General features: G+C 63.0%; 48 protein-coding genes and 1 riboswitch (1 of these 49 running past the window's edge). Of the genes, 22 read left to right on the forward strand and 26 right to left on the reverse strand.

What is annotated here, in order from left to right; all coding sequences use genetic code 11:
- From FJ428_RS26965 to rpmG, 8 genes are all read left to right on the forward strand, one after another.
- The coding region (locus FJ428_RS26965) for a hypothetical protein (protein ID WP_140528014.1) at positions 1–280 on the forward strand (280 nt) is incomplete at its 5' end.
- 345 nt (positions 281–625) lie between these two features.
- Positions 626–3,247 carry a type I DNA topoisomerase gene (gene topA, locus FJ428_RS26970; RefSeq protein ID WP_140880520.1) on the forward strand — a complete coding sequence of 874 codons (2,622 nt, stop codon included), beginning with the start codon at positions 626–628 and terminating at the stop codon, positions 3,245–3,247.
- 6 nt (positions 3,248–3,253) lie between these two features.
- A complete protein-coding gene (rnr, locus tag FJ428_RS26975; protein ID WP_140579674.1) occupies positions 3,254–5,572 on the forward strand; it encodes a ribonuclease R in 2,319 nt (772 codons plus the stop codon).
- The gene (locus FJ428_RS26980) at positions 5,572–6,018 is read left to right on the forward strand and encodes a DUF983 domain-containing protein (RefSeq protein WP_140525403.1); all 447 of its coding nucleotides are present in this window, start codon (positions 5,572–5,574) and stop codon (positions 6,016–6,018) included. Before rnr ends, FJ428_RS26980 begins: the two co-directional genes overlap by 1 nt.
- A gap of 73 nt (positions 6,019–6,091) precedes the next feature.
- Positions 6,092–6,832, forward strand: coding sequence for an NUDIX domain-containing protein (locus tag FJ428_RS26985; RefSeq protein WP_140880521.1), 741 nt, complete (start codon positions 6,092–6,094; stop codon positions 6,830–6,832).
- A gap of 23 nt (positions 6,833–6,855) precedes the next feature.
- Positions 6,856–8,031, forward strand: a complete 1,176-nt coding sequence (locus FJ428_RS26990; RefSeq protein ID WP_140501562.1) for an MFS transporter — start codon at positions 6,856–6,858, stop codon at positions 8,029–8,031.
- Between the two features lie 150 nt (positions 8,032–8,181).
- A complete protein-coding gene (locus tag FJ428_RS26995) occupies positions 8,182–8,640 on the forward strand; it encodes a hypothetical protein (protein WP_140501560.1) in 459 nt (152 codons plus the stop codon).
- A gap of 152 nt (positions 8,641–8,792) precedes the next feature.
- Positions 8,793–8,960, forward strand: coding sequence for a 50S ribosomal protein L33 (gene rpmG, locus FJ428_RS27000; RefSeq protein WP_006201775.1), 168 nt, complete (start codon positions 8,793–8,795; stop codon positions 8,958–8,960).
- 270 nt (positions 8,961–9,230) lie between these two features.
- Here the strand turns inward: rpmG and FJ428_RS27005 are convergent, their stop codons facing one another.
- From FJ428_RS27005 to FJ428_RS27055, 10 genes are all read right to left on the reverse strand, one after another.
- On the reverse strand, positions 9,231–10,370 hold the full coding sequence (locus FJ428_RS27005; RefSeq protein WP_140564033.1) for a hypothetical protein: 1,140 nt from the start codon (positions 10,368–10,370) through the stop codon (positions 9,231–9,233).
- Positions 10,371–10,943: 573 nt separating this feature from the next.
- The gene (gene ugpC / locus FJ428_RS27010; protein WP_140501554.1) at positions 10,944–12,011 is read right to left on the reverse strand and encodes a sn-glycerol-3-phosphate ABC transporter ATP-binding protein UgpC; all 1,068 of its coding nucleotides are present in this window, start codon (positions 12,009–12,011) and stop codon (positions 10,944–10,946) included.
- A gap of 3 nt (positions 12,012–12,014) precedes the next feature.
- Positions 12,015–12,863, reverse strand: coding sequence for a carbohydrate ABC transporter permease (locus FJ428_RS27015; protein ID WP_140501552.1), 849 nt, complete (start codon positions 12,861–12,863; stop codon positions 12,015–12,017).
- Entirely contained in the window at positions 12,863–13,786 is a 924-nt protein-coding gene (locus tag FJ428_RS27020) for a sugar ABC transporter permease (protein ID WP_140501550.1), read from the reverse strand. The genes FJ428_RS27015 and FJ428_RS27020 overlap by 1 nt, the downstream gene beginning before the upstream one ends.
- 180 nt (positions 13,787–13,966) lie before the next feature.
- Positions 13,967–15,244, reverse strand: a complete 1,278-nt coding sequence (locus FJ428_RS27025) for a sugar ABC transporter substrate-binding protein (RefSeq protein WP_140579680.1) — start codon at positions 15,242–15,244, stop codon at positions 13,967–13,969.
- Between the two features lie 29 nt (positions 15,245–15,273).
- Positions 15,274–16,461 (reverse strand): PLP-dependent transferase, encoded by a 1,188-nt coding sequence (locus FJ428_RS27030; protein ID WP_140633488.1) that lies wholly within the window; start codon positions 16,459–16,461, stop codon positions 15,274–15,276.
- A complete protein-coding gene (locus FJ428_RS27035) occupies positions 16,458–17,192 on the reverse strand; it encodes a FadR/GntR family transcriptional regulator (RefSeq protein ID WP_140501544.1) in 735 nt (244 codons plus the stop codon). The genes FJ428_RS27030 and FJ428_RS27035 overlap by 4 nt, the downstream gene beginning before the upstream one ends.
- A gap of 150 nt (positions 17,193–17,342) precedes the next feature.
- Positions 17,343–18,836 carry an FAD-dependent monooxygenase gene (locus FJ428_RS27040; protein ID WP_140633490.1) on the reverse strand — a complete coding sequence of 498 codons (1,494 nt, stop codon included), beginning with the start codon at positions 18,834–18,836 and terminating at the stop codon, positions 17,343–17,345.
- Between the two features lie 531 nt (positions 18,837–19,367).
- The gene (locus FJ428_RS27050; RefSeq protein WP_140648882.1) at positions 19,368–20,741 is read right to left on the reverse strand and encodes a PleD family two-component system response regulator; all 1,374 of its coding nucleotides are present in this window, start codon (positions 20,739–20,741) and stop codon (positions 19,368–19,370) included.
- 33 nt (positions 20,742–20,774) lie between these two features.
- On the reverse strand, positions 20,775–21,146 hold the full coding sequence (locus tag FJ428_RS27055; RefSeq protein ID WP_140501538.1) for a response regulator: 372 nt from the start codon (positions 21,144–21,146) through the stop codon (positions 20,775–20,777).
- Positions 21,147–21,382: 236 nt separating this feature from the next.
- Here FJ428_RS27055 and FJ428_RS27060 point away from each other — a divergent pair, with 236 nt between their 5' ends.
- On the forward strand, positions 21,383–21,682 hold the full coding sequence (locus FJ428_RS27060) for a DUF3572 domain-containing protein (RefSeq protein ID WP_140501536.1): 300 nt from the start codon (positions 21,383–21,385) through the stop codon (positions 21,680–21,682).
- 146 nt (positions 21,683–21,828) lie between these two features.
- Here the strand turns inward: FJ428_RS27060 and FJ428_RS27065 are convergent, their stop codons facing one another.
- Positions 21,829–23,331: a hypothetical protein gene (locus tag FJ428_RS27065; RefSeq protein ID WP_140501574.1), complete on the reverse strand. Its 1,503-nt coding sequence runs from the start codon at positions 23,329–23,331 to the stop codon at positions 21,829–21,831.
- A 94-nt stretch (positions 23,332–23,425) separates the two neighbouring features.
- Positions 23,426–24,013: a GNAT family N-acetyltransferase gene (locus FJ428_RS27070; RefSeq protein ID WP_140579688.1), complete on the reverse strand. Its 588-nt coding sequence runs from the start codon at positions 24,011–24,013 to the stop codon at positions 23,426–23,428.
- Positions 24,014–24,078: 65 nt separating this feature from the next.
- Between FJ428_RS27070 and FJ428_RS27075 the strand changes: the two genes are divergently transcribed.
- Positions 24,079–25,407, forward strand: coding sequence for a DNA polymerase IV (locus FJ428_RS27075; RefSeq protein ID WP_140520983.1), 1,329 nt, complete (start codon positions 24,079–24,081; stop codon positions 25,405–25,407).
- 23 nt (positions 25,408–25,430) lie between these two features.
- Here the strand turns inward: FJ428_RS27075 and FJ428_RS27080 are convergent, their stop codons facing one another.
- Positions 25,431–25,937, reverse strand: coding sequence for a hypothetical protein (locus FJ428_RS27080; protein ID WP_140501529.1), 507 nt, complete (start codon positions 25,935–25,937; stop codon positions 25,431–25,433).
- 179 nt (positions 25,938–26,116) lie between these two features.
- Between FJ428_RS27080 and FJ428_RS27085 the strand changes: the two genes are divergently transcribed.
- Positions 26,117–26,998: a DMT family transporter gene (locus FJ428_RS27085; RefSeq protein WP_140562437.1), complete on the forward strand. Its 882-nt coding sequence runs from the start codon at positions 26,117–26,119 to the stop codon at positions 26,996–26,998.
- A 17-nt stretch (positions 26,999–27,015) separates the two neighbouring features.
- Here the strand turns inward: FJ428_RS27085 and FJ428_RS27090 are convergent, their stop codons facing one another.
- From FJ428_RS27090 to FJ428_RS27100, 3 genes are all read right to left on the reverse strand, one after another.
- On the reverse strand, positions 27,016–27,819 hold the full coding sequence (locus FJ428_RS27090; protein ID WP_140665053.1) for a potassium channel family protein: 804 nt from the start codon (positions 27,817–27,819) through the stop codon (positions 27,016–27,018).
- A 67-nt stretch (positions 27,820–27,886) separates the two neighbouring features.
- Positions 27,887–31,414 (reverse strand): DNA polymerase III subunit alpha, encoded by a 3,528-nt coding sequence (dnaE, locus tag FJ428_RS27095; protein ID WP_140555365.1) that lies wholly within the window; start codon positions 31,412–31,414, stop codon positions 27,887–27,889.
- A 113-nt stretch (positions 31,415–31,527) separates the two neighbouring features.
- Entirely contained in the window at positions 31,528–33,540 is a 2,013-nt protein-coding gene (locus FJ428_RS27100) for an acetyl/propionyl/methylcrotonyl-CoA carboxylase subunit alpha (RefSeq protein WP_140880522.1), read from the reverse strand.
- A 202-nt stretch (positions 33,541–33,742) separates the two neighbouring features.
- Between FJ428_RS27100 and FJ428_RS27105 the strand changes: the two genes are divergently transcribed.
- The 9 genes from FJ428_RS27105 to gcvP all read left to right on the forward strand — a co-directional run bounded on the left by FJ428_RS27105 (position 33,743) and on the right by gcvP (position 43,174).
- On the forward strand, positions 33,743–34,870 hold the full coding sequence (locus FJ428_RS27105) for an S-(hydroxymethyl)glutathione dehydrogenase/class III alcohol dehydrogenase (RefSeq protein WP_140579701.1): 1,128 nt from the start codon (positions 33,743–33,745) through the stop codon (positions 34,868–34,870).
- Between the two features lie 65 nt (positions 34,871–34,935).
- Entirely contained in the window at positions 34,936–35,505 is a 570-nt protein-coding gene (gfa, locus tag FJ428_RS27110) for an S-(hydroxymethyl)glutathione synthase (protein ID WP_140623439.1), read from the forward strand.
- Between the two features lie 64 nt (positions 35,506–35,569).
- A complete protein-coding gene (locus FJ428_RS27115) occupies positions 35,570–36,037 on the forward strand; it encodes a YaiI/YqxD family protein (RefSeq protein ID WP_140670491.1) in 468 nt (155 codons plus the stop codon).
- A gap of 25 nt (positions 36,038–36,062) precedes the next feature.
- Complete coding sequence (locus FJ428_RS27120; RefSeq protein ID WP_140623435.1) at positions 36,063–36,740, forward strand: DUF1345 domain-containing protein; 678 nt, start codon at positions 36,063–36,065, stop codon at positions 36,738–36,740.
- A 116-nt stretch (positions 36,741–36,856) separates the two neighbouring features.
- On the forward strand, positions 36,857–37,741 hold the full coding sequence (locus FJ428_RS27125) for a cytochrome b/b6 domain-containing protein (protein ID WP_140561532.1): 885 nt from the start codon (positions 36,857–36,859) through the stop codon (positions 37,739–37,741).
- 1 nt (position 37,742) lies between these two features.
- Positions 37,743–38,534 (forward strand): molybdopterin-binding protein, encoded by a 792-nt coding sequence (locus tag FJ428_RS27130; RefSeq protein ID WP_140561471.1) that lies wholly within the window; start codon positions 37,743–37,745, stop codon positions 38,532–38,534.
- Positions 38,535–38,637: 103 nt separating this feature from the next.
- Positions 38,638–38,724, forward strand: a riboswitch (glycine riboswitch).
- Between the two features lie 148 nt (positions 38,725–38,872).
- Positions 38,873–39,970 (forward strand): glycine cleavage system aminomethyltransferase GcvT, encoded by a 1,098-nt coding sequence (gene gcvT / locus FJ428_RS27135; protein WP_140633499.1) that lies wholly within the window; start codon positions 38,873–38,875, stop codon positions 39,968–39,970.
- Between the two features lie 7 nt (positions 39,971–39,977).
- Positions 39,978–40,346 carry a glycine cleavage system protein GcvH gene (gene gcvH, locus FJ428_RS27140; RefSeq protein WP_140495853.1) on the forward strand — a complete coding sequence of 123 codons (369 nt, stop codon included), beginning with the start codon at positions 39,978–39,980 and terminating at the stop codon, positions 40,344–40,346.
- Positions 40,347–40,363: 17 nt separating this feature from the next.
- Positions 40,364–43,174: an aminomethyl-transferring glycine dehydrogenase gene (gcvP, locus tag FJ428_RS27145; protein WP_140561474.1), complete on the forward strand. Its 2,811-nt coding sequence runs from the start codon at positions 40,364–40,366 to the stop codon at positions 43,172–43,174.
- Between the two features lie 9 nt (positions 43,175–43,183).
- On the opposite strand, the gene FJ428_RS27150 is transcribed toward gcvP, so the two are convergent.
- The 10 genes from FJ428_RS27150 to cpaB form a co-directional block, all read right to left on the reverse strand.
- Entirely contained in the window at positions 43,184–44,359 is a 1,176-nt protein-coding gene (locus FJ428_RS27150; protein ID WP_140495851.1) for a diguanylate cyclase, read from the reverse strand.
- Positions 44,360–44,533: 174 nt separating this feature from the next.
- On the reverse strand, positions 44,534–45,004 hold the full coding sequence (locus tag FJ428_RS27155; protein ID WP_140495850.1) for a hypothetical protein: 471 nt from the start codon (positions 45,002–45,004) through the stop codon (positions 44,534–44,536).
- Positions 45,005–45,166: 162 nt separating this feature from the next.
- Positions 45,167–45,994 (reverse strand): hypothetical protein, encoded by an 828-nt coding sequence (locus FJ428_RS27160; RefSeq protein WP_181167409.1) that lies wholly within the window; start codon positions 45,992–45,994, stop codon positions 45,167–45,169.
- A 60-nt stretch (positions 45,995–46,054) separates the two neighbouring features.
- Entirely contained in the window at positions 46,055–47,017 is a 963-nt protein-coding gene (locus FJ428_RS27165) for a type II secretion system F family protein (RefSeq protein WP_140561476.1), read from the reverse strand.
- Between the two features lies 1 nt (position 47,018).
- On the reverse strand, positions 47,019–47,984 hold the full coding sequence (locus FJ428_RS27170; protein ID WP_140495848.1) for a type II secretion system F family protein: 966 nt from the start codon (positions 47,982–47,984) through the stop codon (positions 47,019–47,021).
- Positions 47,985–47,988: 4 nt separating this feature from the next.
- Complete coding sequence (locus FJ428_RS27175) at positions 47,989–49,410, reverse strand: CpaF family protein (RefSeq protein WP_140880523.1); 1,422 nt, start codon at positions 49,408–49,410, stop codon at positions 47,989–47,991.
- The gene (locus FJ428_RS27180; RefSeq protein ID WP_140561477.1) at positions 49,407–50,621 is read right to left on the reverse strand and encodes a response regulator; all 1,215 of its coding nucleotides are present in this window, start codon (positions 50,619–50,621) and stop codon (positions 49,407–49,409) included. Before FJ428_RS27180 ends, FJ428_RS27175 begins: the two co-directional genes overlap by 4 nt.
- A gap of 24 nt (positions 50,622–50,645) precedes the next feature.
- On the reverse strand, positions 50,646–50,915 hold the full coding sequence (locus FJ428_RS27185; protein WP_140495845.1) for a hypothetical protein: 270 nt from the start codon (positions 50,913–50,915) through the stop codon (positions 50,646–50,648).
- A 4-nt stretch (positions 50,916–50,919) separates the two neighbouring features.
- The gene (locus tag FJ428_RS27190; protein ID WP_181167416.1) at positions 50,920–52,305 is read right to left on the reverse strand and encodes a type II and III secretion system protein family protein; all 1,386 of its coding nucleotides are present in this window, start codon (positions 52,303–52,305) and stop codon (positions 50,920–50,922) included.
- Positions 52,306–52,421: 116 nt separating this feature from the next.
- Positions 52,422–53,348 carry a Flp pilus assembly protein CpaB gene (gene cpaB / locus FJ428_RS27195; RefSeq protein WP_246675796.1) on the reverse strand — a complete coding sequence of 309 codons (927 nt, stop codon included), beginning with the start codon at positions 53,346–53,348 and terminating at the stop codon, positions 52,422–52,424.
- Positions 53,349–53,583: 235 nt separating this feature from the next.
- Between cpaB and parE the strand changes: the two genes are divergently transcribed.
- Both parE and FJ428_RS27205 read left to right on the forward strand, forming a co-directional pair.
- Positions 53,584–55,641, forward strand: coding sequence for a DNA topoisomerase IV subunit B (gene parE / locus FJ428_RS27200; RefSeq protein WP_140880524.1), 2,058 nt, complete (start codon positions 53,584–53,586; stop codon positions 55,639–55,641).
- A gap of 38 nt (positions 55,642–55,679) precedes the next feature.
- A protein-coding gene (locus tag FJ428_RS27205; RefSeq protein ID WP_140880525.1) for an FUSC family protein crosses the window boundary here: on the forward strand, positions 55,680–57,671 show its 5' portion. The gene runs 75 nt beyond the window's last position; 1,992 of the gene's 2,067 nt are visible here — the first part of the coding sequence; its start codon is at positions 55,680–55,682; its stop codon lies beyond the right edge, outside the window.

Below are 57,671 nucleotides of genomic sequence, written 5' to 3' on the forward strand. Positions count from 1 at the left end.
GATCTACACCGATGCCAACGGCATGACGCTCTATACCTATGACAAGGACGAGAAGGGCAAGACCAACTGCTATGACAAATGCGCCACAAACTGGCCGCCGCTGAAGGCCGAGGCCGGCGCCAAGGCGGACGATGAATGGACCGTAGTCGACCGTACCGACGGCACCAAGATGTGGGCCTATGACGGCAAGCCCGTCTACACATTCATCAAGGACAAGAAGGCCGGCGATGTGTCGGGTGATGGCGTCGGCGGCGTCTGGCATATCGTCAAGGCCGACTAAGGCTGCCACCTTAACTTCGACGTTGCTGCCGGGCGTGCCTCCAACGCCTGGCAGCCCGCACCAGACGCGCTGGCGCGGCATTTGGCTCAATACACAGGGTCGCCGGCGACTCATCGGCGCCAATTTGAGCCGCTCCTCACCGCTCCAGCCATTTGTCTTAGTTACCCCTCAACAATGTGATCTTCTCCATACACTCTTAGAGTGTATTGCTGCCGGCACTCTTGCAATTTGGCCGCTTCCCCTTGACCGGATGCAAAAGCGCGGCCATGTGAGCGACGAACAGAACCGAGATTTCGTCGCGCGCAGCGGAATTCTTCTGCCGCATCACAGCTGATATGAGCCCTCATGGACGTCGTCGTCGTCGAATCGCCGGCCAAGGCGAAGACAATCAACAAATACCTCGGCAAGAACTACAAGGTCCTGGCCTCGTTCGGCCATGTCCGTGATTTGCCGGCCAAGGATGGCTCGGTGCGACCGGACGAGGATTTCGCCATGTCCTGGGCGGTCGACACGGCATCCGGCAAGCGCCTCGCCGACATCGCCAAGGCGGTCAAGGACGCCGACGGCCTGATCCTCGCCACCGACCCGGACCGCGAGGGCGAGGCCATTTCCTGGCACGTTCTGGAAGTCTTGCGGCAGAAGCGCGCGCTGAAGGACAAGCCGGTCAGCCGCGTCGTCTTCAACGCCATCACCAAGAGCTCGGTGCTCGAGGCGATGGCCAATCCGCGCCAGATCGATGCGCCGCTGGTCGACGCCTATCTCGCCCGCCGGGCGCTCGACTATCTCGTCGGCTTCACTCTCTCGCCGGTACTGTGGCGCAAGCTCCCCGGAGCCCGTTCCGCCGGCCGCGTGCAGTCGGTCGCCTTGCGGCTGGTCTGCGACCGCGAATCCGAGATCGAACGCTTCATCCGCGAGGAATACTGGCAGATCGCTGCCATCCTCGGCACGCCGCGCAACGAAAATTTCGAGGCGCGCCTGACCGCTTTCGAGCGCAAGAAATTGCAAAAGCTCGACATCGCCAACAAGGCGCAGGCCGACGACATCAAGGCCATGCTCGAGGGCGCGGCCTTCAAGGCGCTGTCCGTCGAGGCAAAACCCACCAAGCGCAATCCAGGCCCGCCCTTCACCACCTCGACATTGCAGCAGGCCGCCTCGTCGGGCCTCGGCTTTTCGGCCAACCGCACGATGCAGGTGGCGCAGCGCCTCTATGAGGGAATGGAGATCGGCGGCGAGACCACCGGCCTGATCACCTATATGCGAACCGACGGCGTGCAGATGGCGCCCGAGGCGATCGACGCGGCACGCGATGCCATCGCCAAGGAATTCGGCCCCAAATACCTGCCGGAAAAGCCGCGCCTGTACACGACCAAGGCCAAGAACGCCCAGGAAGCGCACGAAGCGATCCGCCCGACCGACTTCATGCGCACGCCGGCATCGGTTAGGCAATATCTCGATGCCGACCAGATGCGGATCTATGAATTGATCTGGAAGCGCGCCATCGCCAGCCAGATGCAGCCGGCGGAGATCGAACGCACCACGGTCGAGATCGAGGCGGTCAACGGCGCGCGCACGGCCGAGTTGCGCGCCGTCGGTTCAGTCGTGCGCTTCGACGGTTTCATCGCCGCCTATACCGACCAGAAGGACGATGATTCCGAGGACGAGGAAAACCGCCGCCTGCCCGAAATCCGCGCCGGCGAGCAGCTTGCCCGCCAGGCGATCAACGCCACCCAGCACACGACCGAACCGCCGCCGCGTTATTCCGAAGCTTCGCTGATCAAGAAGCTGGAGGAGCTCGGCATCGGCCGGCCGTCGACCTACACGGCGATCCTGAAGACGCTCGAGGACCGCGACTACGTCACCATCGACAAGCGCCGGCTTGTGCCGCAGGCAAAGGGCCGGCTGCTGTCGGCCTTCCTGGAAAGCTTCTTCGAGCGTTATGTCGAATATGACTTTACCGCATCGCTTGAGGAAAAGCTCGACGAGATCTCCGACGGCAAGCTCGCCTGGAAGGACGTTCTGCGCGATTTCTGGAAGGATTTTTCCGGCGCCGTGGCCGACATCAAGGAACTACGCGTCACCGATGTGCTCGATGCGCTGAACGAGGAACTGGCGCCGCTGGTTTTCCCTGCCCGGGAGGACGGCTCCAATCCGCGCATCTGCCCCAAATGCGGCACCGGCAATTTGTCGCTCAAGCTCGGCAAGTTCGGCGCCTTCGTCGGCTGCTCGAACTATCCCGAATGCTCCTTCACCCGCCAGCTCGGCGACGCGGCCAATCCCAATGGCGAGAATGGCGGCGGCGAGGACGGCACCAAGGTGCTCGGCAAGGATCCCTACACGGCTGAGGAGATCACGCTGCGCAGCGGCCGCTTTGGCCCCTACATCCAGCGTGGCGACGGCAAGGAAGCCAAGCGTTCCAGCTTGCCCAAGGGCTGGACGCCCGATTCGATCGACCATGAGAAGGCGCTTGCTCTGCTTTCCCTGCCGCGCGATGTCGGCAAGCATCCGGAAACCGGCAAGATGATCTCGGCCGGGCTTGGCCGCTACGGGCCTTTCGTGCTGCATGACGGCACCTACGCCAATCTCGACAGCATCGAGGATGTATTCTCGATCGGGCTCAACCGCGCTGTTTCGGTGATCGCCGAGAAGCAGTTGAAGGGCAAGGGCGGCCGTAATGGCGGCACTGCGGCAGCCCTCAAGGAGCTTGGCGATCATCCCGACGGCGGCGGCAAGATCGTCGTGCGCGACGGCAAATACGGGCCTTATGTCAATTTCGGCAAGGTCAATGCCACGCTGCCCAAGGGCAAGGATCCGCAATCGGTGACGATGGAGGATGCGCTGGCGCTGATCGCCGAGAAGGAAGCCAAGGGCGGCGGCGGCAAGAAGCCTTTCCGCAAAGCGGCGGCGGCCAAGGCGCCCGCTACCAAGAAGACGGCGGCCAAGAAGTCCACCGCCAGGAAAAAGGGATAGAACGGCGTGGCGCGCAGGATCTCCGCAACAACCCACGGCGACCCGCGCACCGCCGACACAACGGCCAAGGTCAAGGGCGATTACAGGCCCTCGCGTGACGAAATCCTGCGCTACATCGCCGAAAATCCGGATCGCGCTGGAAAACGCGACATCGCCAAGGCGTTCGCGCTGCGCGGCCCGGACCGCATTTGGCTGAAGGATCTCCTGCGCGACCTGCAGGACGAAGGCGTCCTGACCAAGGAGCGTAAGCGCCTGGCCCGCGTTGGCGCCCTGCCCCATGTCACGGTGCTCGATATTTTCGACCGCGACGCCAACGGCGTGCTGCTGGCGCGTCCCACCGAACACACCGCCAATGGACCGCCCCCCATCGTTTCCATCCGCCTGTCGCGCAGTGGCGGCGGACCGGCGCCTGGCATTGGCGACCGCGTGCTGGCCAAGACCTTTCCCGCAGACGACACGAACGTCGCCTTGGGCGGCCCGGCCTACACAGGGCGGGTGATGAAGATATTCGAGAAGCGCACAGATGCCGTTCTCGGCGTCTTTCGGGTGCTTCAGGACGGCAGTTTCCGCATCGAGCCGGTGGAGCGCCGGCAACCCGAACTGATCGTCGACAAGGAATTCCAGAACGGAGCCAAGAACGGCGATCTCGTCGAGGTCGAGCCCGCCCGGGCCTCGCGCTATGGCTTGCCGAGAGCAAAAGTGCTCAACGTGCTGGGCTCGCTGACCAGCGAAAAGGCGGTCTCGATGATCGCCATCCACGCACATGACATTCCGCATGTCTTCCCGGCCGACGTCATCGCCGAAGCCGAAGCCGTCAAGCCTGCGACGATGGCCAACCGCGAGGACTGGCGCGAACTGCCGCTGGTCACCATCGACCCGGCCGACGCCAAGGACCACGACGACGCGGTGTTCGCTACGCCCGATCTCGATGAGAAGAACCCCGGCGGCGTGGTCATCACGGTCGCCATCGCCGACGTGGCTGCTTACGTCCGCTACGGCACGGCACTCGACCGCGAAGCGCTGAAGCGCGGCAATTCGGTCTATTTCCCCGACCGCGTCGTGCCGATGCTGCCCGAGCGCATCTCCAACGATCTCTGCTCGCTGCGCGAAGGCCAGGATCGCCCGGCACTGGCAGTGCGCATGACCTTCTCGGCGGACGGGCGCAAGGTCAGGCATTCCTTCCACCGCATCATGATGAAATCGGCGGCCAAGCTCGCCTACCCGCAGGCGCAGGCGGCGATCGACGGCGTGCCGGACGACAAGACCGGGCCGATCCTCGACGCAGTGCTGAAGCCGCTATGGGATGCCTATGCGGTCCTCAAGCGCGGACGCGATGGCCGCCAGCCGCTCGAACTCGATCTGCCCGAGCGCAAGATCCTGCTGAAGCCCGACGGCACTGTCGATCGCGTCGTCGTGCCGGAACGGCTCGATGCCCATAAGCTCATCGAAGAATTCATGATCCAGGCCAATGTCGCCGCCGCCGAGACACTCGAGGCGAAGAAGCAGGCGCTGGTGTACCGCACCCACGACGCGCCCTCGCTGGCCAAGCAGGAATCGCTGCGCGAATTTCTGCAAACCCTGGGCCTGTCGCTGGCGCGCGGTGCGCAGATGCGGCCCGCCCAGTTCAACGGCATTCTCGAGCGCGTGCGCGGCGCCGACAATGAAGGTCTGGTCAACGAGGTGGTGCTGCGCTCGCAGAGCCAGGCCGAATATTCACCCAAGAACATCGGCCATTTCGGCCTCAACCTGAACCGTTACGCGCATTTCACCTCGCCGATCCGCCGTTACGCCGACCTCATCGTGCACCGCGGGCTTATCGCCGCACTCGGCCTCGGCCCAGGGGGCCTGACGCAGGAGGAGGAAGCGCGGCTCGAGGATGTTTCGGTGCTGATTTCCGGCACAGAACGCCGTGCAATGGCGGCCGAACGCGACACGGTCGACCGGCTGATCGCCGCTTATCTCGCCGAGCGCATCGACGACCGTTTCGACGCCCGCATTTCGGGTGTCACCAAATCGGGACTATTTGTCCAATTGCCGCAGTATGGCGCGGATGGTTTCATCCCTGTGTCAACTCTGGGCGGCGATTACTATATATATGACGAAACGGCCCGCTCGCTCTACGGAGAACGCTCGGGCAAGGGTTATCAGTTGGCGGACCGTGTCGAGGTCCGTCTCGTCGAAGTGGCGCCGATGGCCGGCGCGATGCGCTTTGAGATGTTGACCGACCCGAAGCCCCTGCCTGGCTCCGTCAGGTCGTTTCACAAGGCAAAAGGCCGCGCCCGTGCGTCACAATCGCGCCCAGGCTCGCGTGGCAGGAGACGATGATGGCAAGAGGCACGGAAGAACAGGTTTTCGGCGGTGAACATCACTCGGGCCGGGTCGCGCGACCGCTGTGGACGGCGATGAAGCGCGGCATGCTCGGCCGCTGCCCGCATTGCGGCGAAGGCAAGCTGTTTCGCGGCTTCACCAAGACCGTCGAGACATGCAGCGTCTGCGGCGAGGAGATACACCATCACCGCGCCGACGATCTGCCCGCCTATCTGGTCATCGTCATCGTCGGCCACATCGTGCTCGGCGCCTTCATGGGCGTGGAGGCGACGTCGACCCTTTCCACCTGGCAGCACATCGCCATCTGGGTACCCTTGACGATCCTGCTGTCGGTTGCCCTACTGCAGCCGGTGAAAGGTGCCGTCATCGGATTGCAATGGGCATTCTATATGCACGGTTTTGCTGGCGAACACGACGTGGCTGAACCCCATCCCGGTGCCTGAGGTGCTGGCTGGCGCAACATGCCAACCGTCAAGGCTACTTTCGCATGCAAGACGTTTCCGCTAGGTCCTGCGCATGGAAGGAATGACCAAGGCGGACGTCGACAGGATCGACAAGGGTCTGGCCACGCATGGCGGCCGGGCGATTCGTCCACGTGATGCCGCGACCCTGATCCTGCTCGACGGCAAGGCCAACGACTTGCGGGTCCTGATGGGTCGCCGTCATGCCGGTCACGCCTTCATGCCAGGCAAGTTCGTTTTTCCCGGCGGCCGTACCGACCCGGCGGACAGCCGCATCCCCACCGCCACCGCGCTGCATCCCGAGCAGGAAGCAAAGCTCATCGCCGGTCCCGGCCGCACGAGCGAGGCGCGTGCCCGCGCCATCGCCTTGTCGGCCATCCGCGAGACCTATGAGGAAGCCGGGCTGCTGATTGGTCGCGAAGGCGCCTTCGCCACGACAAGGTCTGATTGGCAAGGCTTTGCCGAACATGGGGTGCAACCTGCCCTGGACATGCTGCGCTTCATTGCGCGCGCCATCACGCCGCCCAACCGGGTGCGCCGCTTCGACACCCGCTTCTTCTGCGCCTGGCGCGATGATGTCGCCGTCGAACTGGCAGGCGGCGGTCCGACCAACGAGCTCGAGGAACTGGTCTGGCTGCCGCTTGCCAAGGCCAGGGAAGCCGACATTCCCGACATCACCCGGATGATCCTGGACGAGCTGGAAAGCCGCCTCGCCCATGATCCGCTGTTGCATCCGGGCGGTCCCGTACCCTTCTACCGGCTTGTCCGCAACCGCTTCACCCGCGAAATTCTGTAGAACATCGAGTATTCAGACATAACATGACGGTCGATACCCAACCAAAGGGCGACGAGCGCGTACACTGGCTGCCGATGGTGGCGGCGATCTCGTCGATCAGCGTCGTCGGCATTGCCATCGGCCTGGGCATGCCCCTGCTCAGCGTCATCCTAGAAACGCGTGGGCATTCGGCCTCGATGATCGGCCTCAACACAGCCGTCGCCGGCCTGGCCTCGATCGCCGGCGCCCCGTTGGCCACGCCGCTCGCCATGCGCTTCGGCGTTGCCTGGACGATGATCGCCATGATTGCCGCCGGTGCGCTGGCCTTCGTCGGCTTCCACTTCGCACCCGATTTCTGGATGTGGTTTCCGCTGCGCGTCGTGCTGCACATCGCGCTGACGGTGCTGTTCATCCTGTCGGAATTCTGGATCAGCACCTCGGCGCCGCCGCATCGGCGAGGTCTTGTGCTCGGCATCTACGCCACCGTGCTGTCGCTCGGCTTTGCTGCGGGGCCGTGGCTGTTCGCCCATCTCGGCAGTTCCGGCTTCAGGCCTTTCGGAGTCATCATCGCATTGGTGGCGCTGGCCGCGATCCCGGTGCTGGCGGCGCGTAACGAGAGCCCGACGATCGTATCTGACGGCGAGACCAGCAATTTCCTGCGTTATATCTGGCTGGTGCCGACCGCCACCGCCGCCGTACTGGTGTTTGGAGCCGTCGAAACGGGCGGTTTCGCCCTGTTTCCGGTCTATGGCAACCGCATCGGCTATTCCGAAGCCGACGCCGCCTTGCTGCTCACCATGATCGGCCTCGGCAACGTGCTCTTGCAGATCCCGATCGGCATGATCAGCGATCGCGTCTCGGACCGCCGCTATCTGCTTCTGGCGTGCGCCACTGTCGGACTCGCCGGTACGATCTTCATGCCGCATCTGGCCGGCAACTGGCACCTGATGGCGGGCCTTCTGTTCGTCTGGGGCGGCGTGGTCGCGGCCATGTACACGATCGGCCTCGCCCATCTCGGCTCGCAGCTTTCCGGCCATGAGTTGGCTTCGGCCAATGCCGCCTTCGTGCTGTGCTACGGCGTCGGCATGGTGCTCGGCCCACAGGCGATAGGCATCGGCATGGATGCGTTCGGTCCCTCTGGTTTCGGCTGGTCGCTCGGCCTGTTCTTCGCCGCCTACATGGTCCTTGCCAGCGTCAGGTTGGTCCGCAAGATCTTGTAAGCCGCCACCGGCGCAAACCGGATTCACGATCGCCCACTGCCGGCTGGCCCCATAACTGGCTACCTCCGGATGACTGGCTGCTGACAGAACCGTGTCAGCAGCCACGGTTTATACGGAGACCTCAAAACACCTGAAGTTGAGGAGACTCCGATGATCGACAGCGGCTTTGAAACCACATCATTGCGGATGACGCTGCTCCTGCTTGTCACTTTCCAGGCGCCGGCCGCGGATGTCGACCGCATCATGGACGCCGTGGTGGCGCTGGCGCCGCTGGCCATGGGTAAATATGACCGCAACGCCTACCAGTCGGCGCATGGCATCGAGCGCTACCGGCCACTTGACGGCGCAGCCGCCGGCGCCGAGACCGAATTGCGGCGGCGCCCCGGCACGGTCGAGGTTTCGTTCGAATTGCCCGATGACCAGGAATTGGCGGCGCGCGTCGTCGAAGCGATCTTCCAAGCGCACAGCTACCAGGAGCCGGTGATCCGCATTCAGCCGGTCCTTGCCAGCCGTTCCAAGGGGTTGGACGACCGCGCCAATCCGAATCGCTGGTGGAACACCACGGGAGATTGGAAGAAAACCATCGTTCTGGAGGCGGAACACGTATGAATGCCGACAGGCATTGGCGTCCGTGACGGCCGCAAGGCGCGTCGGGCTTGACTTTCCGGGCGCGTTCTTTATGTGTCGCGGCAAGTTTCCCGCGTCCGGGTGTTTTCCCGTGCTCCAGCGGCCAAAACCCCACGAACAAACGGACTGATACCATGGCCAAAGCCGCAAACATCAAGATTAAGCTTCTGTCGACCGCCGACACCGGTTTCTTCTACGTGACCAGCAAAAACAGTCGCACCAAGACGGACAAGCTGTCGTTCCGCAAATACGACCCGGTCGCCAAGAAGCACGTCGAGTTCAAGGAAACCAAGATCAAGTAATCTGGTTTTTCCAAGAGAATGCCGAAACGCCGCCCATCGGGCGGCGTTTTTTGTTCCTAAAGCATTGATTTCATTGGATGGTAGTCAAACCCAGCATAACGGCCAACGATGGGGCTGCTATAGTCACAAAGCCCGCGTGAGGCAGGGGCCTTGTCGAGCGGCTCTCATAAACCGCGAAAGGCGTGCGCGTCGTCACCGCATAAATCTCCACGACAAAAGCCACGGCGCCTCAGCAAGGATCCAGAGAATTTGTCTCTACGCAGCTTTGCCCTAGCCACAAGAAAGTGGTTCCAAGTACCTTTTCATGACATGCAATGGCACGTAGTCACCCTCGACTAGATTTCCACCTTCCTCGTTCACAAGCACCATTAGAGCCTGAGTAGACTTTCTCATAAACACAGATAACTCAGATCGTATTGGTATATTACAAGAGAATCCTTTAATCATGATTAGAGAGAGTCGATCTTCGTCCATATTGAATTCGAGTTTAGACAAATCATCGTTAAACGGCCGACTGTGGAAAATGATAAGCTCTCCACGATCATTTATGGCTATTTCAATTTTAATAGGAAATTCAAATTGGATTCCACCAATTACGTAAGACTCACGTCTCTGAACTATTGCTAGGATTTTAGATATATCATCTTTAATATCAGATGTGTCGTTCTTTATCGAATTCGCTATCTGCAAAAATTGGTCAAATTTGGCTTCGAGTTTCGGTAGCGAATTGCGCAAATACCCAAGGCGAGACGCGATGAAGGCGACCTCCGCTTTGTGATTTTGCTTCAATGCCTCCCGCATGAAGGCAAGGAAAATAAGAGCCCAGCCCGGCTCATCATCTGTCGCCTTTCCACGAAAAAATGACGCGAAATCGGCAGGAACGGCCAGTTGGTCCTTTCCCTGCTCCGTTCCGGCGATGAGATCGCGCAGAACGCGCTTGCACGCTGCATCCAGACTCGCCTGGACCGCTGCAAAGTCGCGAGCCGATAGCGCGCCGTCCAAGTTTGTCTCTATTTCATCGACAACGTCCTTGTTGGATTCTAGCTTGAATGGCCCGCCCAATCCGATCTGCTTATGCAGATAGCGGCGCGCGGCACTAGCGAACTGAATCCTCGCGCGACGCTCCGGCGGCCGTCCGCCAAGCCGCAACTGGTCGGCCTCTTGCGTATCGACATACATGCGCACCATCACGAGTGAAGAGGTGAGTTCACTGAGTCGAATGGCGTGCTCCAAATCGTGGTTTGCTGGAACCGCGCCTGTATGAGCGCGCAGCTTGGATGCGACGTCCTCGTAGATCGCTTTATAACGTCCGCCAAACAGCGTCTCGCCGATCTTATCTAGGATGTCGCCGGCATTTTCGAGCGCCTTCCAACCGATCACCGCCCCGATGTATCCGCAAACCGAGATCATTCGTCTAGGTCCCTGATGATGGCCCAAAGTAGGGCGGCAGTTGACCAGAAATCAAGAATACCAAACGGCTGAGCCTAGCTCATATCCCGCCGCGGACGGTGGAGTTCAAAGAGATTTAGGCTGCTTTGCCGGCCGCCCTGGGATAGAGCGTGGCTTGATACTGCTGCCCTCGCTGTCCGCTAGGCGTCAATTCGCGACTGAATCTGTTCCGTGATTTCGCTGCGTATGAAAGCAATTCTCCGGTCTCCGAGCGTGATGGCAGACGGAAGCCGTCTTCTGACATACCGGTTCACCGGCCTAGGCTGGTCATTCTCGCGGCATGGTTCAGTGATACGAGCGTCGGCGGAATTGTTATTCGCAGGCATTATAAATCTCCCCCCCGCCGCGTTGCGGCGATTCAAGAACCAAACTGATTGATGAAAGGACGCCACATGATGGCGGCAGGAGGAGGTTTCTATTAATGTGGCTCCGCAAAGCGGTTGGCCCGGGTCAAGCAAGTTTCGACTCGTCAAAAGGCCGTATGGTTAGAATGTGCCCAGCGGGCAACAGAGTGGCCGCTCGGCGGCCGCGCCCCTACCCTATCCGGTCGGCGCTTTTCGGGTCGAAAACATGCAGCGCCGCCGGATCGGCCGATAGCCGCACCGTCTCGCCAGGCTTCACGCCGGCGCGGCCCATGGCGAACACGCAAAGCTGCTGGCCGGCCAGCTTGACGTAGAACTGCGTCGAGAGGCCGAGCGGCTCGACCACCACCACTTCGCCTTGCAGCGGGCCGTCATCCGCCAGCCTTATATGCTCCGGCCGCAAACCGACGGTAACCGCATCGCCTTCCCTGAGCGGCAGGCCATCCGGCAATCGCAGTTTCTGGCCATCGGACAGCACGGCATCCGCCTTGCCGCCCTTCTCAACACTCGCCGGCAGGAAATTCATGCCGGGCGAGCCAATGAATCCGGCGACGAACATGTTGGCCGGCCGGTCATAGAGGTCGAGCGGCGCGCCGACCTGCTGGACGACGCCGTCATGCATCACGACGATGCGATCGGCCATGGTCATGGCTTCGATCTGGTCATGCGTGACATACACCGATGTGGTCTTCAGTTGCTGGTGAAGCGCCTTGATCTCGGCGCGCATGTGCACGCGCAGCTTGGCGTCGAGGTTCGAAAGCGGCTCGTCGAAAAGAAAGACCTTGGGATCGCGCACGATGGCCCGGCCCATGGCGACGCGCTGGCGCTGGCCGCCGGAAAGCTGGCGCGGCAGGCGTTGCAGAAAATTGTCCAGCCCAAGCCGCCTGGCGGCGCCGTCGACCCGCGCGTCGATCGCCTGCTTTTCCGCCTTCCTCAGCATCAGGCTGAAGCCCATGTTCTTCGACACGTCCATATGCGGATAGAGCGCGTAGGACTGGAACACCATGGCGATGTCGCGGTCCTTCGGCGCGACGTCGTTGACCAGCCGCTCGCCGATACGGATCTCGCCATCGGAAACCTCCTCCAGACCGGCGATCATGCGCAGAAGCGTCGATTTCCCGCAGCCGGACGGACCGACGAGGACGACGAACTCGCCGTCGGCGATGTCGAGGTCGACCGCGTGCAGCACACGCACGGCGCCATAGTCTTTGCGGACTTTTTCCAGCGTAACGGAAGCCATCGATTATCCCTTCACGGCGCCGGCGGTGAGGCCGGTGACGAGATAGCGTTGCAGGAAGCCGAAGAAGATGCAGACCGGGATCAGCGCCAGGATCGACGCCGCCATCATCTGCCCCCAGTCGACGGCGAACTTGCCGATGAAGGTGAGCAGGCCGACGGCGAAGGTCTTCTTGTCATCGCTGGAGATCAGCATCAGCGCGAACAGGAGTTCGCTCCAGGCAGCGGTGAAGACAAAGCCGAGCGTGGCGCCCATGCCGGGTAGCGTCAGCGGCACGATCACCCGGCGCATCGCCTGCGCGCGTGTGCAGCCGTCGATCATCGCCGCCTCCTCCAGGTCCTTCGGTATGCCGTCGAAGAAGGACTGCATCAGGAAGGTTGCAAACGCGGTGTTGAAGGCGGTGTAGATGATGATCAGCCCGGTCAGGCTGTTGATCAGGCCGATCTGGCCCATCACGCGATAGATCGGTGGAATGACCATGACTAGCGGGAAAGTCTGGGTCAAAAGCAGCATCAGCGCCAGTGCCGCCTTGCCGCGAAAGGTGAAGCGCGACATGGCATAGCCGGCAAGCGTCGCGATGACAGTCACCAGTGCAGCCGTCGAAACCGAGACGATGACGCTGTTGAGGAAATAGCGCGGAAAGTCGGTCGCCTCGAGCACGGTGACGAAGTTCTGCAACGTCATCTGCGACGGCCAGAAGGTGATGCCTTCGGAATAGAGAAGCCGTTCCGGTGTAACCGATATCTTCAGCGTCCAGAAGATCGGGAACAGGGCGAAGATCACATACGCCGCGATGGCCGCATAGAGCCCGACGCCGCCGAAGAAGCGCTGCGAAGATGAGCGTCCCGCAATCATCAGACGTGCCTCACCAGGGAGCGGCGGATGGCGATCAGCGCGATCGCATAGGCAATGAGCAGGACGAGCAGCAGCACGGCAACCGCCGATGCGTAGCCCTTGTCCAGCGACTTGAAGGCACTGACATAGATGTAGACCGGCACCGTGTTGGTCGACCCGGCCGGCCCGCCCTCGGTCATGACGAAGATCAGGTCGGCGAAAGTGGCGATCCAGATGGTACGCAGCATCACCGTGATGGCGATGGTCGGCGCCAGGAACGGCAGCGTCACCTTGGTGAAGCGTTGCCAGGGCGAGGCGCCGTCGATCGCTGCCGCCTCATGCAGTTCCGAGGGAATGGATTTCAGTGCCGCCAGCAACGTGATGGCAAAGAACGGGATGCCGAACCAGACATTGGCGACGATCGGCCCCCACATGGCGGTCGAGGGATCAGAGAGAACGTTTGTCGGCTCGGCCTTCAGCCCCAGCGCGAACAGCCAGTGCGGCAGCGGCCCGATGATCGGATTGAACAGCCATGCCCATGTCAGGCCCGACAGGAAGGACGGCACCGCCCAGGGCAGGAACACCAGCGCCTGCACCACCTTGCGGCCCCGAAACGGCTTGTCGAGCAGCAGCGCCAGGCCAAGGCCGAGGAAGAACTGGAAGAACAGGCTGGAGAGCGTCCACCACAACGTATTGACCAGCGCCTGGCCGAGCACGGCATCCGACAGCATCGCCTGGTACTGGCCGAGCCCGACATATTCCGACTTGAAGGCCGAAAACTTACGGAACGAATAGCTGATGCCGATGACCAGCGGCACCAAAAGCACCACGACCAGCAGGATGATCGCCGGGCTAAGATAAAGCCAGGGTTCGCTGGCAGCGTGCGTCAGCCGCTTGCGGCGCGGCCTCCCGGCGGGTCGTATTTCGGAAACGGCATAGGTCATTTGGGCTCAACAGTGGTGAGTGGGTGCCGGCGAAGGCGACAGCACCCTTCTCCCGTATACGGGGAGAAGATGCCGGCAGGCAGATGAGGGGCAGCGCCAGGCTGACAGAACGTAGCGCCGCCCCTCATCCGGCCCTATCGGGCCACCTTCTCCCCGTGAACGGGGAGAAGGAAGAAAAAACTACTTCTTGTTCTTCGCCATCCAGTCCTGCTGTTCCTTGGTCAGGAAGGCGGCCCATTGGTCGGCAACCTCCTTGGCCGCCTTTTGGCCAAGCAATACTTCCTGGAAGTTCTTGATCGCCACCTGGTCGACGAAATTGCCGAGGTTCTCCAGATGCGTCGGGGGCGTCACCATTTCATATTTGGCGCTGTCGCTGAGCTCCGTGAACCAACCCTTGAACTGCTCGGTCTTGAAATGCGGATCCTGGTCGGCGCCGTTGTGGATCGGGACGACGCCGACTTCCTTGGCCCATTCCAGATTGTCCTTGGGCGAGAGCAGCGTCGCCATCAGCTTCCAGGCGTCGTCCTTGTGCTGCGAATTGGCGAACATTGCCCAGCCGGCATAGCCGAGCGTCGGATAGGACTTGCCGCTCGGCCCGACCGGCAGCGGCGCCACGGCGAAGTCGTCGGCGCTCATCTTGTCGGCGATGCCGAGCAGCGCGTCCGGATCCTGGTTGAGCATGGCGCAGGTGCCGGAATAGAAGCCGGTGACGGTTTCGTTGAAGCCCCAGCTCACCGCGTCCTTGGGCGCCAGACCCTGCTTGTACATGTCGGCCAGCATCTGCAGGCCCTTGACCGAGCCCTCCTCGTTGATGGTCGAGGTGCCGTCTTCGTTGAAGTAGCCGCCCTTGCCGGCGGCGATGTTCATGAACATGTGCATGCCGTTGAAGGCGCCGGGCCCGCCGCGCAGGCAGTAGCCGTATTTGCCGGGCAACGCCGAGATCTTTTTGGAATCGGCGACGAACTCGTCGAGCGTGGCCGGCGGGCCGTCGAGGCCGGCTTCCTTGAACAGCTTCTTGTTCCAGAACAGCGCGTTCACATAGTAGCCGTAAGGGATCATGAACTGGGTGTTGTTGACGGTCGAGCCGAACTGCTTGGCGCGCTCGCCGAGCGTCTTGGCGTCGTCCCACTTGGCCATGTACGGGCCGAGATCCTCGAGCTGGGCGTTGTTGGCGTAGAGGCCCATCCAACGTTCCGGCATCTCGACCACGTCGGGCGTATCGCCTGCCTGCACCATGGTCAGGAACTTTTCGAAAGCTTGGCCCCAGGGCAGCGAGACCAGCTCGACCTTGATGCCGGGATTGGCCTTTTCGAATTCGGCGATCTGCTTCTTCAGGAACTCCGTGCGCGGCGGGCTGGTGATGACTTCGACCATTTTCAGGGTCGAATCGGCCAGCGCGTTTCCGGCGGAAATCGCCAATCCCGCGGCTGTGGCAAGCATGACGGTCAGTTTTTTCATCTTCAAGACTCCCATTTTGAAGCGGCTTGTTATTTTCTGGCTTTTTCGAAGGCCTGCGCCACGTCGGCCCACAGGTCCTCGACATTCTCCAATCCGACATTGAAGCGGATGGTTCGGGGGCTGACGCCGAAGCGCGCCATCGAATTCAGTCCCGGCGTCTGCTCCAGCGACGCCTTGGCGGGCACGACCAGGCTCTCATGGCCGCCCCAGCTCACGCCGATGCGGAAATATTTCAACGCATCGACGAAGACGGGGATGTCGATATCCTCGGTGACCTCGAAGGAGAACAACCCCGCGTAACCAGCAAGCGTCGCCTTGCCCGGATGGTTCGAATAGGCGGGGTGGTTGACGCGCTCGACATTGCCATGCGCCTTCAGCCGCTCGGCGATGGCAAGCCCGCTCTTCATGTGATGCGGCAGGCGCAGCGGCAGCGTGCGCAGCCCGCGCAGCAAGAGCCAGGCCTCGAAGGGCGAAAGCTTGCCGCCGAGATAGGAATAGGTCTGCTCGTTGATGTGCTTGATGTGGGCGGCCGAGCCTGCCACCACGCCGGCGACCGTATCGCTATGGCCGCCGAGATATTTCGAAGCCGAATGCAGCACCAGATCGACGCCATGCGTGATCGGCTTCTGGAACACCGGTGTCGCCCAGGAATTGTCGATCGTGGTGACGATGCCCTGCTCCTTCGCCAGCCGGGTCAGGTGAGCCAGGTCCTGCAACTCGAACATCATCGAGGTCGGGCTCTCCAGATAAAGCAGCCTGGCGCCCGGAAGGGCCGCCGCCACCGCATCCGGATCGGAGCCGTCGACATAGTCGACCCTGATGTTGAGCCGCGGCAAAAGCCGCTCGAACAGCCGATAGGCATCACCATAGCAATTGCGCACCGCAACGATGCGCTCGCCGGCGCCGACGAAGGCGAGCACCGTGGCGCTGATCGCCGCCATGCCGCTGGAAAAGCCGCGCGCGGCCTCGGCGCCCTCGAGCGCGGCGACGCGTGCCTCGAACTCCATCACCGTCGGATTGTCGCCACGCGAATAGATCGGCTGCTTCCGTTTGCCGGCAAAAGTATCCGCCATCTCGGCATAGTTGGCGAAGGTGAACAGCGATGTCTGGTAGATCGGCGGCACCACCGCCCCACCCGGGAAAGGTTGGTCATGCGCCAGAAGCGTCGCCGCCTCGGCGAGATAGTCGTGATCGAAACCTGAGGGATGCTCGTTCATGTCTGGCTCGAAAGTTTGAGTTTGGCGGCGCCGCGCTTGAGATCGTCCTCGACGGTGGCGATCAGCTTGAGCGCTTCGGCGCGGGCGCCGTGCGGGTCGCGCGCGGCGATGCGCTCGTAAATGGTCCGATGATAGGGAAAACTGGCGTGGCCGAAATCGCGCACGCCCAGCGGATGCTCCCAGAAGCGGTGGAACAATTCGTGCATGGCGGCGATGATCTGTTCGAACAGCGGGTTGCCGGAAACCCTGTAGATCGCCTGGTGGAACTCCCAGTCCTCTTCCGAAGACATGCCCTCGCGCGTGCGGAACGCCTGCTCCATGATGTCGAGCTTGCGCTCGATTTCGGCGATATCGGTCTGGCTCGCGCGTTCGGCGCAAAGGGCGGCGGCTTCCGCCTCCAGCGCGCGACGGATTTCCAGCGTCTGCATCAGGCTGGTGAAGTCGTTGCCGCCCGCAAGCGTCAGCGGCAGATGCAACATGTCCGGCGAAACGGCTGCCTTGAGATAGGTGCCGCTGCCTTGCCGGCGCTCGACCAGCCCGAGCCCTTCCCAGCGCGTCAGCGCCTCGCGCACCGTGTTGCGGCTGACCTTCAGCCGCTCGGCCAGGATGCGTTCCGTTGGCAGCCGCTCGCCCGGCTGGAGGGCCTCGGCACGAACAAAGCCTACCAACGCCTTCAGCACGGCGTCGTCACGCGCCGTCGTCTGAATAGGTGGCAGGCTGTTTTGATCCACGCGCGTTCCAAGTGGTCCAATGGTCCAACCATTTTCTGCACAGATGATACCTCCTGTCAACGGGATGTCAGGAGACCTAAAACCGTAAAAGCTCGCAACGCATGACAAGCACGCGTTTGCGGGCGATGCGCCAGGCCGGCCTCGACCCTGCTACGCCGCATCAACGCGCGGCCCGAACCAGGTGGTCAGCGCATCGGCCAGTCCCTGTTGGCTTCCGGAACCAACCCATGCCACGTACCCGTCGGGGCGGATCAGCACCGCGTCGGGCCCGGCGACGGCCCCGAGAACTGGCAGCTCCCAGTCGCCGTCGTACACGGCGTCGACCTGCTGGACCCGATCCGCCCACGGCTTGATGTCAAGTCTGCCGGGCGTGCCGAGGTTGATCAGCACCGGCCGGGCATGGTGCAGCAAGGTAAACAGCCGCACCGGCCCGCTGGCGGTGAGCAGATCGAGGTCGGGTATTCGCCACCCAAGCAGCGCGTGCCCCTCCCCGAGGTCGTAGTGGACACCCAGGCCGGACATCTCTGCGGCGATTCGTTTGCGTGGTTCATCCATGGCGAGCAGTTCGGCGATGGTGTCGCCCAGGGCTTTGGTGCGGTCATCCATGCGGCGAAGCGCGACCTGCGCCATCGTGTTGCGCAACACGCGGGCGGCGACCGGATGGCGCTCGGCATGGTAGCTGTCGAGCAGACTGTCCGGTGATGCCCGTTTGACGACCTGGGCCAGCTTCCATCCCAGGTTGACCGCGTCCTGCACGCCGATGTTGAGGCCCTGTCCGCCCATTGGGGGATGGATATGCGCAGCGTCGCCGGCCAGCAGGACACGTCTGTCGCGGTAAGCGGCAGCCTGGCGCGTCATATCGGTGAAACGAGAGAGCCAGGTCGGACTGTGGACGCCGAAATCGGTGCCATAGATAACGGTGAGCGCCTCGCGGAGATCGTCCAATGTCGGTTCACCACCGATGATCAGTCGTTTCTCGGTCAGCACGATGCCCAACCGGTCGCCGTCCTCGATCTTGCCTATCGCATGGGTTCCGTGGGCGTCGCTGCGAAAGCCCAATGGCGGTTCTTCCGACATCTCGACCTCGGCGATCATCCAGCTCATCGTCGGATCCCATCCAGCGAATTCGATGCCCGCCGCCTTGCGGATCGTGCTGCGTCCACCGTCGCATCCGACGAGGTACTGCGCCTTCATCCGTCGGCCATCGGAAAGCCCCACATCCACGCCACTGTCGTCCTGCATGAAATCCGTGACTTCCTGTCCGCGATGGATCGGCACCCCCAATTCGCTGATCCAGTCGGCCAATATCCGCTCGATGTGGTTTTGCCGCAGCGCCAGCAGATAGTTGTGCCGGCTGGGAAAGTCGCTGATGTCCAAACGGATCATATGGAAGCCGACGGTCGGGAAGCATCGCCCCTGGGAGAGGAACCGGTCGGCGATCCCGCGCTGGTCGAGCACCTCGATTGTGCGTGCGTGCAGGCCACCCGCGCGCAAGCCAATCAGCTGCTGGGTCGGGCGCCGCTCGACAATGGCGACGTCGATGCCCGCCAATGCGAGTTCGCCTGCCAGCATCAATCCTGTCGGGCCGCCCCCGGCGACAATCACCGCATGATTTCGACGCGATCCATCTGTCGGTGCACGCATTCCCGTCACTCCGCTCCCATTGGCTAGGGCCGCGGTTTTACGGGAGGAACCCAGGCTTGAAGCAAGCCCCCTGGGCGCCATATATATGAAGTGAGGAGCAACGCCCTCTGCCGAATGGCAAGAGAGCGTGCGCCGCAGCTCTTCACATCGGGGCTCGCCTTTTACAGGCCAAAAAGCGCTGTCGACATCTCGTGCGCAAAAAGCTCCTGATATCCGGAGCTTGGCGCAGAATCCTGATGCTATTTTGAAAGGGGGCCGGTCGGCGTTTGGCAGCGGTACGAGGAGGCCACTATATGCCAGCGCCGGCCGGCCGACCCCACGGACCCAGGAGATGCGGCGGACCTGAGCATCATGGGGTATTTTTTGATCGACCCGGCTGTCTGTCCTCGTGCCGGCGTCGCTCTGTCTGTGGCCGCACATTTGCGCAAGAGCTTATGAAAATCAACAGTTTCTTAACCAAGCCTCGTGAATCGCTTGGATTAAGGTAAATGGGTAACCTTGCCGGATTGACGGATACTCTTACCCGGTCCGTCAGGCAGCCTTGGCGACGACGCGGTTGCGGCCACCGCTCTTGGCTTCATAGAGCGCCAGATCGGCGCGTTTCATCAGCGCCGCCACCGTATCCACCCCCTTCAGCACCGACGACACGCCGACGCTGACGGTGACCTCGATGGCCTTGCCGTCAGGCCCGATGACGAACGGCATCTGGGCGATTTCGGCGCGGATGCGTTCGGCCACCTTTTCGGCGATCGCTCCATCGGTGTCAGGCATGACCACTACGAACTCCTCACCGCCGAACCGGCAGGCCAGATCGATGCCGCGCACGTTCTTGCGCAGCCGCCGCGCGAATTCCCGCAGCACCTCGTCGCCACCGTCATGGCCGTGCGTGTCGTTAATCGACTTGAAGCGATCGAGGTCGGTGATCATCACCGACAGCGGCCGACGCCGCGCCACGGCGCGGTCGAACAGCGTCTGGAGATGGCTGTCGAGATAGCGGCGGTTGTGCAGCCCGGTCAGCCCGTCGGTCACCGCCATTTCGATCGTCTGCGTCACGCTGGCGCGCAATTGGTCGTTGTAGCGCTTGCGGCGCACCTGGGTGCGCAACCGCGCCGTCAGTTCCTGCTGGTCGATAGGCCGCATCAGATAGTCGTTGATGCCGAGTTCGAGACCACGGATGATGCGCTCCTCCTCGCCCTCCTCCGCCAGCAGGATGATCGGCAGGAAGCGTGTGCGATCGAGCGAGCGCAGTTGCGAGCAGAGCCGAAGCGGATCGAAATCGGCGAAGCTCGTCGAGATCATCACGCATTCATAGGGCGTCTCCGCCGCCTGGAAGAAGCCGGCATGCGGATCGCTGGCGACATCCAGGTCAGCACAGTCGCGCAGCATCTTCTGGACGCGCTCGATCGACGATTTGCGCTCATCGATCAGAAGCACTTTCGGCGTCGTGTCCTCGGAGGCGAAATTGCGGCTGAGCAACTCTTCGATGCCGATGTTGCGCGTGGTCGAAGCGCGCAGCCGCAACTCGTCGGTCAGCGACTTCAGCCTGACGAGGCTCTTGACGCGCGTCATCAGTTGCAGGTCGTTGACGGGTTTGGTCAGGAAATCGTCGGCGCCGACCTCAAGCCCGCGCACCCTGTCGGAAACCTGGTCGAGTGCGGTGATCATTACCACTGGAATATGCGACGTCGCCGGATCGCCCTTCAGGCGCCGGCAGACCTCGAAGCCATCCATGTCCGGCATCATGACGTCGAGCAGCACGACGTCGACCTTGCCGTTCTCGCAGGTCTCGATTGCATCCAGGCCGTTGGTGGCGGTCAACACCTCGAAATATTCGGCCAGCAGCCGGACCTCCAGCAGCCTGACATTGGCAGGGATGTCGTCGACGACGAGAATCCGAGCGGTCATTTCACAAGGCTCCGGCTTTGGCGGCAAGGTGCATCAGGAATCACCCAGGTAAGACTTGATGGTTTCGATGAAGCGCGGCACCGAGATCGGCTTGGAGATATAAGCCTCGCAGCCGCCCTGGCGGATGCGCTCCTCGTCGCCCTTCATCGCGAAGGCGGTGACGGCAATGACCGGGATGACGTGCAGGTCGTCGTCTTCCTTCAGCCATTTCGTCACCTCCAGCCCAGACACTTCAGGCAACTGGATGTCCATCAAAATGAGATCCGGCCGGTGCTGACGCGCCAGATCGAGCGCTTCCAGACCGTTGCGGGTGCGAACTGTCTCGTAACCGCTTGCTTCGATGAGGTCCCGAAAGAGCTTCATGTTGAGCTCATTGTCCTCGACGATCATGACCTTCTTAGGCATCGATATCCCGTCCCGGCCGCTGTTCCGCTCGAAGGCGGCCGTTATGCGCCCTTCCGGGACGCACCAAACCCTACTCGACTCTACGGCAATATGATTGACGAAACGGAAACCTGCGGCGAGAAAAGCTGCTCCGTTTCCACCTCGGGTCCCGCACTGAAGAGGTAACGACTTGCCGCAAGCGACGCTTGCCATTACTGCGGAAGAGACTCACATTCCGCATACCCTGAAAGGTAATGATGGCAAACGCAGCGTCAATGCGCGAAGAGGCCGAAACCATTGCCGTGAAGGCTCTGGCCTTCGTCGCCTCTGATCCCGAACTGCTGCCTCGCTTCCTGGCGATCACCGGCATCGAGGCGCATTCGATCCGCAAAGCTGCCGGCGAGCCGGGATTTCTGGCCGGTGTGCTGCAGTTCGTTCTCGCCCACGAACCCACATTGCTGCGTTTTGCCGAGGAAACCGGCACGCCACCGGCCTCCGTCGGCAAGGCGTTGCGCGCGCTGCCGCTGGGCGACGATAACCACGAGCATTCCATATGAGTGACGATCCCAAGGCGGCGCCCCGATCGCCAGGTCGAGCGAAGTCTGACTCTTGTCGCCCGGTTTGAGCGACAAGCATAAAACGAAGGCTTGAGGCGCGTCGCGCCAATCCGTTCGAAGGCGACGCGCTTTGGTGAGCCGAGTGGCTACGGTGTCGGATCCGCCTGGTCCGTCTCGTCGCCGCCATCGTCAATGCTGTCGTCCTCGGCAGGATCGGCCGGCTTCAGCATGACGCCATTGACAATGACCGAACCGTCCGGCTTGGCGTTGACGACCCATTCCATGCGGCCGTCCGTCAAGGTCTTGCCGAACCCTTTCACCATCAGGGCCACAGGCACGTACTGCGCCACCTCCGGTTCCGATTTCGCCGCTTCCTGCAAGCCCTCGACGATCTTGTCGAAGCCGGCCACGTCCACCGTCACATTGGCTTCCGGCTTCTCGCCAGGAAAAGTCATTTCGCCTTCCAAGGCGATTTCGGTATCCTTGTTCTTGATGGTGCTATGGCCAATGACGACCTTCGGCGTCTTGGCCATGAAGTCGGTTTTGAGCTGCTCTCCGAATTCGGCCGACAGCGGCGGGTTCTTGTTAAGATCAAAGGCTTCGATTGCCTTCTTCGCCATGCTGTCGAGATCGATATTGGCGCCGCCGAAGTTCAGGTCGATATCGGTCGGCAGCAGCGCTATGCTCCAGTTCGGCAGAAGCTGCTGCGGCACGGTCAACCCAGATGCCTTGATCCCGTAGCCGATCGTACCGCTCTGGGCGACGCCATCCATTCCGAAGGCGGTGCTGAGCTGCGCCGCACCGAACGTGCCGACCGGGCTCTCGACCGCGAAATTCTTGAACCCGTATGTCCCGTCGATGCGCTCCCACACAGGAAGCGCGGCGAGCAGAAGCGATTTGAGCTGCGCCTGGTTGGCTTTCAGCGTGGCTTCATTCTCATTGGCGACGGCAAATGCCAGGAGATCGAGCAGCGGCTTGGTCTGCACGCCCTTGCCTTTGGCATCCACCGACAGTTCCGGTGATTTGACGGTGACCGGGAATTTCAGTCCGCTTTCGGGATCGTCGAATTTGATCGCCTCGACAAAGTTCGACACTTTTTGCGACAACGCGAAATCGACCCCGCCATTGGCAGCCTTGGTGGCGGCCATGGTCGCGGTGCCGCCGTCGGCGCTGACTTCCATGTGCTGCTTGGCATCTTGCGACACCATCGTCATGCCCGCCATCGAACTGGTGCCGCTGGTAAAGGCCGCCAGATTGGGGTCGTAGACACCGGAACCCTTGCCGTCCTTGATAGAAAATTGCGTGCTCTGCAGCCCCTGCGGCCCGTTGAACTCGAAGGAGGCGCTGTGCGAAAGATCCATCGAGACATCCCAGGTCCCGTCGCTGCGCGGCTTGACCAGCAGGGCGTAGGGCGCAAAGTCGAATTTCAACAGCTTCTGGTCGGGCAAGGTGCCGGCGAGCGCCTTGAAATCGAACATGATCTTGTAGGCGCCGCCTTCGACCGAGACCTTCAGGATGCCCTTGTCGAGGGCCTGTTTGCCGACATAGCGGGACAGGTTCTCGGATAGCTGCTTCGCACCCTGGCTGTCGACGCTCTGGCCGAAAGCGGGCGCGCTGAGCAGAAGCGCGGTAAAGGCGATTGGCAACATCCGGTTCACGTAGAATTCTCCGTTTGGTCGAAAAGGCAAAATCGTCTCCTACTTCTGGTAGGGAAAGACCGTCACAACTGCAAGACGGCGAAGTTCAGGCGCTCGGCTCCAGCACCAGCCGCATCAACGGCCGGCCCGCCTTGCGTTCCAGGAGCCGCTCGAACCCGGCCTTCTCGAACACGCGCGACGAGCCCACGAACAGCCCGATGGAGCGTGAATCCTTCGACAGGTCTATCGGGCAGGCTTCCACCATTCGCGCGCCGTTCCTGCGGGCGAAATCGATGCCGCCTTCGACCAGGCGATGGCTGATGCCCTGGCCCCGTGCCTTGGCGCGGATGAAGAAACAGGAAATTGCCCAGACGCTCGGATCCGATGCGTCCGCGGGATCGACCGGAGCCGAGCCCCGGCCCCGGTTGTTCCACTCGGGCACGTCGGCGCGCGGCCCGATCTGCATCCAGCCGACTGCCTTGCCGTCCTCGAACGCCAGCATGCCCGGTGGCGGGCCTGCTTCGATGCGCGCCCTGATGTGGTCTTTGTTGCGTTCGCGGCTGCTTTCGCGACGAGCCGCCGGCGCCAGCCGGAAATGCGTGCACCAGCAGCCGTAGCAGGCGCCCTGCTTGCCGAAGAGATCTTCGAATTCAGGCCAGAGCTCAGGCGCCAGCGGCACTATGGTCGTGCTCATGCGTTCTCCCCAGGCCAAGCTTGTCGCTAGCCTTGCACTGTCGTACCATTGTGTTTGTTCTCTTTATGTTCGCAGCGATGGCGGCTCCTGTCAATAATCCTGATCACGGTTTCTGCCGCGACTGCCTGGCCTTTCAGCGCAGCGACGCCAGGCGCTGCGAGCGATGCGGCAGCCCCAGGCTTGCCCGTCATCCCGAGCTGTACCGGCTGCATCTGGCCCATATCGACTGCGACGCTTTCTATGCGGCAATCGAAAAACGCGACAACCCGGCGCTGAAGGACAAGCCGCTGATCATCGGCGGCGGCAAGCGCGGCGTCGTCTCCACCGCCTGCTACATCGCCCGGATAAGGGGCGTGCGTTCCGCCATGCCCATGTTCAAGGCGCTCGAGGCTTGCCCCGAAGCGGTGGTTATCCCGCCCAATATGGAAAAATACGTGGTCGTCGGGCGCGAGGTGCGCGCGATGATGCAGGCGCTGACGCCGCTGGTCGAGCCGCTCTCGATCGACGAGGCGTTTCTCGACCTTGCCGGAACCGAACGGCTGCACGGCCTGCCGCCGGCGGTGGTGCTGGCCCGTTTCGCGCTGGCCGTCGAGAAGGAGATCGGCATCACCGTTTCGTCAGGTCTGTCCTACTGCAAGTTCCTGGCTAAGGTGGCGTCGGATTTCCGCAAACCGCGCGGCTTCTCGGTCATCGGCGAAGCGGAAGCCGTGGGTTTCCTCGCCGTACAGCCGGTGAGCATGATCTGGGGGGTCGGCAAGGCATTCAACGCCACGCTCGAACAGGACGGCATCCGCACCATCGGCCAGCTCCAGAAGATGGACCGTGGCGACCTCATGCGCCGCTATGGCGTGATGGGCGACCGGCTTTACCGGCTCTCGCGCGGCGAGGACGTCCGCCGCGTCGATCCCGACCAGGACGCCAAGAGCGTATCGGCCGAAACCACTTTCGACACCGATATCGCTTCGCTGGACGAGCTGGTCTCGGTGCTGCGGGGCCTTTCGGAAAAGGTCTCGGCGCGGCTGAAGAAATCCGGCATCGCCGGGCGCACGGTGGTGCTCAAGCTGAAGACGCAGGATTTCAAGATCCGCACCCGCAACCGCCAGCTCGGCGACCCGACCCGGCTCGCCGACCGTATCTTTTCGACCGGGGTCGAGCTGCTGCGCAAGGAAACCGACGGCACCAAATACCGGCTGCTCGGCATAGGCGTCAGCGATCTTTCCGCCGATGACAAGGCCGATCCGCCCGATCTGGTCGATGTCCAGTCGCGAAAGCGGGCCATGGCCGAAGGCGCCATCGATTCACTGCGCGACAAGTTCGGCCGCAAGGCGGTGGAAACCGGCTATACGTTCGGCAAAGGCCGCGACACCCACCCGCCAGAGCCGCTGGAAGACTGATAATGGATATCAGCTGTCGAGATTTAGGTGCGCTGCAGATCGATCCTGCTTGTCACCATGCTCTTGCCGGTTTTCGGATCAGTGTCGATCACCGTCAGCCGCATGCCGTTCTCGCCTCGTTTCTCGACCTTCATCTGCGCCTTTCGGTCACCATTGACCTCCTTGGCCCAACGGATGCCGAGATTGATCGCGTTGCCCGAACGGGTGCCGTTCAATTGCGCAGGCCCGGTACGAGACCCGACATAAGTGCCGCTATATTTCGCTCCGGCAGTCCTCAGGTCCGCGCTGATGGCGCGCGTCACCACGATAAGCCCTCGGCAATTGCCATCGAGCGACAATGAGGTCGACGTCGCGTTTGACCTGAACGTGCAGGACACATTCACCGTCGGCGCGTCGGTAGTCACCTTGACGATGCCCTTGCCGGTGAAATTGCCCTTGAACGACTGGAGAAATCTGGACTCGTCGGCATGTGCCGCGCCTGCCGTGACCAACAGGCAACCAGCAAGCGCAAATTGCGCAAATGATCTCATCGAAATTCTCCTATCGACATTGAAAGGCACCTGCGAAGCACTTCCGATATTCGGAACTCAACGCCCCCTGTCGTGCCAGGTTCCGCCTTCAACATGACTGTTTTGCAACATCCGGCTGGCCCAGAAGAATGCGGCTGCTAGCGGTTGCGGCAAAAGCCACGGCCTGCGACATAGCGGAAATGGCACCCACCCCTTCCATCCCCAAGGCCGCGTTCTGGATGGCGCTGTCGATCGCCTCGTTCCTGGCGATGTCGGTCGCGGGCCGCGCCACCACGGCCGAGCTCAACGTTTTCCAGGTGCTGGAGCTGCGCTCGGTGATCGGCTTTTTCATCCTGCTGCCGCTGGTCATGCAAAATGGCGGCTTTGCCGCCATGCGCACTGGGCGCCCCCTCGCCCATGTCACGCGCAACGTGGTTCACTATACCGGCCAGGCGGCGTGGCTCTACGCCCTGACGCTGATCCCTTTGGCGGTGCTGATCTCGATCGAATTCACGACGCCGATCTGGACGGCGATCCTTGCGGTCACCTTTCTCGGCGAAAGGCTCACCCGGCCGAAGCTCGGGGCCGTGGCGCTCGGGCTGATCGGTGTTGTGATCATTGTGCGCCCAGGCGTCGGCTCGGTCGATCCGGGACATCTGGTCGTGCTGGGCGCGGCAATGTGCTTCGGCATCTCGCTGGTCCTGGTCAAGTCGCTGACGCGGACCGACAGCGTTGTGCGAATCATCTTCTGGATGCTGATCATCCAGTCGGTGCTCGGCCTGATCCCGGCGCTCTACGAATGGCGCAACCCGTCGCTCGAGCTGTGGCCGTGGATCCTGCTGATCGCCTTCACTGGCATGTCGTCACATTTCTGCATGGCCTGGGCGCTGAGCTACGCCGATGCCACCGTCATTTCGCCGATGGATTTCCTGCGCGTGCCGCTGTCGGCATTGATCGGCTGGCTGCTCTACCAGGAGCAGATCGACGCCTTCACCGCAGGCGGGGCATTGCTGATCCTGATGGGCAATATGCTCAACCTGCAGCGCCGGCAGCCAAAGCCGGCGCAAGCGGCGGCATCGTAGCGCGCCTCAATCGCCCCTCAATCACCGCTGTCGGGTATGTTGAGGAGGTGGCCGCAGGCCTTGCAGTGAACGGCGTCCGGCTCGTGCCGTTGCAGGCCGCATTGCGGACAGGGAAAGAACACCTTGGCCGGTCGGAAGATCGCCTGCGCCAGCCTGACGAACAGCGATATGCCGATGATCATGGTCACGATCGCCGTCAGTTTCCCCGCCATTCCCGGCAGCACGATGTCGCCGAACCCGGTCGTGGTCACCGTCGCGACGGTGAAGTAAAGCGCGTCGATGTAGCTTTCCAGCCCCGCTCCGCTGCGGAAGAAGAAAGTGTAGACGAAACCGGTGATCACGAAGAGGAACGTCAAGAGATTGATCACCGCGTGGCTCGCTTCGCGCCAGGGCCGCAGGCCCTGCATCTCGAAATGCCGCCAGAGCGAACCGCTGCGCGACAGCGACCACAGCCGCAGAATGCGCAGAAAGCCGAGATTGGCGAGCGCGGTCGGCATCAGCAGCGTCAAAAGGATGAAAATGTCCACCCAGGAGGTCGGCTGCTTCATCAGCCGCAGCATGTCGTTCGAGGCAAGCAGCCTGGCAACCAGGTCGGCGGCGACCAGAGCCGCCACCGTATAGTCGAGCCACAGGAATGAGGCCGACTGCTGGATGACGGGCGTAGCGATGAAGAAGGCAATGATGGCAAGGTCGATGATGACCGCAACCAGCTGAAAACGAAAAGCCGCCGGCGTGCGGCCGTGGTAGAGCTTGCGCAGCGTGTCGCGCAGCCGCGCCATTGTGGAACGGTCCTGCAATCCGTCGCTGTCTTTCGTCTTCATGGCAATTGCGGTGACTTGAGCGGCGGATGCCGCCCGGCGGATTGCCACCAGTCCCCGGAAGGGGCGATCACACCAGCTCCACTTCGACCACGCCTGGCACGGCGCGCATCGCCGAGGCGATTTGCGGCGAGACGCGGTAGCCCCCCTGCAGGGCAATCTCCACCTCGCCCTGCGCTTCTTCCTTGATAACGATGATGCTCACCTGACTTTCACCGCGCTGGGTAAGCTGCGACTGAATGATCGAGGCAGGCGCATCGTTTCTGACGAAGATGCGCAGCGCCTTCTGGATGCGGCTGGCCTCGTCCTCAAGCGACTGCACGGTCTGGATGCGCAGGTTGACGCCCTCCGGCCTGTCCTCCGCCGCCACGGTGATGACCACGGAGCGGCCCGGCTCCAGCATGTCGCGATACTGCGCCAATCCTTCGGAAAACAGTACCGCCTCATACTGGCCGGACGTGTCCGAGAACTGCACCACGCCCATCTTGTTGCCGGTCCGCGTCTTGCGCTCCTGCTTGGTGGTCACGGTGCCGGCGAGGCGCCCTGCGGTGGCACCGCGCTTGACCGCGGCCGAAAACTCCGCCCAGTTCTGCACCCGCATCTTCTGCAGCGCCGCCTTGTACTCGTCCAGCGGATGGGCGGAGAGATAGAAACCGACCACCTGGAATTCGCGGTGCAGGCGGTCGGCGGCGAGCCACGGTTCGGTCACGGGCAAGTTGAGCGCCTGCGACTGTGCCCCTAGAGACGCGCCGAAAATGTCGGCCTGGCCTGAGACGGCGTTCTGCTGCGCCAGTGACGCCAGCCCCATCATCCGCTCGACGCCAGCCATCATCGCGGCGCGGTCATGGCCGAAACAGTCTAGCGCTCCGGCCATGATCAGGCTTTCGAAGACGCGCTTGCCGACGATTTTCGGATCGACCCTCTCGCAGAAATCGGCCAGGCTCTTGAACGGCTTCTCGCCGCGCATGGCGACGATATGCTCCACCGCCGCGTCGCCGACTCCCTTGAGCGCGGCCATCGAATAGTAGATGCGGTTCTCGCCGACCTCGAAGGGACGAAAGCTTGATATCACCGACGGTGCCACCACCTCGATGCCGAGGCGCAGCGCATCCTGGCGGAAATCCGCGAGCTTGTCGGTGTTTCCCATGTCGAGCGTCATCGACGCCGCCAGGAACTCGACCGGATAATGCGCCTTGAGATAGGCGGTCTGGTACGAGACGACGGCGTATGCGGCCGCGTGCGATTTGTTGAAACCGTAGTCGGCGAACTTGGCTAGCAGGTCGAAGATGAAGTCGGCCTGCGGCTTGGCCACGCCGCGCTCGACCGCGCCCGAGACGAAGCGCTCACGCTGCTTGTCCATCTCGGCGCGGATCTTCTTGCCCATGGCGCGGCGCAAAAGATCGGCTTCGCCCAGCGAATAGCCGGACAATTCCTGCGCGATCTGCATCACCTGTTCCTGGTAGACGATGACGCCTTGCGTCTCCTTCACCAGATGGTCGATCTTGGGATGGATCGACGCCATCTCCTCCTCGCCGTGCTTCCTGGCGTTGTAGGTCGGGATGTTCTCCATCGGCCCCGGCCGGTACAGCGCCACCAGCGCGATGATGTCCTCGATGCAGTCGGGCCGCATGCCGATCAGCGCCTTGCGCATGCCGGCACTTTCCACCTGGAACACGCCGACCACTTCGCCGCGCGACAGCATGGCGTAGGTCTCGGGGTCGTCGAGCGGTATCGTCGCAAGATCGATGTCGATGCCGCGGCGGCGTATCAGCTTCACCGCCGTCTCCAGCACCGTCAGCGTCTTCAGGCCGAGAAAGTCGAACTTCACCAGCCCGGCCTGCTCGACATATTTCATGTTGAACTGGGTGACCGGCATGTCCGAACGAGGATCGCGGTACATCGGCACCAGCTCCGACAGCGGCCGGTCGCCGATGACGATGCCGGCGGCGTGCGTCGACGCATGGCGATAAAGCCCTTCCAGCTTCTGTGCCATGTCGAGCAGCGTCTGGACGATCGGCTCCTTTTCGGCCTCCTCGGCAAAACGCGGCTCGTTGGCGATGGCGTCCGCCAGTTTTACCGGATTGGCCGGGTTCTGCGGCACCATCTTGGACAGCTTGTCGACCTGGCCGTAAGGCATTTGCAGCACGCGACCGACGTCGCGCAGCACGGCGCGGGCTTGCAGCGTTCCAAAGGTGATGATCTGGCCGACCTGGTCGCGTCCATATTTCTGCTGGACATAGCGGATCACCTCTTCGCGGCGGTCCTGGCAGAAGTCGATGTCGAAATCGGGCATCGACACGCGGTCCGGATTGAGGAAGCGCTCGAACAGCAGCGAGAAACGCAGCGGATCGATGTCGGTGATGGTGGTGGAATAGGCGACCAGCGAGCCCGCACCCGAGCCGCGCCCCGGCCCGACTGGAATGCCTTGCGACTTGGCCCATTTGATGAAGTCGGCAACGATCAGGAAGTAGCCTGGGAATTTCATCTTCTCGATGATGCCGAGCTCGAACTCGAGCCTCTCGCGGTATTGCTCGACCGTATAGCCCGGCGTCGGTCCGTGCGCGGCAAGCCGGGCCTCCAGCCCTTCACGCGCCTGGCGGGCAAGTTCGGCGGCCTCGGCCTTCTCGGCTGCGTCCTTGTCCGACGCGTCGCCGCCGGTAAAGCGCGGCAGGATCGGGCTGCGGGTTTTCGGATAGTAGGAGCAGCGCAACGCGATCTCGACCGTGTTGTCGATCGCTTCCGGCAGATCGGCGAACAACGCTGCCATCTCAGCCTGGCTACGCAGGAAGTTATCCGGTGAAAGCCGGCGGCGATTGTCCACGGCGACGACCGAGCCCTCCGCTATGGCGATCAGCGCATCATGCGCGTCATAATCGTCGCGCGAGGAGAAGAACGCCTCGTTGGTGGCGACGAGCGGTAACTCGTGGGCATAGGCGAGATCGATCGTGGAATGTTCTATCAGCCGGTCGTAACCGGAAACTCGTTCCAGTTCGACATAGAGCCGATCGCCGAACAGGGCTTTCAGGGTCGACAGCCGGGTCTCCGCGAGATCGCGTCGATCCTCCTTCAGAGCCGCCCCGATAGGGCCGCGGGGACCGCCGCTGAGGCAGATCAGCCCGTCGGCCTGGCCCTCCAGCATCTCGCTGGTCAGATGTACCGCCTCGCCGGGCGGCGTCTCCAGATAGACGCGGCTCACCAGCCTGACCAGATTGGAATAGCCGGCCTCGGTCGCCGCGATAAGCACGACTGGCCGCATCTCGGGCCCCTGCCGCCGGCGGTCGCGCTGGCCGTCGACGTTCTCGCCGGAAAAGGCGAGCGCGATCTGGCAGCCGATGATCGGCTGGATGCCGTCCTTCACCGCCTTCTGCGCGAATTCGAGCGCGCCGAACAGATTGTTGGTGTCGGTGACCGCGATTGCCGGACACTCGTCCTTGACCGCATGGCCGACGATCTTGCCGAGTTGGAGCGCGCCTTCCAGCAGCGAATAGGCCGAGTGGACGCGAAGATGTACGAAAGGACGCGCCGGCGCTTCTGGCGCCGCCGCCTTCACTGCCGCTTCGCGCAGCAAGGGGTCGCGTGGAAGTCTGTCATCCGCCATGGTTTTTCGCGTTTCCCGAAGGACTTGAGTCGATCTCGATGTATTGTCCGGCACCGGGCGATGCCAGTCCAGCACAAACGAACATCGGCCACAGGCTTCCGCCCGCCCTCGCTTCAGGCGAATTCCATGATCACCGCGTCGACGGCCAGGCTGTCGCCCGGCTTGACGTTGAGTTTCGCCACCACGAGATCGCGCTCGGCGCGCAGCACGTTCTCCATCTTCATCGCCTCGACGACGGCCAGAGTCTCGCCGGCCTTGACCTCCTGGCCTTCGGCGACGGCGATCGAGACGACGAGGCCGGGCATGGGACATAGCAGCAGGTTGGACGTGTCGGGCTCCAGCTTTTCCGGCATCAGCCTTTCCAGCACGGCAATGCGCGGCAGCATGGCGCGCGCTGTCACCGAAAGCCCTTTCCAGGCGATGCGAAGGCCGTTTGGCGCAGGGCGCAGTTGCGCCACCATTTCGTGCCCGCCGACGCTGCCGCGCCAGACGAGTTCGCCCGGCCGCCAGGCCGACGAAACCGTCAGCGGCTTGCCGCCCTCGATAGACAAGTCGACTTCCATCGGAATGGAGATTATGCCCTCCAGGATGGACGCGGACAGATAGTCCTTGCCAATCTTCACCACCCAGTCGCGCTTGAGTGCTCCCGAATGCGGCGCCAAGCGCCCGCCCAGCCGGTCGAGTCGGTCGCGGCGCAGCAATTCGACCACGGTGGCGACCGCCGCCAACACGGCCTTGTCGTCATGGTCGGGCAGGATCGGCGCAAAGCCGTCGGGATATTCCTCTGCGATGAATCCGGTCGAAATCCGCCCTTCCCGCCAGCGCGGATGCTGCATGAGCGCCGCCAGAAAAGGGATGTTGTGCTCGATGCCGTCGACGACAAAACTGTCCAACGCTTCGGACATCGCGTCGATTGCCTCCAGCCGGGTCGGCGCCCAGGTGCACAGCTTGGCAATCATCGGGTCGTAGAACATCGAAATCTCCGATCCCTCGGTGACGCCGGTGTCGTTGCGGATGACGACGTCGCCGACTTGCCCTTCCTGCGGCGGTCGATAGCGCGTCAGGCGGCCGATCGACGGCAGGAAGTTGCGATACGGATCCTCGGCATAGAGCCGGCTCTCCACCGCCCAGCCATTCAGTTTCACGTCGCTTTGCTTCAAGGCGAGCTTCTCGCCGGCGGCCACACGGATCATCTGCTCGACCAGATCGATACCGGTGACAAGCTCGGTCACCGGATGCTCGACCTGCAATCGTGTATTCATTTCAAGGAAATAGAAGTTTTTCTCAGCGTCGACGATGAATTCCACCGTGCCGGCGCTCTGGTAGTCGACGGCCCTGGCCAGCGCCACCGACTGCTCGCCCATGGCCTTGCGCGTCCTGGCATCGAGGAAAGCCGATGGCGCCTCCTCGGCCACCTTCTGGTTGCGGCGCTGGATCGAGCATTCGCGCTCGCCGAGATAGAGTGCGTTGCCATGCGCGTCGGCCAGCACCTGGATCTCGATGTGGCGTGGATCGACGATGAACTTCTCGATGAATACGCGGTCGTCGCCGAACGAGCTCTTGGCCTCCGAGCGCGCCCGGTCGAAGCCGTCGCGCACCTCGGCCCGGTTCCAGGCGATGCGCATGCCCTTGCCGCCGCCACCGGCCGAGGCCTTGATCATCACGGGATAGCCGATCTCTCCGGCGATCTTCTCCGCGTGGTCGGCGTTCTCGATGACGCCGAGCCAGCCGGGAACCGTCGAAACATTGGCGGCGTTGGCGAATTTCTTCGATTCGATTTTGTCGCCCATGGCCTTGATGGCCTTCGGCTTCGGCCCGATGAAAACGATGCCCTCCTTCTCCAGCGCCTCGCAGAAGGATGCGCGCTCGGACAGGAAGCCATAGCCGGGATGCACGGCCTGAGCGCCGGTCGCCTTGCACGCCGCGATGATTTTCTCGGGCACGAGATAGCTCTGCGCGGCTGGCGACGGTCCGATATGCACCGCCTCGTCGGCCATCTCGACATGCACGGCATCGCGATCGGCGTCGGAATAGACGGCGACCGTGGCGATGCCCATCCTGCGCGCGGTCTTGATGACGCGGCAGGCGATCTCGCCACGGTTGGCGATCAGGATTTTGGTGAACATGCGGGCAAATTCCCCTCCGGCGGACGGTCCAGTTCTATGGATTATGTCGCCATGTCTCAAGTACCGTGTGCGTGGCGCGAACGCCTGCGGTCAAGGGTATGCTACCTGCGTCAAGAAAGCCGATATTTCGTCTCATCTGGCGGTTGATGAGCAGGCCAAAACCTGAAAGCCTGAGCGCAAAATTGCGATGGAGGATTGCCAGATGAAAACCCGCGCCGCTGTTGCCGTTGCTGCCGGAAAGCCGCTTGAGATCATGGAGGTCGACCTCGACGGCCCGCGCGAGGGCGAGGTGCTGGTCGAGATCAAGGCGACCGGCATCTGCCACACCGACGAGTTCACGCTGTCGGGCGCCGATCCCGAGGGCCTGTTCCCGGCCATCCTCGGCCACGAGGGCGCCGGCGTGGTGGTCGATGTCGGCAAGGGCGTCACCTCGGTCAAAAAGGGCGACCATGTGATCCCGCTCTATACGCCCGAATGCCGCCAGTGCCCGTCGTGTTTGTCGCGCAAGACCAATCTGTGCACCGCGATCCGCGCCACGCAGGGGCAAGGCCTGATGCCGGACGGCACCTCGCGCTTCTCGATCGGGGGCGAAAAACTGTTTCACTATATGGGCTGCTCGACCTTCTCCAACTTTACGGTGCTGCCGGAGATCGCCGTGGCCAAAGTCAATCCCGACGCGCCCTTCGACAAGATCTGCTACATCGGCTGCGGGGTGACCACCGGCGTGGGCGCGGTCATCAACACCGCCAAGGTCGAGCAAGGCGCGACCGCGGTGGTCTTCGGCCTCGGCGGCATCGGGCTCAACGTCATCCAGGGCCTGAGACTTGCCGGCGCCGACATGATCATCGGTGTCGATCTCAACAACGACAGACGAGCCTGGGGCGAGCGCTTCGGCATGACGCATTTCGTCAATCCGAAGGAGATCGACGGCGACATCGTTCCCCATCTCGTCAACATGACCAAGCGCGGCGCCGACCAGATCGGCGGCGCCGACTATACGTTCGACTGCACCGGCAACACCAAGGTGATGCGCCAGGCGCTGGAGGCTTCGCATCGCGGCTGGGGCAAGTCGGTGGTCATCGGTGTGGCGGGTGCCGGCCAGGAGATCTCGACGCGGCCCTTCCAGCTGGTCACCGGGCGGACCTGGATGGGCACCGCCTTCGGCGGCGCGCGCGGCCGCACCGACGTGCCCAGGATCGTCGACTGGTACATGGACGGCAAGATCGAGATCGACCCGATGATCACCCACACGCTCAAGCTCGAGGACATCAACAAGGGGTTCGACCTCATGCATGAGGGCAAGTCGATCAGGAGTGTCGTGGTTTACTGAGGGCGGCCACACGCCGCGGGCAACGGGCCCGCGACCTCTGTGGTCAAAAATGGGAGGAGAAAAGCATGGCGGAAAAACTGCATCCGAAAATCGACAATGGTCTGCCCAGGGAGAGTGCGAGCTTTACCGGCGGCACGCTGGTCTGCGCCTGTACCAGCAATCCGGTCAAGGTGAAGGTCAAGGGCCAGATCGCCCACAACCACGCCTGCGGCTGCACCAAATGCTGGAAGCCCGAAGGGGCGGTGTTCTCGGTGGTGGCCGTAGCCAGCACCGGCGACGTCACCGTCACCGAGAACGGCGACAAGCTGAAGGTGGTGGACCCGAGCGCGTTGATCCAGCGCCATGCCTGCACCGGCTGCGGCGTCCACATGCATGGACCCGTCGAGCGCGACCATCCGTTCAAGGGCCTGTCCTTCATCCATCCCGAGCGCTTCGAGGAGGATGGCTGGTCGCCGCCGGGCTTTACCGCCTTTGTTTCTTCGATCATCGAATCCGGTGTCGACCCGAGCCGCATGGACGGCATTCGCGGCCAACTGAAATCGATCGGCCTCGAACCTTATGACTGCCTCAACCCCGGCCTGATGGACTATATCGCCACCTGGACCGCCAAGAGGTCGGGAGCGCTTCCGGCCTGACGACCATGAGATTTGAGGCATGGGGCCGGACGGGTTGCCGGCCCCATGCTCATTTGGAGAGACAATGCCCGGACCCGCCATCCTCGTCGACGCAGACGCTTGCCCGGTCAAAGCCGAAGTCGAAAAAGTTGCCGAGCGCCACGGCGTCGTCGTCACCTATGTTTCCAATGGCGGCCTGCGCCCCTCCCGCGACCCAATGATCCGCAATGTCGTCGTGTCCAAGGGTGCCGACGCCGCCGACGACTGGATCGTGGAAAACGCAAAACCCAACGACATCGTGGTGACCGCGGACATTCCACTGGCCGCACGCACGGTGGCGCTCGGGGCCCATGTATTGGGGCCGACCGGACGTCCCTTCACGCCGGAAACGATCGGCATGGCGGTGGCAATGCGCGACTTGAAGCAGCATCTGCGCGAGACCGGCGAAAGCAAGGGGTACAATGCCAGCTTCGCACCGCAGGACCGCTCGCGGTTTCTCGGCGAACTCGACCGCATCTTGCGGCGCGCTCTAAAATCCGCCACACCGCAGTAGAAGCCCAGCGCCATTCGGAACCATCATGGCCGCCGAAATCCCGTCCAGGACGCCCATGCACCGGCACATGCTGTTCGCGGTGTCGGCTTGTGTCGGCGTCTTTGCGCTTCTGGTGGCCTTGCTGCTTCACGCGCCGCTCGCTTATTCGATCGGGGCCAACGCCTTTTTTGCCGCCTATGTCACGCTGGTTGTCGCCCAGATGCCCAAATTCACCGGCACCTATCTCAGCAAGAATGCGCGCGACACCGACCAGCCTGTGCTGGTCATCTTCGCCGTCACGCTGGTCGTCGTCGGCGTTGCCATCGCCGCACTGTTCCAGTTGATCAACCAGAAAGGCAGTTCGAACGCGATGGAGCTCGGCTTCGCGCTGCTGTCAATTCCCCTAGGCTGGTTCACCATCCACGCCATGGCGGCATTGCACTATGCGCATGTGTACTGGATGGACGGCGACCTGGTCGATGCCGGAACGAAGAAGAAAATCCCGGTCGGCGGCTTGCTGTTCCCCGGCGACAAACGGCCGGAAGGCTGGGATTTTCTGTACTTCTCGACGGTCATCGGCATGACGGCGCAGACCGCCGACACCAACATCTCGACAACCCACATGCGCCGCGTCGTGCTTGTTCATTCGATCCTGTCGTTCTTCTTCAACACGGTCATCGTCGCCGCCGCCGTCAATCTCGCCGTCAGCCTGGGCGGCCCTTGAGCTTCGATCTGATATTTTCGTGATCGATGAAACATCGGCTTGGCTGGCGACGTATCAGGAGGAGAATGATGCAGACAGCGGCCGCGCCGGATGGAACGGCCAGGAAGCGAGACCAGATGGAATCGGTTGCCATGAACCAACCCGCCGCCAGCGCGGACAGTGACGCTACGAAGGCCACGACATTGATCTACCGGCAATCGGCCTGGACGCGGCTGACGCACTGGCTGTGGGCCATCTCGCTGTTCTTCATGCTGCTTTCCGGCCTCCAGATCTTCAACGCCCGTCCGCAGCTCTATCTCGGCAAGCAGTCCGGCTTCGACTACAACAACACCGTCTTCGCTATCGGCGCCGAGAACACGAATGCCGGGCCGCGCGGCTATACCGAAATCCTCGGATACCGCTTCGACACCACCGGCGTGCTCGGCTGGTCTGGGCCGGCAGGACAAGAGACGCCCCGCGCCTTCCCGTCCTGGGCGACGATCCCATCATACTACGACCTCGGCACGGCACGCGTCGTGCATTTCTTCTTCGCCTGGGTGCTGACGACGACGCTGCTTGCGTGGCTGGTCGCCAGCCTGGTCAACGGCCACATCAGACGTGACCTCGCCCCTCGCCTGGACGATCTCAGGCGCCTGCCGCAAGATATCGTCAATCACGCCAGGCTGAAGTTCCACCACACGCGCGAATACAACACGCTGCAGAAAATGGCCTATGGCGGCGTGCTGTTCGTGCTGTTGCCGCTGATGATCCTCACCGGGCTCGCAATGTCGCCAAGCATGAATTCGGTGCTGCCGTTCCTCAACGACCTGCTCGGCGGCCGGCAGACGGCGCGCACCATCCATTTCACCGTCATGGTGCTGCTCGTGGGCTTCTTCATCATCCATATTCTGATGATCGTCGCCGCCGGCCCGCTCAACGAACTGCGCTCGATCGTCACCGGATGGTATCGGACCGACCCGCCGGCGCATCATGACGCAAAATCCTCCGAAAGGAGCGCCTGACATGGCAAAATTCGAGATCAACCGCAGGAAATTCCTGACCGCGGCCAGCCTTGGCCTTTCCGGTATCACGCTTTCAGGCTGCGATGCCTTCGACAGCCAGCTCGGCGTGGGCGGCGGGCTGCGCAGCTTCCTCGAAAATGCCAACGATCTCACACACCGCGCGCAACGTCTGCTCGCGGGCCGTGATTCGCTGGCGCCGGAATTTACTGAAGCCGATATCCGTCAGCCGATGCGCCCCAACGGGGTGACGTCACCCGACGACGATACCTACAAGACCCTGCTCGCCAACAACTTCGCCGACTGGCGGCTGGAGGTCTCGGGCCTGGTCGAAAAGCCGCTGTCGCTGACCCGCGAGCAGCTCATGAACATGCCGAGCCGAACGCAGATCACCCGCCATGATTGTGTCGAAGGCTGGAGCTGCATCGCCAAATGGACCGGCACGCCGCTGTCGCTGGTCCTCGACCAGGCGGTGGTCAAACCCGAGGCGCGCTACGTCATGTTCCATTGCCTGGACACGATCGACCGCAGCCTGTCGGGCGACATCAAATATTACGGCAGCATCGACCTCATCGACGCCCGCCACCCGCAGACGATCCTGGCCTACGGCGTCAACGGCAAGCCGCTGCCGGTCGAGAACGGCGCGCCGCTGCGTGTCCGGGTCGAGCGCCAGCTCGGCTACAAGATGCCGAAATATCTCTACAAGATCGAGCTGGTCGACGGCTTCGCCGCCTTAGGAGGCGGACGGGGCGGTTATTGGGAAGACAATGGCTACGACTGGTATGGCGGGATCTGATCGCAATCGGCACGATGCCGCCATTTTATTTTGCACGTCGCATGCAGGTGACAATCCGTCGTTGACGGGCTATGGATGACGAGTCGAGGGCTTTTGCGAGCCCTACCTGTTTGCGGGAGAGAGCAGCGAGAGCTGCCGCCGAAGGGGAAATCGCCCGAAATCTCTCAGGCAAAAGAACCGTAGACGGGAAAGACACTCTGGAAAGTCGGGGCCTGCCCCCGCGCCGAAGGTGTAAGCGCTGCCGACAGAGTTACGGGGCGCGAGTCTCTCAGGCTTCAGACAGAGGGGCACGGACTGGTCGCCATTCGCGACCGATTGCGTGCGACTCTGGAGAACACATGACGGGCGACACCAAACACCTTCCTCTCGAAGACGTCCACGCAGCTGCCGGTGCGCGCTTTGGCGCCTTTGCCGGCTGGTCGATGCCGCTGACCTACCCGGCCGGCGTCATGAAGGAGCATCTTCACACCCGCGAACATGCGGGCCTGTTCGACATCTCCCACATGAAACTGTTCAGGGTCAGCGGGCCGGGCGCGATTCCCCTGCTCAACCGTGCCTGTCCGCTCGATGCGGGCGCGCTCGAAATTTCACAGTCGAAGCTGACGTTTTTCCTGAACGAGGCCGCGGGCATCCTGGACGATCTGATCGTCACCCGGCTGGGCGATACCAACTTCATGGTCGTCGCCAATGCCGGCAACGCGATCGCCGACGAGAAGCATTTGCGCGAGCTTGCGACCGACTTCGACGTCAAGGTCGAACCGCTCGATCGGGTCTTCCTCGCCATCCAGGGTCCCGAGGCCTGGGCGGCGCTTTCCCGCGCCGGTATCGAGACCGGGTCGCTGCTGTTCATGCATGGCATTGAACCGCGAGAGAACTGGTTCATGAGCCGGTCCGGCTATACCGGCGAGGACGGCTTCGAGATCGGCCTGCCGGAGGCAGACGCGCGCGGTCTCGTCGCGAAACTGCTCGAAGACGAGCGCGTGCTATGGATCGGCCTTGCCGCCCGTGACAGTCTGCGGCTGGAAGCCGGCCTGTGCCTACACGGCCAGGACATCACCACGCAAACCGATCCCGCAAGCGCGGCGCTGATGTGGGCCATCCCGAAGGACATCCGCGCCAACGGCACTTTCATCGGTGCCGACACGCTGCGCGCCGCCGTCGAGCGCGGCTCTGCCCAGAAGCGCGTCGGCCTGAGGCCGGATTCCCGCCAGCCGGTGCGCGCCGGCGCCACGCTCTTCGATGCCGACGGCAATCCCGCCGGCCACGTCACCTCGGGCGGCTTCGGTCCGTCTGCCGGCCATCCCGTCGCCATGGGTTATGTCCCGACACCGCTGGCAAAACCCGGAACTCGGGTTTTCGCCGACGTGCGCGGAACGAAGATACCTGTCGACGTTTCTTCCCTGCCCTTCCTCCCGCATCGCTACCGCAAAGGATAATTTTCAGATGGCAAAGACCTATTTCACCGCCGATCACGAGTGGCTCAGCGTCGAGGGCGGCATCGCCACCGTCGGCATCACCGACTACGCGCAGGAGCAGCTGGGCGACCTCGTCTTCGTCGAACTGCCGGAAACAGGCAAGAAGCTCGCCAAGGGCGACACCGCCGTCGTGGTCGAATCCGTCAAGGCGGCCTCCGACGTGTACGCGCCGGTCGACGGCGAGATCACCGAGGCCAACGCGACGCTGTCGTCCGACCCGTCGCTGGTCAATTCGGCGGCGACCGGCGCCGGATGGCTGTGGAAAATGAAGCTTGCCGACGAAAGCCAGCTCGCCAGCCTCATGGATGAGGCCGCCTACAAAGCCCATATCGGCTGAAATCAGGACGCATTGACATGACCGCAGCACCCTACCCCTTCTCGGCCCGCCATATCGGACCCGGCATTGCCGATGTGAGAGCCATGCTGGCCGTCATCGGCGTGCCCTCAGTGGAGACGTTAATCAGCCAGGCCGTGCCGAGATCGATCCGCCTCGACCAGCCGCTGTCCCTGCCCGCGCCGGCCAGCGAAGCCGAAGCGCTGGCCGAATTGTCGGCGACCATGGCCCGGAATACGGTTCTGAAGAGCTTCATCGGCGCCGGATATCACGGCGTGCACGTGCCGCCGGTCATCCAGCGCAACCTGTTCGAGAACCCGGCCTGGTACACGGCCTATACGCCCTACCAGGCGGAGATCAGCCAGGGCCGCCTGGAAATGCTGTTCAATTTCCAGACTTTGGTTGCGGAACTGACCGGCCTGCCTGTGGCATCGGCTTCGTTGCTCGACGAAGCGACAGCGGTCGCCGAAGCGATCGGCATCGCATTGCGCCATCACCGCGACAAGCGCACCAAGGTGGCTCTCGCCGGCACGCCGCACCCGCAGACGCTGGATGTGGCGCGCACCCGCGCCGAGCCGCTCGGCATCGAGATCGACGGCGAGACGATCGACGACAACACAGCCGCCCTGCTCGTCTCCTGGCCGGACACTTTCGGCGTCTATGGTGATCACAAGGCGGCCATCGACAAGGCGCGCGCGGCCGGCGCTCTGGTCGTCTTCATCGCCGACCCGCTCGGCCTGACACTGACCGACACGCCGGCAAGGCTTGGCGCCGACATTGCCGTCGGTCCAATGCAGCGCTTTGGCGTGCCGATGGGCTTTGGAGGCCCGCACGCCGCCTACTGCGCGGTTGCCGACAAATTGACCCGATTGATGCCCGGCCGCCTGGTCGGCCAGTCGACCGACAGTAAGGGCCGTCCAGGCTACAGGCTTGCCCTACAGACGCGCGAGCAGCACATCCGCCGCGACAAGGCAACGTCCAACATCTGCACCGCCCAGGCGCTGCTTGCCAACATGGCGACAGCCTACGCCATCTGGCACGGCCCCGCCGGCCTTCAGGCAATCGCCGGGCGCATCCACGCGCTGGCCAGCCGCCTGGCAGCCGGGCTCAAGGCGGCAGGCTTGCCGGTGATCGGCACGAGCCGCTTCGACACGGTGACGGTGGAGACGAAGGGGAAGACCGCGCAGATCGCCGCCGCCGCCGAAAAGGGCGGCCGGCTTCTGCGCGTCGTCGACGCCGACCGTGTCGGCATCGCCTTCGACGAGACCTCTGACGAAGCCGACCTGGAAGCCATTGCCGCCTTGTTTGGGGCCAAGCCGAGCGCGGAGGCCGCCGCCGCCATGCCCGGCAAGCCACGCGGCAAGGAGTTTCTTACCCAACCCGTCTTCCACGAGAACAAGTCGGAAACCGAGATGATGCGCTTCCTGCGCCGGCTGGCCGACAAGGACCTGGCCCTCGACCGCGCGATGATCCCGCTGGGGTCCTGCACCATGAAGCTCAATGCCGCGGCCGAGATGATGCCTGTGAGTTGGCCTGAAATCGCCAACATGCATCCCTTCGCGCCGGCCGCGCACTCGGCAGGCTACCGCGCCATGATCGACGATCTGGAAGGCTGGCTTTCGGAGTTTACCGGCTTCGATGCGGTAAGCCTGCAGCCCAACGCTGGCAGCCAGGGCGAATATGCCGGATTGCTGGCCATCCGCGCCTATCACCGCTCGCGCGGCGAGGGCCATCGCACGGTCTGCCTGATCCCGTCCTCCGCGCACGGCACCAATCCGGCGAGCGCGGCGATGGCCGGCATGAGCGTGGTCGTCGTTCGCTGCCTGGAGGACGGCAATATCGACATGGACGACATGAGGGCCAAGGCCAACGAGCATTCCAGGAATCTCGCGGCGCTGATGTTCACCTATCCCTCGACGCATGGCGTCTATGAAGAGGGCGCGCGACATCTCTGCGCCCTCATCCATGAGCATGGCGGCCAGGTCTATTTCGACGGCGCCAACCTCAACGCCCTGGTCGGCCTCGCCCGCCCGGGCGACATCGGCGCCGACGTCTGCCACATGAACCTGCACAAGACCTTCTGCATCCCCCATGGCGGCGGCGGCCCGGGTGTCGGCCCGATCGGCGTCAGGGCGCATCTGAAGCCCTATCTGCCGGGCCATGTTACCGAAGGCTCCGCGCATGCCGTGGCCGCCGCACCTTTCGGGAGTGCCTCCATCCTGCCCATCACCTGGATGTACATCCGCATGATGGGCGCTTCCGGCCTGAAGCAGGCGACCGAGACGGCGATCGTTTCGGCCAACTACGTCGCGACGCGGCTCGCCCCACACTTCCCGCTCCTTTACAAGGGCAGGAGCGACCGCGTTGCCCATGAGTGCATCCTCGACACCCGCGTGCTCAAGGAGAGCGCCGGCATCAGTGTCGAGGACATCGCCAAACGGTTGATCGACTACGGTTTCCATGCGCCGACCATGTCGTTCCCGGTCGCCGGCACGCTGATGGTGGAACCGACCGAATCCGAGCCCAAGCGCGAGCTCGACCGCTTCTGCGAGGCGATGATCGCCATCGCGGGCGAAGCGGCCAAGGTTGCGAGGGGCGAGTGGCCCCTGGCCGACAATCCGCTGGTCAATGCGCCGCACACCGCCGCGGAGGCGCTGGCCGGCCAGTGGAGCCATCCCTATTCGCGCCTGGAAGCGGCCTACCCCGCCGGAGACGCCGACATGGCGGCGAAATACTGGCCGCCGGTATCGCGCATCGACAATGTCGCCGGCGACCGCAACCTGGTCTGTTCATGTCCGCCGCTGTCGGACTATTTGGGCGCGGCCGAATAGTCTCGCAAACTATGCTGAGCGCAAGGCCGGCTTGATCGGCTCGGCCTTGCCCATCCTTTTGTGGCTGACGACGCAATTGCGGCCCGCGCGCTTGGCGGCATAGAGCGCTGCGTCCGCCTCGGCCAGCACCTCGCCGAGGCTGTTGCCGTTGGCGCCGCCAAAGCCGATGCCTCCGCTGACAGTGCTGCGCAAGGGACCGTGGGAGGTCGCAACGATCTCGGTGCCGAAGGCGACGCCGATCTTGCTTGCGAGCTCGTAAGCCCTCTCTTCGGTCACCCGGGACATGACGATCGCGAATTCCTCGCCGCCGAGACGAAAGGCGTCGACGCCCGTTCTGGCATATTTTCTGATGACTGCGGCGAAGCGGCACAGAACCTGATCCCCCACCGGGTGACCATAGATGTCGTTCGTCTTCTTGAAATGATCGAGGTCGAACATGACGACAGCCATGAACGGACCGAAGGCCCGTTCGCCATGGAGCGACATCAATCCCCGGCGGTTCATCAGCCCGGTCAACGGATCGGTCATCGTCTCGGCCTTCAGCTCGATCTGCGCCTGCAGGTGATGCAGGGAAAGCGTCAATGCGCCGAGACCGGTCATGCAGGCCACGGCCACGACCGAATTCAGGCGTTCGGCCCAGTTATCGGGGGCTGCCCCGAGCGTCCATTGCCCCTTGGCCACCAGGACGACCGCGCAAAGTGCAAACGACACCGCACAGGTGCCGCCTAGGAACGAAACCACCAGCAGGATTTTGCGATCATGACTGCCGTTGAGCCAGAACATGGTTCCGATCGCCGAGAGCAGCACTGTCACCGTTACATAGGTAACGATGAAGCCTACCCCGTCGAGACCGAGGGAAGTCACCGCCGCGCAGATCGTCATGGCGGCCAATGTCGGCAAAATGGCACGCCGGTAATCCGGCACGCCGAGATACTGCATGGCCGAGAGGCAGATGACCAGGAAACCGAGGCTGAGCAATGCAAGCGCGACCTGGCAAAGCAGCGGATCAGGCTCCTTCGTGTATCGCCAGAACAGGATGACATGCACAACGAGCACGAGAATGCCGCACCCCACCGTCAGCACGAAGCTGGCCCGGGGCGCGGCGAACCAGATCGCGAACATGGTGATGCTGAGGCAGATGCCCGACAGCGCGGCTGCGAGCAGGAGCGAACTGAAATCCAGCATATTGGGCGGGGGTTCCCTGAGCGTCGGCCTTACCGCTGCATTCTAGGTCAGCGACAGCCATCAGACATGATTTTCAACTGATCTTTCGGCTGAGACCTTCGGATAGGGTTTACAAAGCGTCGACGCCGAGTGTCCCAAAATCGTCCTCGCGACATCATGGCCACCAGACAGCCGTCAGCCCTTGTTCAGGAGGGCAAGATTGGCATCGACGACCGTGGGGTCGGCCATGCCGGCCTTGGCTTCGAGCAGCAGCGCCCTTGCCTTTTTCCTGTTGCCGCGCAGCAATTGCGAATAGCCCATATTGTTGACGATCTGCGGCTTGCGCCCGGCGATCTTGAGCAACTGGTCGTAGGCACGATCGGCGAAGTCGAAACGGCCGAGTTCGTCATAGGAAGCGGCGAGCCCCATCCAGGCTTCCGCATTGTCGGCCTTCAACTCGACGGCCTTGCGGAAACGCTGTTCGGCAAGGCCGTAATTCGCGTCGCGAAACTGCGCCTTGCCTTCCGCCAGATCGGATGTGCCGACGTCCTTCGCGGCCGGTTGAATGGCGGTGGTTTTGGTGGTGTCGACGCCACTCGTCGTACAACCAGACATCATCAAGACGGCCGCCATCGCGGCCATTGCCGTTAAATTGCTGTGACGCATGCCCCTGCCCCATCGCCCGGTTTTTTGCCGGGTCGTTCTTCAGGAAACACACTATTCCAGAGCAATTAAACTTAGGTGCCGAAACGCCGCCAAAATTAGGCCCTGGGTACACCAGCTATTAACCACCAGGCCGCAACGCCTCGATCACGGCCAGCGGCGTTCTCACGGTTCCAGGGCCTTGAGTCCCGCCGGAACCGTATACCGGCTGCCGTCATAGCGCAGCCGGTAGGTTTGGCTCACGGACTTGCCGGGGTGGGACTGGCACTCGCCATTGCTGTCGGGCAACGGATTGTCGGTATCCATCCGTTCGACCACCGCGATGTCGTGGTAGCCATGATGTTTGGCCGGGCTCATCGCCAGGCTCACCTGACTGATATGGAAGGATCCGGCGCAATTGGTATCGCCCTCGCCGCCATTGCCGGCCACGACCAGGCCATCGAGCACCATCCGCAGGGCATCGCCGTCCTCGGCATAGAGCCGCAGGTCGGTTTCACTGAAAGGGTTAGGCAGCGAATTGTTCGCCATTTCGATGCGCAGGCCGAAGGCGGAGACATCGGGCGCCAGCGCATACCGGCCGGTATCGAGTTCGAACTTGCGGATGGCGATGGCATCATCATTCATCAGCCCGGGCTGCAGCAGACGCTGGCGCACCTGCCGGCTTTTCCTGTCGATGACCAGAAGCTCGATATCGCCGGCATGCGCGTAGTCGCTGGGTTGCGAACTGTCCATCAGCGGCACCGCGACCAACAGCAGGGCCTCATGGGCGGGCCAGATCTTGCAGACCAGCCCCGGCGGGTCGCCAAATGCGGACGTCAGGGCGATGCTGGTGTGGGGTTCGAGCGTGAACGAGGCACCGTCAGCGCTCTTGCGGGCCTTGGGATAAGCCTGCTGCACCAGGGCAGCGGCATCGCCGCAATCGGCTGCAGCCCAGACGGGCGACAGACTGGCCGCGGCAAGGCCGAGGACAAAAGCGCGCAACAGCATTCGCATGGACTTCTCATTCATTTGCGGACTTTGCAGATCGCCGGCTTCACTGAATATCAGCAAATCCTAGTGGCCGGTCATTTTGACGATGATCGGAATGACCGCGATCATCAGCACCACCGGCAGGATGCAAACCACGACCGGCACCGACATCTTGGCCGGCAAGGCATGCGCCTTTTCCTCGGCCAGCGACATGCGCTTGTGGCGCATCTCGTCGGAAAAGACGCGCAGCGCCCCCGACAGGCTGGTGCCAAGCTCCTTGGACTGTTGCAGCAGCGTGGCGAAGGAGCGCACCTCGTCCAGGCTCAGGCGATCGGCGAGCGCCTTCAGTGCATCGTCGAGGCTGCGCCCGGCCCGCAGCTCCAGCGACACGAGCTGCAGGTTCTGGCTGAGCGACGGGTAGGTCTTTGCGAGTTCCTTCGAGACGCGCTCGACGCCCGCTTCCATGCTCATGCCGGCATCCGAACAGACGATCATCAGGTCCATGAAATCGGGGAAGCCGTTGCGGTATTCGCGCATCTTTTCCCGTATCTTCTGGGTCAGCACCAGCCCTGGCAGGAAATAGCCGGCCACGCCCGACAGCACGACGAAGGCCCAGCGGCTGGTCATCGTGGCGTCGGGGCTGGCCATCCAGCGGTTGAGCACGAAGACGGCGAGCGCGATGCCCACCATCGCCGTGAAACGGATGAGGAAGAACATGCCGACGGCGCGCGCCTCCATGTAGCCCGCCTGGATGAGTTTCAAACGCAGGCGGGCGACATTTTCAGGATCGCTCTTGGCGTAGAATTCCTGCGCCTTCTTCACCGCCTTCTCGCGAACGACGCCGGTATTCTTCTTCTGGACCGGTTCCGGCCTGGCGGCCACCGGACCGTCGTCGACCTTGAGCCTCCGCCTGACTTCGTTGCGATCGCCCTTTGCCACCACCATCGGCCAGGCAAAAGCGGCAGCGCCCACGGCCAGCAGCAGGACAGCCACCGGCATCAGCGAGGTCGGCGCGAGCGAGGCGAGGAATTCAACGACCTTCTGCATGTCAGAATTTGAAGTTCGACATTTTGAACATGATCAGATTGCCCAGCATCAGCCAGGTGACCGAGCCACCAACCATGTACCATGTCTTCGGCACGCCCCAGACGTCGCTGTAATATCCAGGCATGAATGCCATGATGGTCGTGAACAGCAGCGCCGGCACGGCCGTCAGGATATAGGCCGACAGACGGCCTTCGGTTGAAATGGCGCGCACCTTGCGGCGCAGCTTGCCGCGTTCGCGGATCGTCGTCGACAGTCCGTCGAGGATTTCGCGCAGATTGCCGCCAGAACTCGTCTGGATCGACACGGCGGTGACGAACAGCGGCAGATCCTCATGGCCGACCCTGTCGAACAGCGAATTCAGCGCCGAAACCAGATCCGAACCAAAGGTCACCTCATCGGCAATCACGCCGAACTCGGTGCCGATCGGGTCGGGCATTTCGCGCGACACCATGGCGATGGCCACCGGTACCGGATGGCCGGCCTTGAGGCCGCGCGTAATCAGTTCCAGCGCTTCCGGCAACTGCATGCCGAACCGCTTCAGCCTGCGCTTGCGCATGGAGCGCATCGCCATCACCGGCAGCACCGGCACCACCACGACAAACAGAATGGCGCCCATCAGCAGCGGCAAGCCATACCAGATGGCGGCAAGGGCCGCAGCCAGCGCCATCCCCGAAGTGATCATCAGGAACTTCGACAGCGGCATGATCATGCCCGACTGGGCGCGCAGGGCGCGAAAACGGTCAGGCGAGAACAGCGACGTGCCCGCATCGAGACCGCGCTCCTTGCGCAATTGGATCAGCACCTGTTCCTGGCTGATCCTGTTTTCCTGCAGCTTCATGCGCCGGTTGATGGCGGTGCGCCTGTCGCTGCGGCCGGCATAGAGCAGGTAAACGGCCTCGGCGATCATGATGCCGGTCAATGCAGCCCCGGCATAGACGACATAGATCGCGCTGAACCCATCCAACACCTGGTTACTCCTGCGGCCGGCCGGGTTCGAAATAGCGCCCGGGAAACTCGATGCCTATGGCGCGCAGGTCCTCCAGGAAGCGCGGCCGGATCCCGGTCGCTTCGAAATGGCCGAGGATCGTGCCGTCGGCGTCCATGCCGGTGCGCACGAAGCGGAAGATCTCCTGCATCTGGATGACGTCGCCTTCCATGCCCGTCACCTCGGCGACGCTCGTCACCTTGCGCTTGCCGTCGGAGAGCCGGGTCAACTGGACGATGATGTCGATGGCGCTGGCGATCTGGCTGCGGATCGATTGCACCGTCATCGGCATGCCGGTCATGCCCAGCATCTGCTCGAGCCGCGAAATGGCATCGCGCGGCGTGTTGGCGTGAATGGTGGCCATCGATCCTTCGTGGCCGGTGTTCATGGCCTGAAGCATATCGAAGGCCTCCTCGCCGCGGCATTCGCCGAGGATGACGCGATCGGGCCGCATGCGCAGCGCGTTCTTGACGAGATCGCGCTGCTTGAGCTCGCCATGGCCTTCGATGTTGGCCGGCCGGGTTTCCATGCGCGCGACATGCGGCTGCTGCAACTGAAGCTCCGCCGCGTCCTCAATGGTGATCAGCCGCTCGTCCTCGGGAATGAAGGCCGACAGCGCGTTGAGCATGGTCGTCTTGCCGGTGCCGGTGCCGCCAGAAATGATCGTTGTCTTGCGGGCATGTACTGCCGCAGCAAGCACTTCGGCCATGTTCTGGGTGATGGCGCCGAATTCGACCAGCCGGTGCAGGCCGAGCTTGTTCTTGGAAAATTTGCGGATCGACACCAGCGGCCCGTCGACCGCCACCGGACGGATGGCGGCGTTGAAACGCGAGCCGTCCAGCATGCGGGCGTCGACCATCGGCTGCGATTCGTCGACGCGGCGGCCGACCGCGGCAACGATTTTGTTTATGATTCTAAGCAGATGCGCCTCATCCTTGAACGGAATGTGGACCTGCTGCAGCTTGCCCTTTTTTTCGACGAAGCAGTTCTGATGGCCGTTGATCAGGATATCATTGATGTCGGGGTCCTTGAGCAGCGGCTCGAGCGGGCCGAGCCCGACCATCTCGTCGACGATGTCGTCGACCAGGGCATCGAGTTCGACGGTGTTGATCGCCATCCGCTCTTCGCGCGTCTTTTCCGACACGAAATCATGCACCTGCCGGCGCATCTCGTCCCTGGGCAGCCGCTCCAGCGCGACAAGATTGATCTCCTCGAGCAGCAACCGGTGGATACGCACGCGCGCATCGAGCACCTTGTTGGCGCTCTTGCCCGGCACGGCTTCGATTTTCGCCGGCAAGACCTTCCGGCTCGTCGGGATGACGACCGCGTGGTGCGCAACCGCCGTCGGCTCGGCGGAGCGCTGCGGACGCGCATCGCGGTTCTGCAAGGTGGAAAAGCGGCTGCTCATCCGGCCTTCCTCTTCAAAAGGCTCTTGCCGAAGCCGAACAGCGATTTCGATTTGCCCGGCGCCGCCGCCACTTCCTCCGGAAGGATGATCCTCTTCAGGTCGTTGACGACGTTGGCATTGGCATCGATCTCGTGCAGCGGCACGCCGCGATCGACGGCCTCGCGCACCAGCCGGTAATTGTTGGCGATGCCGCCGACGAAATGCTCGCCGAGGATTTCCTGGACGTCCGCCTGCTTGATGCCGCTGTCAAACATCTTCTGCTCGAAACGGTTGACGATGACGTTCGGCTTCACTTCCTTGCCGGCGGTCTCGTAGACCGCCTGGATCAGGCGTTGCGTGTGGCGCAGGCACGGTACCGTCATTTCGGCGACGATGTAGAGCTTGTTGGAGCCGAGCAGCACCGTCTCCGTCCACGGAAACCAGGTGCGCGGCATGTCGATGACGACATTGTCGAAATAGGCCGAGACGAGGTCCAGCATCCGCACCACGACGTCGGTCTTGAACGAGCGCATCTCCGCCGGCTGCGTCGGTGCGGCCAGAACACAAAGCCCGCTGGCATGCTTGGACAGCATCACGTCGAGCAATTGCCTGTCGAGACGCTCCGGCTGGTTCTCGATTTCGGTGATGTCGAAACGCGGCTCCAGGTCGAGATATTCGGCGCAGGCGCCCTGCTGGAAATTGAGGTCCACCACGCAGGTCGAGGCGCCGCGCGTCACTGAATGATGCAGCTGGAACGCGGTCTGCAAAGCCAGCGTCGTGGTGCCGACGCCGCCTGCCGCGGGCATGAAGGTATAGATCTGCGACTCGGTGTTTTCCTCACGCCCCGGCCCTTGCAGCGCACGCACCACCGAACGTACGAGATCGGCCGTGGTGATCGGCTTGACCAGGAAATCCGCGACCTTGAGCTGCACGAGGATGCGCGCGGCGGCGGCGTTGAATTCCTGGGTGACGACCACGACCGGCGCCTTGCCTTCCAGCCGACGCATGACGCGTTGCAGCGCATCGATCTCCTCAAGCTTCGCTGCGTCCATATCGACGATGATCGCGCCGAGATCGGCCTCCTGGACCTCGCCGCGAAGTTCGGTGATGTTCTTTTCCACCGTCGAGAGCTGGATGATCTCCGAGGCGGCAAACGCCGTCCGCGTGTCCTGCGCGAAGGTTCTGTCCGTCGATATGAGCAGGATTTTCCTGGTCTTGATGCCGTTTGCCATTACTTGTCAGCCTGTGATCTCGGATCAATTGTCGGCGCTGGCTTGCGATGCCTTGGCGCTGGCCGCCTGCTCGGCGGTGGCGGGTTCCGTGCTGCCGCGCTGGGCAGGCACGAGAAGCCTGGTGTTCTGGACGCCGTATTTCCAGGGATCGACCATCTGCATGACGGTGTTGGCGGCCTGGGCCTCCCCGGCGCCGCTCGTCACGCCTTCGCTGCGCACATAGTCGTCACTCGTGCATCCGGCGGTGAAGCCGGCAAGCAGCAAGGCGACGCTCGAGCTCAAGACCAGACGCATGGCTTCAGTCCTTCGGCAGGTCGAGGAAATGCCCGACTTTGGTGGCGGGAGCGGCACGCGCGGCGCTGCCGTCAGCCAGCGCCAGCGCGCGATTGGTGTCCGACGCCCTCACCTCCTCGGTGTTGTTGAGGAAATAGTCGACATTGCTGGCAGGCTGCGTGCCATCGGTCGGCTCGGCCATTTTCTTCGACGGATCCACCGGCTTGACCAGGTAAGGCGTGACGATGATCACCAGGTCCGTCTCACGCCGCTGGTAGGATTTCGACGAGAACAGGGCCCCGAGCACAGGCATCTTGCCGAGGCCCGGTATGCGCGAGGTGGTGATGTCGTTCTGCGACTGCAGCAGCCCCGCGATCATGAAGCTCTGGCCGTTCTTCAGGTCGACCGACGTCCTGGCGCGGCGCACGATGAAGCCGGGCACCGAGATGCTGCCGATATTGTAGGAAGCCGACGCGTCGATCGAGGAGACTTCCGGCGCGATGTCGAGGCTGACCAGCCCGTCCTTCAGAACCGTGGGCGTGAAATCCAGGCTGACGCCGTACTTCTTGTAGCTGACGGAAATCTTGCCGTTGTCTTCGGAAACCGGGATCGGAAACTCGCCGCCGGCCAGGAAGCTCGCGGTCTCGCCGGACCGGGCGATCAGGTTCGGCTCGGCCAGCCGACGAGCCAGGCCGCGCTCTTCCAGTGCCTTGATGGCGATGTCGATGGAAACGCCATTCGACAACAGCTTGCCGATGATCTCGCCGGTCCCCGCCGGCTCAATGGTGCCGGGAGCAATCGTCACGTCGCGTCCGCCCATGCCATAAGCGAAATTGGCGCTGTATTTGGCGCCGAGGTCCTGTCCGGCCTGACGGTTGATCTCGACGAAGCGGACATTGAGCTGGACCTGCTGCGAGGACGAGATGTTGACCGAATTGATCACCTCCTCATTGCCGGAGAAGCGGGTGGCGATCTTGTTGGCCTTTTCGGCGGCGACCGCGTCATCCGCCTCGCCCGACAGCACGACACGCCCATTGGCGGAGCCGACCTTGATCTTGGCGTCCGGCACGCTGGCGCGGATGGTGTCGGCCAACTGGTCGGTATCGAGCGTCACTTCGATGTCTACGGTGCCGACGAGCTGCTTGTTCTCGTCGAACAGCGCAATGCCAGTGGTGCCGAGATTGTTGCCCAGCACATAGAAGGATTTGTCGGTCAACGGGTTGACGTTGGCGATCTCCGGATCGCCGATGACGATCTGGTAGAAGGCCGCGCTCGTCATGATCGTCTTTGGCTTGCCCTTGGCGACCTTGATCGAGGCGTTCTTGGTCGCCGAGACATAGACGATGTCGTTGTCCGCCCTGGCCGGGCCGGCGAAGATGCCGGCCGCCGCCATCGTCACCGCCATCGCCATCGCCTGCGCGACGTGCAACCGGCCTGTCGTTCGATATTGAAGTTGCCTGAACATTGTTCCCGTCCCGTCCGGTCCCCACCGGTCCTGCTCTGGTTCCACTCAGGAACCTGATATTCCTATTTCTGGTCCCGCGCAGGAACCTGATATTCCTCGGCCGTCGTTCCACGCGTCACGATGACCGTCTTGAATTTCGGCTTCTCAGGCTCCTTTGCCATGGCGTCGAACAGCGAGCCGGCCGCGGCCTGCGCCTTGCCCGCCACCGATCCGCCAAAGGAGGAGATGGTGGTGACACCGTCCTTGCCCTCGCCGCCCTCGCTGGCGGAGCGAAGCGACAGCGACAGCGTGCCGACAGTGCGGGCCAGCGCCACTTTCTGCGCGCCTTCGGTGGTCACCTCGATGGTTATGGAATTGGCCACCTGCGGCGTCGTTTGGCGCTCGTCGGCGCCCTGCCCGACGCTCAGTACCTTCGCGTCGGCAACGACGATCTCTGAGGTGATGGTCGAACCGGCGGCGCCTTGCGCATTCTTGGCCACTTCCTGGATTTCGCCGGCATCGCGCGTCAGCACGACATCGACCCGGTCGCCCGGCGTGACGAAGCCGCCGACGCCCGCGATCTCGTCGGTGCGGATGGTGACGGCCCGCATGCCGGGCGTCAGCATGTTGGAGAGCGTGGCGCGGCCATTCGGGCCGGACAGCTTTGTAAGCAGCACCGGTTCGTTGACCTCGATCGGCGACAGCACCACGCGGTTGCCGTCCCCGAGCAGTCCATCGATGGTGGCGAAGGCGCCCTGCGGCAGCGAATCCTGCGGCCACGGAATTTCGCTGAGTTTCGCGCGGTCGAGATCCATGCCGTACCGCAACGGTGCATTCGCCACCACGATGGTCTTGAATTCGACCGTCGGCGCGGCGGGCGCCGCGATCGACGCGGTTTTCTCCTCGGCGTCGGCCCTGGCCTGGCGCTTGACCCAGAAATCCGCGGCAAAGATCGAGAGCGCGCCGAAAACGGCGGCGATGCCGATCATCGTTATGGCCTTGCCCCTCACGCCCAAACCCCTGATGCCCGTAGTTTCTTGTTATGTTGGCTCACGCTAGGCGGCATTGTTAAAGAATCAGGAATCTTCTCGCTGGCTATCCGCCTGATTTCCGCCGGCTTGGTTATCGAATGGTTTTAGGATAAGAGGGGGTTAATCCCCGAACGTAACAGGAACCTCCGTCGCTTGGCGCTGAAAAGCGTGGCAGTATCGGCGGGTGATTCGCAGCTTGGGCTCTATGGCAGGCATGGACGACAACAACGATCTTTTCGGCAATCTGGAGAAGCAGCCGCAACCGGTTCGCACACCGGCGCGTCCGGCCGATCCGCTGGCGCAGGCGGCAGCCAAGCGTCCGGCGGCGTCTCGTGACGGCTCAGAGGGCTACAGCGCCGCCGATATCGAGGTACTCGAAGGCCTGGAGCCGGTGCGGCGCCGTCCGGGCATGTATATTGGCGGCACCGACGACAAGGCCATGCACCATCTGTTCGCCGAGGTCATCGACAACTCGATGGACGAGGCGGTTGCCGGCCATGCCACATTCATCGATGTCGAGCTTTCGGCTGACGGCTTTCTCACCGTCACCGACAATGGCCGCGGCATTCCCGTCGATCCGCATCCGAAGTTCAAGAAGCCGGCGCTCGAAGTGATCATGACGACGCTGCATTCGGGCGGTAAGTTCGATAGCAAGGTCTATGAAACCTCGGGCGGCCTGCACGGCGTCGGCGTCTCTGTGGTCAATGCGCTGTCGGATCATCTCGAAGTCGAAGTCGCGCGCGGACGGCAACTTTACCGGCAGCGCTTCTCGCGCGGCATTCCGGTCAGCGGCCTCGAGCATCTTGGCGAAGTTCACAACCGGCGCGGCACCAGGACCCGTTTCCACCCCGACGAGCAGATCTTCGGCAAGGGCGCCGCGTTCGAACCGGCGCGGCTCTACCGCATGACGCGCTCGAAAGCCTATCTGTTCGGCGGCGTCGAAATCCGCTGGACCTGCGATCCCTCCCTGATCAAGGAAAAGGACACCACTCCGGCCAAGGCCGAATTCCATTTTCCCGGCGGCCTCAAGGACTATCTGAAAGCGTCGCTTGGCGACGAATTCCAGGTGACGCGCGAAATCTTCGCCGGCAAGAGCGACAGGCAAGGCGGCCATGGCTCGCTGGAATGGGCAGTGACCTGGTTCGGCGGCGACGGCTTCATCAACTCCTACTGCAACACCATCCCGACCGGCGAAGGTGGCACCCACGAGGCCGGCTTCCGCAACGTCTTGACGCGCGGCCTGCGCGCCTATGCCGACCTCGTCGGCAACAAGCGCGCCTCGATCGTCACGTCGGAGGATGTCATGATCTCGGCGGCGGGCATGCTGTCGGTGTTCATCCGCGAGCCTGAATTCGTCGGCCAGACCAAGGACAGGCTGGCGACGATCGAGGCGATCCGTATCGTCGAGACGGCGATTCGCGACCCTTTCGACCATTGGCTGGCCGACAATCCGCAGGAAGCGTCGAAGCTGCTCGAATGGGTTATCGCACGCGCCGACGAGCGGGTACGACGCCGCCAGGAAAAGGAAGTGTCGCGCAAGAGTGCGGTGCGCAAGCTGCGCCTGCCGGGCAAGCTTGCCGATTGCACGCAGAATGCGGCCGCCGGCGCCGAACTCTTCATCGTCGAAGGCGATTCGGCCGGCGGCTCGGCCAAGCAGGCTCGTGACCGCGCCAGCCAGGCGGTGCTGCCGCTGCGCGGCAAGATTCTCAACGTCGCCAGCGCCGGCAACGACAAGCTGGCCGCCAACCAGCAGATTTCCGATCTGATCCAGGCGCTTGGTTGCGGCACGCGGTCGAAATACCGCGACGAGGATCTTCGCTACGACCGCGTCATCATCATGACCGACGCCGACGTCGACGGCGCTCACATCGCCTCGCTGCTGATCACCTTCTTCTACCAGGAGATGCCGAACCTGGTTCGCGGCGGACATCTCTACCTGGCGGTGCCGCCGCTCTATTCGATCCGGCAGGGCGGCAAGGTCGCCTATGCGCGTGACGACGCGCACAAGGACGAATTGCTGCGCACCGAGTTCACCGGGCGCGGCAAGGTCGAGATCGGTCGCTTCAAGGGCCTGGGCGAAATGATGGCCGCGCAGCTCAAGGAGACCACAATGGACCCGAGGAAGCGTACGCTGCTCCGGGTCGATGTGATCGATGCCGAGGCCGCCACCAAGGACGCGGTCGATGCGCTGATGGGCACCAAGCCGGAGGCTCGTTTCCGATTCATCCAGGAACGCGCCGAATTCGCGGAAACGGAAGTGCTGGATATCTGAGCGCAGGCCGGTCGATCAAGGCTTGCGGAGACGCGCGTGTGAGCTGGCAACGGCTGAAAGGCTATTTCGAAGCGGGTCTTGCCGGGCTGACACAGCCGACCCGGTCGGACTGGATTTTCGCCTTGCGCACGGTCTCGGCCGGCCTGATCGCGCTTATGGCCGCCTACGCCCTCAAGCTCGATCACCCGCAATGGGCGATGATGACGGTGTTCATCGTTGCCCAGCCGGTCGCCGGCATGGTGTTGGCGAAAGGCTTTTATCGGTTGCTCGGCACGCTGGCGGGCGGTGTTGCCGCAATTGCCATCACCACTGTCTTCGGCACGAATCCCTGGGTGCTGGTGACGGTGCTTGCCCTATGGATCGGCCTCTGCACCTTCGTCTCGTCGCTGCTGCGTAACCCGGAAGCCTACGGGGCGGCGCTGGCCGGCTATACCGCGATGATCATCGGCTTGCCGGCGTTTGGCCAGCCGCATCTCGTCGTCGACCTCGCGGTCGCGCGCTGTGCCGAGATCGTACTCGGCATTGTCTGCGCCGGCCTGACCAGTCGGCTGATCCTGCCCAAATTAGCCAGCGAGGCCATCATCTCGCGGCTGAAGCGCAGCATTCTCGACCTTGCCACCTATGCCGGCGGCGCCTTTTCCGGCGGCGACACGGCAATGCTTTCCGGCCTGCACCGGAAGCTGGTCGCCGACACCCAGACGCTCGCCGAGATGCGCGCCTACGCCAGGCTGGAGGCCCCGAGCTTCGCGCCGCGCGCCCATCCGGTCCGGCGCACCATCGGACAACTGCTTTCAGCCCTGTCCGCGGCCCGCGCGCTGCATTCACACGCCGCACCGAAGAACGCGGCGCTCATTCCGGTGCGCTCGGAGCTGCAAGCCCTCGTCACTGAAATGGCGGCGACGCCAGGCGCGCTCGACGACACGGCGCCCTGGCTGGCACGGCTCGACGCGATCGGCGCCAAAGCAACGCAGATGCCCGACGCCTTGGCCGACCAGGACGGCGACAGGGTCGGCACCGTCACCCGGCTCACCATCGCTGCCGATTTCGCCGAAGCGCTGAAGCAGGCCCTGCGCGGTCTCGATGCCTTGCGTGCGCCCGTCACGCGGCCTTCACGCGAACGCAGGCCCCCGGCGCTGGTGGTACATCGCGATTATCACGGGGCGAGCCGCAACGCGGTCCGCGCGGCACTTGCAACGCTGCTGGTCGCCGCTTTCTGGCTGACGACGAGATGGTCGGAAGCCGCCGGCACGGTCATTCTGGTTGCCGTCGTGTCGAGCTTGTTTGCCGCCCGCCCCGATCCGGTGCGGGTAGCCTGGGGGTTCTTCCAGGGAACGCTGTTGGCTCTGCCCTTTGCCTTTCTCGTCGGCCAGATCGCGCTTCCCGTTTTTCCTGGTTTCGGCTGGTTCATGCTGTTCGTCGTACCGATCCTGGTGCCGGCGGCGCTCGCCATGGCCAATCCCCGCTATGTCGGCGTGGCGACGGCCTTCGCCATCAATTTTCTTGCTTTCCTCAGCCCGCACCAGGCGATGACCTACGACCCGGGCCCGTTCTTCGCCGGCTCGGCCTCGATCCTGGTCGGCATCCTTTTGGCAATCGGCGTCTTCATCATCGTGCTGCCCGCCGACCCATGGCTCGCGGCGCACCGCATCGTGCGGGCCATGCGCGAGGATCTGGCGCGGCTTTGCCTGCACGAGCGCGTGCCGAGGCGTTCGGCCTTCGAGAGCCTCGCCTATGACCGCATCAACCAATTGATGCCGCTGGTGCAGACCAGCGGCAGGAAGGGTGAAGCGGTTCTGGGCGGCAGTGTCGCCGCCGTCACCGTCGGTCTGGAGATCCTGCGGCTGCGTGCCGCGCAGCAGGCGCACGCGGTTCCGGCCGAGACGACGCTTTCGATCGCCAACTTCCTGCGTGGACTGGCACGCGAACTGCTCTTCCGCGCCCCGGGCGACCCGCAGACAGCCACCATTGCCGTCGCCCGGCAGTATGCCGCCGGCATCGCTCAGCGAAACGCCACTGGTGAAATGCTCCAG

Origin of the sequence: Mesorhizobium sp. B2-8-1 (assembly GCF_006440955.1) — a bacterium.
In the GTDB taxonomy this organism is placed as follows: domain Bacteria; phylum Pseudomonadota; class Alphaproteobacteria; order Rhizobiales; family Rhizobiaceae; genus Mesorhizobium.

What these genes read in the sequence shown, in the direction of transcription:
- FJ428_RS27060 (WP_140501536.1), top strand. Translation starts at nt 21,383, where the DNA reads ATGGCAAACGCAGCGTCAATGCGCGAAGAGGCCGAAACCATTGCCGTG.
- FJ428_RS27005 (WP_140564033.1), bottom strand. Translation starts at nt 10,370, where the DNA reads ATGATCTCGGTTTGCGGATACATCGGGGCGGTGATCGGTTGGAAGGCG.
- FJ428_RS27120 (WP_140623435.1), top strand. Translation starts at nt 36,063, where the DNA reads ATGGCCGCCGAAATCCCGTCCAGGACGCCCATGCACCGGCACATGCTG.
- FJ428_RS27150 (WP_140495851.1), bottom strand. Translation starts at nt 44,359, where the DNA reads ATGCTGGATTTCAGTTCGCTCCTGCTCGCAGCCGCGCTGTCGGGCATC.
- FJ428_RS27025 (WP_140579680.1), bottom strand. Translation starts at nt 15,244, where the DNA reads ATGAAAAAACTGACCGTCATGCTTGCCACAGCCGCGGGATTGGCGATT.
- gcvH (WP_140495853.1), top strand. Translation starts at nt 39,978, where the DNA reads ATGGCAAAGACCTATTTCACCGCCGATCACGAGTGGCTCAGCGTCGAG.
- FJ428_RS27055 (WP_140501538.1), bottom strand. Translation starts at nt 21,146, where the DNA reads ATGCCTAAGAAGGTCATGATCGTCGAGGACAATGAGCTCAACATGAAG.
- FJ428_RS27075 (WP_140520983.1), top strand. Translation starts at nt 24,079, where the DNA reads ATGTTCGCAGCGATGGCGGCTCCTGTCAATAATCCTGATCACGGTTTC.
- FJ428_RS27175 (WP_140880523.1), bottom strand. Translation starts at nt 49,410, where the DNA reads ATGAGCAGCCGCTTTTCCACCTTGCAGAACCGCGATGCGCGTCCGCAG.
- dnaE (WP_140555365.1), bottom strand. Translation starts at nt 31,414, where the DNA reads ATGGCGGATGACAGACTTCCACGCGACCCCTTGCTGCGCGAAGCGGCA.
- FJ428_RS26995 (WP_140501560.1), top strand. Translation starts at nt 8,182, where the DNA reads ATGATCGACAGCGGCTTTGAAACCACATCATTGCGGATGACGCTGCTC.
- FJ428_RS27165 (WP_140561476.1), bottom strand. Translation starts at nt 47,017, where the DNA reads ATGCAGAAGGTCGTTGAATTCCTCGCCTCGCTCGCGCCGACCTCGCTG.
- FJ428_RS27100 (WP_140880522.1), bottom strand. Translation starts at nt 33,540, where the DNA reads ATGTTCACCAAAATCCTGATCGCCAACCGTGGCGAGATCGCCTGCCGC.
- FJ428_RS27070 (WP_140579688.1), bottom strand. Translation starts at nt 24,013, where the DNA reads ATGAGCACGACCATAGTGCCGCTGGCGCCTGAGCTCTGGCCTGAATTC.
- rpmG (WP_006201775.1), top strand. Translation starts at nt 8,793, where the DNA reads ATGGCCAAAGCCGCAAACATCAAGATTAAGCTTCTGTCGACCGCCGAC.
- FJ428_RS27160 (WP_181167409.1), bottom strand. Translation starts at nt 45,994, where the DNA reads ATGCGAATGCTGTTGCGCGCTTTTGTCCTCGGCCTTGCCGCGGCCAGT.
- FJ428_RS27115 (WP_140670491.1), top strand. Translation starts at nt 35,570, where the DNA reads ATGCCCGGACCCGCCATCCTCGTCGACGCAGACGCTTGCCCGGTCAAA.
- FJ428_RS27050 (WP_140648882.1), bottom strand. Translation starts at nt 20,741, where the DNA reads ATGACCGCTCGGATTCTCGTCGTCGACGACATCCCTGCCAATGTCAGG.
- FJ428_RS27020 (WP_140501550.1), bottom strand. Translation starts at nt 13,786, where the DNA reads ATGACCTATGCCGTTTCCGAAATACGACCCGCCGGGAGGCCGCGCCGC.
- FJ428_RS27080 (WP_140501529.1), bottom strand. Translation starts at nt 25,937, where the DNA reads ATGAGATCATTTGCGCAATTTGCGCTTGCTGGTTGCCTGTTGGTCACG.
- FJ428_RS27040 (WP_140633490.1), bottom strand. Translation starts at nt 18,836, where the DNA reads ATGCGTGCACCGACAGATGGATCGCGTCGAAATCATGCGGTGATTGTC.
- FJ428_RS26980 (WP_140525403.1), top strand. Translation starts at nt 5,572, where the DNA reads ATGGCAAGAGGCACGGAAGAACAGGTTTTCGGCGGTGAACATCACTCG.
- ugpC (WP_140501554.1), bottom strand. Translation starts at nt 12,011, where the DNA reads ATGGCTTCCGTTACGCTGGAAAAAGTCCGCAAAGACTATGGCGCCGTG.
- FJ428_RS27030 (WP_140633488.1), bottom strand. Translation starts at nt 16,461, where the DNA reads ATGAACGAGCATCCCTCAGGTTTCGATCACGACTATCTCGCCGAGGCG.
- FJ428_RS27065 (WP_140501574.1), bottom strand. Translation starts at nt 23,331, where the DNA reads ATGTTGCCAATCGCCTTTACCGCGCTTCTGCTCAGCGCGCCCGCTTTC.
- FJ428_RS27180 (WP_140561477.1), bottom strand. Translation starts at nt 50,621, where the DNA reads ATGGCAAACGGCATCAAGACCAGGAAAATCCTGCTCATATCGACGGAC.
- FJ428_RS27185 (WP_140495845.1), bottom strand. Translation starts at nt 50,915, where the DNA reads ATGCGTCTGGTCTTGAGCTCGAGCGTCGCCTTGCTGCTTGCCGGCTTC.
- FJ428_RS27105 (WP_140579701.1), top strand. Translation starts at nt 33,743, where the DNA reads ATGAAAACCCGCGCCGCTGTTGCCGTTGCTGCCGGAAAGCCGCTTGAG.
- FJ428_RS27125 (WP_140561532.1), top strand. Translation starts at nt 36,857, where the DNA reads ATGGAATCGGTTGCCATGAACCAACCCGCCGCCAGCGCGGACAGTGAC.
- FJ428_RS26985 (WP_140880521.1), top strand. Translation starts at nt 6,092, where the DNA reads ATGGAAGGAATGACCAAGGCGGACGTCGACAGGATCGACAAGGGTCTG.
- FJ428_RS27085 (WP_140562437.1), top strand. Translation starts at nt 26,117, where the DNA reads ATGGCACCCACCCCTTCCATCCCCAAGGCCGCGTTCTGGATGGCGCTG.
- FJ428_RS27090 (WP_140665053.1), bottom strand. Translation starts at nt 27,819, where the DNA reads ATGAAGACGAAAGACAGCGACGGATTGCAGGACCGTTCCACAATGGCG.
- FJ428_RS27190 (WP_181167416.1), bottom strand. Translation starts at nt 52,305, where the DNA reads ATGGCGATGGCGGTGACGATGGCGGCGGCCGGCATCTTCGCCGGCCCG.
- gcvT (WP_140633499.1), top strand. Translation starts at nt 38,873, where the DNA reads ATGACGGGCGACACCAAACACCTTCCTCTCGAAGACGTCCACGCAGCT.
- gfa (WP_140623439.1), top strand. Translation starts at nt 34,936, where the DNA reads ATGGCGGAAAAACTGCATCCGAAAATCGACAATGGTCTGCCCAGGGAG.
- FJ428_RS27155 (WP_140495850.1), bottom strand. Translation starts at nt 45,004, where the DNA reads ATGCGTCACAGCAATTTAACGGCAATGGCCGCGATGGCGGCCGTCTTG.
- FJ428_RS27130 (WP_140561471.1), top strand. Translation starts at nt 37,743, where the DNA reads ATGGCAAAATTCGAGATCAACCGCAGGAAATTCCTGACCGCGGCCAGC.
- topA (WP_140880520.1), top strand. Translation starts at nt 626, where the DNA reads ATGGACGTCGTCGTCGTCGAATCGCCGGCCAAGGCGAAGACAATCAAC.
- parE (WP_140880524.1), top strand. Translation starts at nt 53,584, where the DNA reads ATGGACGACAACAACGATCTTTTCGGCAATCTGGAGAAGCAGCCGCAA.
- gcvP (WP_140561474.1), top strand. Translation starts at nt 40,364, where the DNA reads ATGACCGCAGCACCCTACCCCTTCTCGGCCCGCCATATCGGACCCGGC.
- FJ428_RS27015 (WP_140501552.1), bottom strand. Translation starts at nt 12,863, where the DNA reads ATGATTGCGGGACGCTCATCTTCGCAGCGCTTCTTCGGCGGCGTCGGG.
- FJ428_RS26990 (WP_140501562.1), top strand. Translation starts at nt 6,856, where the DNA reads ATGACGGTCGATACCCAACCAAAGGGCGACGAGCGCGTACACTGGCTG.